This window comes from Oceanobacillus massiliensis str. N'diop (genome assembly GCF_000285495.1).
GTDB lineage: Bacteria > Bacillota > Bacilli > Bacillales > Amphibacillaceae > Oceanobacillus > Oceanobacillus massiliensis.
The window spans coordinates 229,438-287,108 of record NZ_HE610976.1 but is presented as its reverse complement, the minus strand read 5'-3'; the positions used below and the strand labels follow the sequence as shown (position 1 = coordinate 287,108).

Below are 57,671 nucleotides of genomic sequence, written 5' to 3'. Positions count from 1 at the left end.
GTTAAAACAAATCGTATTTGTCGTTTGGAGAAGTGAATAATATGTCTAAATTAAGGATGGGGTTCATTGGTGTTGGGGGAATTGCGCAAAGCCGGCATATTCCAGCATATCTCAGTATGCCCGAAAAGGTAGAGATTGTTGCTGTGCAGGATCTGAATCAGGCTCGTGCAGAAGAAGCAGCAGCAAAATTCAATATCCCGCAAGTTTATGGTGACTACCACGATCTTTTTAAAGTTGTTGATGCCGTAACCATCTGTACACCAAACAAGTTCCATGCAGAAATATCCATTGCAGCCCTGGAAGCTGGTGTACATGTATTTTGCGAGAAGCCGATGGCAATCACTGTAGCGGAATGTGAACGAATGCTGGAGGCTTCCGACAAGGCAGGGAAACTACTGTCTATTGCTTATCATTATCGATTTATGGAGGCCTCCAGGGTTGCCAAACTGGCCATGGAAGATATCGGTGATCCGCTTGTCACGAGAGTGCAGGCACTTCGCCGCCGGAAGGTTCCGGGCTGGGGAGTATTTACGAATAAGGATCTCCAGGGCGGCGGCAGCCTGATCGACTGGGGATGCCACTTTCTTGATTTATCACTATGGCTGCTCGATGGGCCAAAGCCTGTAGAAGTAATGGGATCGACTTACAACCGATTGAGCAAGACCCCGGATCAGCTGAATGATTGGGGAGCATTCAATCATGAAACATTTGATGTTGATGACCATGTATCGGCATATATCCGGTTTGAAGACGGAAGTTCGATGATTTTTGAGTGCTCATGGGCGGCAAATATCAAAGAAGATACGACCCATGTCAGTATCTCAGGCGTTGATGGCGGAGTGAATGTATTTCCTTTAGAAATCCATCAGCCGAAATATGGCACATTTATGACCAACGCAGTAACTATCGAAGAAGATTCAGCGCAGGTTGGGCTCCTTCAGGCACAGAATTTTGTAGAAAGCTGCCTTGGTGAGGCTGAATTAATATGTAAGCCGCAAGAAACGTTAAAAGTAACCCAAATCATAGAAGCTATTTATAGCAGCAGTGAGACTGCTTCAAGTATAAAATTTTCTTAAAGTGAGGGATATCGATGAAACTTGGCGTATTTACCGTTTTATTTGCAGAAAAGCCACTGGAAGAAATGCTTGATTATGTAAAAGATGCAGGATTAAAGGCAGTAGAGATTGGAACTGGAGGCAATCCGGGAACGGCACACTGTAATGTCGATGAGCTGCTCGCAAGTGAAGACAAAAGAAAAGAATTTCTGGATAAAGTTGAGTCGCGCGGTTTGACAATAAGTGCATTCAGCTGTCATGATAATCCAATTTCTCCAAACAAGCAGCATGCGAAATCTTCTCATGATGCATTCACAAAGACTGTACAACTCGCCGAATTACTTGATGTACCAGTAGTGAACACATTCTCTGGTACACCTGGGTCAAATGAGGATTCCAAATATCCTAACTGGCCAGTCACTCCATGGCCGACGGAATACTCCGATATTTTAAAATGGCAATGGGAAGAAAAGCTCATTCCATACTGGAAGGAACAGGGTCAATTTGCGAAGGATCACGGTGTAAAGGTTGGCCTGGAACTGCATGCAGGATTTCTGGTGCATACTCCTTATACATTGCTGAAACTGAGGGAAGCAACCAATGATGCAATCGGTGCCAATCTGGATCCGAGCCATCTCTGGTGGCAGGGGATTGATCCTGTGGCGGCAATCAAGATTTTGGGCAAAGAGAATGCAATCCATCATTTCCATGCGAAGGATACCTATATTGATCAGGACAATGTCAACATGTATGGCCTGACAGATATGCAGCCATATGCATCCGTCCAGTCCCGCGCATGGAGCTTCCGGTCTGTCGGATATGGTCATAGCATACAGGAGTGGTCCAATATTGTAAGTGCACTGAGGACATATGGATATGATTATGTGATTAGTATTGAACATGAAGATCCGATCATGTCGATTGATGAAGGTTTTAAAGCAGCAGTCAAGAATCTGAAGGCGGTCAATATCGATGAGCGGCCTGCCGACATGTGGTGGGCATAAGGAAATAAGAAAGCCCCTTTCAAGTTTTTTTACTTCTTTAATTAAACTTGAAGGGGGTCTCTGTTTCGGCATACAATGAATATAGCTTTTACGTCCTGGGAGGATACAACATTGAAAAATTCCGGATTTATAAATGGTATGTATATGGTAAGTGAGTGGGTGATGCGTTTTTCGGTAATCAATCTCCTATGGCTCTTTTTCAACTTACCTATTCTGTTCATTGCAGCAAGTATGTTTTTTGCCGATCAGTTAAGCTATCTGTACATATTGCTACCGCTATTCATCCTGTTGCTGCCGGTTTTATTTTTCCCTGCAACAGCTGCCATGTTCGCTTCTGTCAGGGACTGGGTGATGGCCAAAGAAAAGACAGGACTTATTATATCGTATTGGACTTATTATAGAGAAAATTATAAAAAAGGTCTGCTTGGCGGATTATTCCTAACGGCAGTATGGGGTGTCTGGGCAGTAGATTACTATTACTTTAGTGAGAAAAATATCATTCTCATGTTTGCCTTTGTGATTATTGGGGTCGTTCTGTTTGTTTATACCATAAATTTTTTCTCAGTAATCGCCCATTATAATATGAGTCTGCGGGCAATTTTAAAAAACACACTGTTGATTACAATCGGCAGTCCTTTATTATTCATCACAGTAATGATTGGCAGTGGCATTATTTTTCTGATGAGCAGCCGTGTTTGGTTTCTAATGCCATTCTTTTCATGGTCAATACTTGCCTTTATTTCATTTTCGGCATTTTATCGATTGTATCTGAAATTAACTACTGGGAATTCATAAATTAATGCAGCTCAATGAAGGAAGGGAGGATTTAACATGCAGCAAAAATGGTGGAAAGAAGCGGTTGCATATCAAGTATATCCGCGCAGCTTTAAGGATTCGAATGGGGATGGGATTGGTGATATCCAAGGGGTCATATCAAAACTGGACTATTTAAAAGAGCTTGGAATTGATGTCATCTGGATAAGCCCGGTCTATAAGTCACCGAACGATGATAATGGTTATGATATCAGTGACTATCAGGATATTATGGAAGAATTCGGTACGATGGATGATTTCGATCAGTTATTGACTGAAGTGCATGGCCGGGGCATGAAACTGATTATGGACCTGGTAATCAATCATACGTCTGATGAACATCCATGGTTTATTGAATCCCGTTCTGCCAAAGATAACCCATACCGTGATTATTATATTTGGCATCCGGGAAAAGACGGAAAGGAGCCGAATAACTGGGCGTCTATCTTTGGCGGTTCCGCATGGAAATATGACGAGAGAACGAAGGAATATTTTCTGCATGTTTTCTCGGAGAGACAGCCTGATTTAAACTGGGAAAATCCAGCGGTGCGCGGGGCATTATATGAAATGGTCAATTGGTGGCTTGAAAAGGGAATAGACGGTTTCCGTGTCGATGCAATATCCCATATTAAGAAAGTCGCTGGATTTCCGGATATGCCCAATCCGAAGAAAAAGAAATTTGTTCCTTCGTTTGAAGGTCACATGAACCGGGAAGGTATACAGGAATTTCTGGAAGAGTTCAAACAGAAGACCCTTGCCAATTATGATGTCATGACTGTCGGCGAAGCGAATGGTGTTAAATTAGAACAGGCAGATGAATGGGTCGGCGAGAAAAATGGCAAATTTAATATGATTTTCCAATTTGAACATCTCGACCTCTGGGGAAAGAATACGGACAAGGGACTCGATATCCATGCTTTGAAAGAAACACTCAGCAAGTGGCAGAAAGGGCTTGAAGGAAAGGGCTGGAATGCCTTGTTCCTGGAAAATCATGATCAGCCAAGATCCCTTTCGACCTGGGGCGACAGTGGACAGTATCGAGTTGAATCAGCTAAGGGACTGGCTTCCATGTATTTCCTCATGCAAGGTACGCCATTTATTTATCAGGGACAGGAAATTGGCATGACAAATGTCCAATATCCATCCATTGATGATTATGACGATGTTGATGCAAAGAACCTGTACTGCGAATTAACAGGAGAAGGCGTACCCGAACAGGAAATAATGGAAATCATCTGGCAGACCGGCCGTGATAATTCCAGAACGCCCATGCAATGGAACGCTGAGGAGAATGCAGGATTTACCACCGGAGAAAGCTGGCTAAAGGTTAATTCCAACTACAGAGAGATTAACGTTGAAAATGACATGCAGAATCCTGATTCCATTTATCACTATTACCAAAAGCTGATTGAGCTGCGCAAATCCTCAAAAGCTCTTATTTATGGGAACTATGATCTGATTCTCGATGACCACGATCAAATCTATGCATATACACGAACAGGAAAAGATGAGCAGTACGTTATCATGGTGAATCTATTTAAGGAAGCGGCAATATTTGAACTTCCAGAAACAATTACGGAGAGAGAATTAGTACTCAGCAACTATAAGGATGAGGAAGAGAATAGATTGCGGGCCTATGAAGCAAGAGTATATCGTGTAAAATAGAATGAAATTGCTACAGGAGTCATGGGCTGATGCTCACGATTCCTGTTTTGATATTTGGAGGTAATTCTGCGATATTGGGAGCGTGATTCTGCGGTTTGGGAGCGTGATTCCGCGGTTTGTGGGATAATTCCGCGGTTCGGGAGCTAATTCCGCGTTTCGGGAGCTAATTCCACGGTTTAGGGGATAATTCCGCGGTTTAGGGGATAATTCCGCGTTTCGGAAGTTAATTCCGCGTTTCAGGAGTATGATTCCGCGCCACCCCGCCCCCCATGCGCCAAACTTGCTCCGTCAAAAATTTGGGAAGTGACAGGCATTAGATAAAGTTATATATTGTTAGTGCATAGGAAAAGTTAAGGAGGGTGTGAAGTGGAGTTCGTTTTGGGTATTGATGGTGGTGGTACGAAAACGCAGGCCGCGATTATGAATCGCCAGGGTGAAATTGCTGCACGTTGTCAGGCTGGGGCGACGAATCTGAATTCGTCTACAGTAGAACAGCTCAAGGTTGTCTTTAAGGATTTGTTCAGTGCATTAGAAAGCCAATTGCCGGGCAGTTTGGCACAGATTTCCTATACCTTTGCGGGGATTGCCGGAGCAGGTAACGAAAAAAATAAGCAATGTATTGAAGATATAATTAAATCGTTCCTTCCGTCGGAGGCAGTGATTTGTGTGGAATCCGATACAATGAATGCCTTATATTCGGGTACATATGGAAAGCCGGGGATTGTCCACATATCTGGTACGGGTTCCATCACCTATGGAATAAATAGCAGGCAACAACAGAATCGCGTTGGCGGCTGGGGCTATCTGCTGGGGGATGAAGGCAGTGGATATGATATAGGAAGACAGGGGGTTATAGCAGCGTTAAAGGCATATGATGGACGAGGCCCGGCAACAATCTTATTGGAGATGCTGTATGGTCAATTTGCAGTAGATGATCCCCAAGATTTAATCAAAAAAATATATGCAGCACCAGCACCCAAGAATGAAATTTCCGCATTGTCAAGAATTGTAATGAAAGCATATCTGCAAGGTGATTCCCAGGCACAGGCCATTGTGGATGCTGCTGTCAGGGAAATAGTTTGGAGTATACAGACATTATATATTAAACTGTTTGCTGCGAATGAACAAGCGGCCATTGTTTTATGTGGTGGTGTTTTCGGCGAGAGGGCAGTACTGGAAAAACTGCAGGATAAGTTGCGCAATCATGCGGAACTGACGATTGTTTTGCCGAAAATGCCTCCGGTCGGCGGTTCTTTAATTGGAGCATTTCAATTGTCCGGAGAGAATCTGGAGGAAGAACAGATCAACAACATAATACGAACAATCCAATAAATGAAGAGGGTGAAGACAATGTCACATACCAAGGGCGGCCTTGTGATTCTGAAGGAAATGGTTAACAGCCTGCCGCCATCTGAAAGAAAGATAGCAGAATATATTTTGGAAAATCCAGAGGAATCCATACTTTTAACAGCTTTAATGCTTGGTGAAAGAAGCAAGACCAGCAGTGCAGCAGTTATCCGTTTATGCAAATCACTTGGCTTTAGTGGATTTCAGGAATTAAAGATTCGGGTTGCTGGGGATTTGCAGAAGCAATCTGTAACGGAATACCGGGATATTGAACCGAATGAAGGATTTAAGAACATAATTGACAAGGTCACAACCAATACGATACAAACGCTAAAAGAGACTGCAGATATATTAAGCGAAAATAATCTGAAACAGGCGGTTCAGGAATTAGCGAAGGCAGCATCCATTATATTTATTGGCGTGGGAGCTTCCTATATTGCCGCAAAGGATGCAGAGCAAAAATTTCTGCGGATAAATAAGAATGCATACTCCTTTTCAGACGTACATATGGCAGCCACCTCTATTGCGAATAAGGGTCCTGGCGATGTCGTAGTGGGCATTTCTTTTTCAGGAGAAACAGAAGAAGTAGCCAAGCTGCTCAAATTGGCGAAGCGCAAACATACAACAACGATCAGTATTACCAAATACGGAAATTCATCAGTATCGAATCATTCTGACATTCAGCTGCATACATCTGCTGCAAAGGAAGCAATGCTTCGCAGTGGTGCAACATCCTCGCGCATCGCCCAATTACAGGTTATTGATATATTGTTTATGTGCCTTGCTTCGGTGCAATATAATGAGACGGTGCAGCATTTAGACGAAACGAGAGAAGCTATTTCATTCTTAGAACGTTAAAAATCTGTATTTATATATCATCGCTGAAATATTATTACTATAATCTAAAGGTTTATTGACAAAATAATTCAGTGAAACTATAATAAATATTAAGAAAATTATTGTTTTTAATATTTTAGCGATGATTGTAAATCTAATCATAAGGGAGAACCGCATGCATATGGAACTAACGAACCTTACCACTGAGAAGAGAAATCAGAATAGTATGAACCTTGATCGGTCGTCTACATATGAAATACTTACCATTATTAATGAGGAAGACAAAAAAGTAGCGGGTGCTGTGAAAGCTGTTTTGCCACAGGTGGAAACGGCGGTTGATCAAATAGCTTCGGCCCTTGGCCAAGGCGGTCGTCTCTTTTATGTCGGAGCTGGTACAAGCGGCAGATTGGGTGTTGTGGATGCATCTGAATGTCCGCCAACCTTTATGACCTCCAAAGAGATGGTGCAAACGGTAATGGCAGGAGGAAATGCTGCGTTTTTCCAGGCTGCAGAAGGAACTGAGGATGACGAGGCACAGGGCAGGGAAGACCTGAAAGCAAGGGGAATATCAGAAAAGGATGTCGTCATTGGGATTACAGCCAGTGGAAGAACACCTTATCCAATAGGCGCGTTGAAATATGCCCGAGAGCTTGGAGCGTATACCGTATCGCTTACATGTAATAAGGATTCCAAGATTAGCGAGATTGCTGATTGCAGGATTGAAGTTGTCGTAGGGCCAGAAGTTCTGACAGGTTCAACAAGGATGAAGGCAGCGACATCCCATAAGATGATTTTAAATATGATTAGTACTGCAACCATGATAAAGCTAGGAAAAGTATATGAGAATCTGATGATTGATGTACATGCCAGCAACTATAAACTTAAGGAACGTGCAAAGCAGAATATTATGGAGATAACCAATGTTTCCTATGATATAGCAGAAAATGTTTTGAATGAAACAAATCATAAAGTCAAACCGGCAATTGTCATGATCAAGGCGGGAGTTAGTTTGGAGGAGGCTAAGAAAGCTCTTGAAAAAAGTAGCGGTTTTGTAAGGGATGCAATCGATTCCTTACTATAGCGGGATTCGGGAACTCCATGAATTGCCTAAGCAATTTATGTGTTTCACATAGCATGAAAAATAAAAAGGGGGTTTTAAAAGTTGAACAAGTTACTTAAAGGACGTCGTTTTTTACTCATAGCTGTTTTATTAATGGTAGCACTTGCTGCGGCATGTTCTTCAGATGATGCGGAAGAAACAAGCGGAGCACCAAGCACCGGTGCAGAGGGGGAAGTGTCTGGGGATCTTGAAATCCAATATTTTGTTGGTGGATATGGTGATTCATGGTGGAAAGAAGTTATCGCAGATTTTAGTGAGGCATATCCGGATGTAAATGTGATTGAGCATGCCGGACCGAATATTAATGAAGAAATGCGCTCCCGCTGGGTTTCAAATGATCCACCTGATGTCGTATACATTGATGGGGCAGGATCAAGTGAAACACAAATGGTCGAGGATGGACAATTGATGAATCTTACCGAATGGGTGGAAGGAATTGAGCTCGAAGGTGGAGATAAATTGGTTGAAAGCTTTATCGTAGACCCGGCCACCTATGATGGTGATATTTATTCACTCCCATTAGTATTTGATACATGGGGAACATGGTATGACAGAGCTTTATTTGAAGAAAAAGGATATGAGGTGCCAACCGATTTTGACAGTTTTATGAGTTCAATGGAAGAGATTAAAGAAGGAGAAGGAATCGATCCGCTTGTAACAAGTGGTCAGCATCCATATTACTTCCTTCGTGGAATGCTCTACCCAGCCTTTGGTGCAGCAGGTGGAGATGAATTACTGACTGATCTGATTACAGGTGCAGAGGGTGCCTGGACCAGTGATGTTGTGTTGGAAACAATGAAAAAGGTTGAAAAAATGCAACAGGAGGGAATGTTTGATTCCGGTTTAGGGGCTTTAAATCATACGCAATCGCAAATGAACTTCCTGCTGCATGATAATGCATTCATCCCAGTAGGATTCTGGCTGCCGAATGAAATGGCAAATGATATCCCGGAAGGCTTTGACTTTGGCTTTATCCCATCGCCTATGCAGGATGCTGGTGAGCCATTTGCAATCGTACCGGATTTACGACCATTGGCAATTGCCGAAAATGCAGAGAATCCTGAGGCGGCAAAAGCTTTTGTGGAATTTGCCTTCACAAGAGATTATGCCATGTCATTCTCTGAACATACTGGAGCTATTATGAACATCACAGAAGTAGACTTGACACAAAATGAGAATGTACCAAGTTACTTAACGGAAGCAAATGCAATGATTAACGATCCGGAGCAAGTCCAAATCTATGAAAAGCCTCACCCGATGAGTGCTGATTTGGAAACGCCAATCGGAAATGCCTTGATGTCCTTGATGCTTGGAAACATGACAGCAGAAGAGTTTGTGGAGGAAGCGGAAAAAGCTGCAGCTGCCTATCGTAATTAAGTGAAAAAGATGGTATGGAACATAAAGGGCAATAGTTAAGCCCTTATGTTCCATACATCTATTTTAGATGAAAGAGTGATTGGATGGTACAGTCTAAAAAACAGAAATATATATTTCTGGCAATTTGTTTGGTCCCTACATTCCTAATGTTTGCTGTTTTTACATTATATCCTTTGTTCAGCGGTCTGTACTATTCATTTTTTGATTGGTCGGGATCCGCGCAAAACAAGGAATTTATTGGATTTGATAATTACATACAACTGTTTAGTGATGCAATCATCCCCAATACAATCATCCATGATTATTTCCTCGTGGTAACCAAGGTGATTGGCATCATGATTTTAGCGATGTTTTTCGCGGTGGCATTAACACAGCTGAAAATCAAAGAGGCGCCATTTTACCGCGTTGTTTTTTCTTTCCCAATATAATGTCAGTTGTCGTAATCGGGATTCTTTGGACATTTATTTACAATCCGAGTATGGGACTGATTAATTCGGGATTGGAGTTTATTGGACTGGGAAATTGGGCCAGACCATGGCTGGGAAGCGAAACATGGGCATTGCCAAGTTTGGTTCTGCCATCGATCTGGGCTGGGATTGGTTTATTTATGCTGATGCTTATGGGCGGTATAGCGAATGTGTCAAAAAGCTATTATGAGGCGGCTGAAATGGATGGGGCAAATCAATGGCAGCAGTTCTGGAAGGTGACCTTGCCGCTAGTCTGGCCGCAAGTGAAAATCTCTGTTCTCTACATCGTCATGACGACACTGAATGGCTCTTTTGTTATTGTACAGGTAATGACAGCGGGCGGACCAAATAATTCGACACACGTCATGGGGTCCTATCTCTATCAGCAGGCGTTCGTGCAATTCAACTTTGGCTATGGGGCAGCAATTGGGGTTATGATACTGGCACTCTCACTGATCACTATCCTGATTTTACAATTTATGTTGCGCAGGGACAAAATAGAATACTAGAACAATTAAAGAGGAAAAGGTGGAGGAGGAACAAAAGTGAAGCGCAGTATCGGTCAGATTTTAGGTAAGGCAGGAATACGGATTCCTCTGATATTATGGACAATAGCCGTGCTATATCCAATCTTTTGGATGTTCCTTGGTTCATTTAAATCAAATGCAGAGATTTACCGGAATCCATGGGGCTTCCCGGAAACCTTCAATTGGCAAAATTTTGCGGATGCATGGACAAATTATAGTATTGATACAAGTGTTTTCAATAGTTTAATTGTAACGGTGATTGGTTCAATCGTAACCTTGCTGCTCTCCATCCCTACTGCATATGCAATCGAGCGGATTAATTTTCGGGGAAGCAAGCTATTGTTCACTTTATATGTATCAGCAATGATGATTCCGATGGTATTAGGCTGGATTCCTTTATTCTTCCTATTATCGGATTTAAATTTATTGGATAATATCTATGGATTGTCGCTTGTCTATGCAGCCAGTCAGCTGCCGTTTACCATCTTTGTTTTGACAAGCTTTATGAGTACAATACCAAGGTCGCTGGAAGAAGCAGCAGCAATCGATGGGCTTTCCCCATATGGTGTGCTTTGGAAGATAGTTGCCCCATTAAGCATGTCGGGGATTATAACGGTAACGATTATGAATGCTATTCAGTTCTGGAACGAATATTTCATGGCTCTAATCTTTCTTCAGTCGAGTGAGAATTACACGCTCGCCTTAGCTATTGATTTTATAAGCAGTGAAGCCCAGTATACGAATGCATGGGGAACGCTGTTCGCAAGCCTGGTTATCGCCATTCTTCCGGTGATTATTCTGTATGCGATCTTCCAGAGGAGAATCTCACAGGGGATGACGGAAGGGGCCATAAAAGGATAGAACACGATTGTGGAATGGTGCTGAAAGATTGTAACCATTAAAAAATTGTTTTTTTACTGAGTAGAAATATCTTTTTTAAAGATAGAATTTAAGACAGCATCCCAATTACTGTAACGAGCGATTGGGACGCTGTCTTTTAGGATACATTACATTTAAAACGGTCTGCTGCACTTTCTTTATAAGGTTAGTAAATCAGGTATTCCTTACGAATCTTGTTAAATTCCTTTAATTCTTTTTTCCATTTCTTTTCCATTGATTTAATGGAATCTCCATTTTCGATTGCTTCACGAATCCAGCCATTTCCAATCAGATTATCAAAGAACGAGATACCGTCACTGCTTTCTGCGCGGAATTCAAAGTCTTCCGGATACATATCGTGCAGTGTTTTTACTATATGCAAGCCTGTTTCAACTGGTTTAAAAGATTTCTTGTTCGTGATATGAATCTGTACCCCATGGCTCAAGGTTCCAGCGTGTTTCGAGATAGAGGGCGTAAAGGAGGCTGCCCGAAATCTGACGCCTGGCAATTCCAAGTTATTTAATTCTGCTGCAAACTCCGTACTGTTCACAAAGGGAGCGCCAATCATTTCAAATGGTTTTGTCGTTCCGCGACCTTCTGATAGATTCGTTCCTTCAATCAATGCAGCGCCTGGATAGGCAAGTGCCGTGTCAAATGTTGGCATGTTTGGAGATGGCAGAACAAACGTCAACTCTGTATCATCATAATACATATCACGTTTCCAGCCATCCATTTCAACAACGGTCAGATCTGCACCGATATCAAATTCTTCGTTGAAAAGTTTCGCTAATTCTCCTACTGTCATGCCATGGCGCAATGGAATCGGATAGTTGCCAATAAAGGATGCATATTCGGTTTCCAAAACAGGACCTTCTACTTTATGGCCACCTAATGGGTTAGGGCGATCCAAAACAATAAATTCCTTTCCGTTTTCCTTTGCTGCTTCCATTGCATATGCCATCGTATAAATGTAGGTATAAAAGCGTGTTCCTACATCCTGAATATCAAAAATTAGAACGTCCACATTTTCAAGCATTTCCGGTGTCGGCTTTCTTGTCTGTCCGTAGAGACTATAGACAGGCAGCCCGGTTGTCTCGTCAACATAGAATTCCACATATTCTCCAGCCTGTGCATCACCGCGAACACCATGCTCTGGACCATAGAGGGTGGTGAGATTGATATCAGGGTCATGATGCAATAAATCAACAATACTATTTAGCTCCTGGTCCACTCCGGTTGGGTTTGTAATCAATCCAACACGTTTTCCCTCGATTAAATCTTTCTGTTCACCGAGCAGTACATCAACACCAAGCTCCAATTCCTCTTGTTTGCCTTTTCCTTTACCGGGGTGGTGGCCTCCCTTATCTGCGAAAACCGCAGATAAGGAGCTGAGAACCAGAATTACTGTCAGTAGCATTCCAATCGTTTTTTTCATTGTTTAACACTCCTTCTTTTAGTAAGATAGTCCAAAACCGTATTCAAATAATACATCACCGTTTTGACCAGGAATCGTCACTGGCAAGAGACCGGTTGGATTGTTTTCGCCGAAAAGACTTGCTGCAGTGGCTTGGAAACTGGCTGGTCTAAAACCGTATTGAGCCAGGTATGCGTCTATTTCAGGAAATGCCATAACATCGTAAGGATTACGGATGCCAATACCGACTACAGGAGCTTCGACATGTTCAATAAGCTGATTGATCAATTGCATTTGTGCGCTGTCAGGAGATCGGCCGCTTACATTGTAGGTGTATGATCCGACGACTACTGCGTTTGCATCCTCAAGCTGAGCTAGCTGGTCATCATCAAGTGGTCCTGATGCTGCCATAAGCTCTGTATTGGAATGGTATTCCCGAACCGACTCGTACAGACTATCAATATATGTGTTGCCGATAACAACAATTTTTTCATCGCCATGATAATCAAATGGCAGGACCTGGTTGTTTTTAACAAGGGTGATGGACTGGCTGGCGGCTTCTTTCTCTACTTGTTTATGTGCCTCTGAACCGACAACCGATTCTGCATTAGCAATTATATCTTCGATTGATTGAGGATTTTCGGATTTGATAATCCCGCGTTCGACTTTCAGCGTAAGGATCCGTCTGACGGATTGTTCGATGCGTTCTTCTGTAATCTCACCAGTTTCGACAGCTTCAAGCAGACCATCTGCAACCTCTTCAAGACCCACTGGCATTAATACGATATCGGTACCAGCTTTTACGGAACGGATAGCGGCCTCTACTGTACCAAAATGATCCGCAATTGCACCCATATTCAATGCATCTGTTATAATGACGCCGTCAAAACCCATTTCCTCACGCATTAATCCGGTCAGTACTTTGTGCGAGAGCGTGGCTGGTAAAGAAATCTCAGTCCCGTCTTTTTTGGAGATAACCTTTGTATCATCGATTTTCGGAAATGTGACGTGGGCAGTCATAATGGCATCAATTTCCTCTTGCATCGCCTGCTGGAAAGGGTAGAGTTCTACGGCAAGTAAGCGTTCCTTATCATGACCGACTTCGGGCAGTCCAAGGTGGGAATCAACGGCTGTATCGCCATGTCCAGGGAAATGTTTTGCGGTCGCTGCCACCCCAGTGCTTTGCAATCCTTGAATATAGGCCGTTCCAATGTCTGCTACAAGTTCTGGCGATTCACCGAATGAACGTACCCCAATGACCGGGTTATCAGGGTTATTATTGACATCCAATACTGGAGCAAGATTCATATTAATCCCCAAAGCATTTAATTCTTCCCCAATGACTTGTCCGACATCCTGTGCAGTTTCAGGTGAACGAGCTGCACCAAGTGCCATATTGCCGGGCATATGTGTCCCTGATTGCAACCGGGTGACGATTCCGCCTTCCTGGTCGATTGTCATTAACAGTCCATATTTTTCACTTGCTTCTTGATAATCAGCGACCAATCGAGCTGTCTGTTCGGTTGCAACAACATTTTCTGCGAATAAGATAACACCGCCAAGATGATAATCTTTAACAAGCTGCTCGATTTCGGGCAGCATTTCAGTTACATTTTCTCCGTCCCAATTTCGGAAATCAGGCATGAGCATCTGCCCGATTTTTTCATTGATTGTCATACCGGCAATGGCATTCTCTATCACGTTGTAGCGCTTGCCTGTTTCTTTAATAACAGTTTCTCCTGAAGGTTTATGGTGAACAGCAATCCGGTCCATCGAAGTTCCGTCAGATACGGTTATGAAGGATCGTCCGTTTTGTCCGGTAAAAGTAACGACCCCATTCTCATCGACAGTTGCTACATTTTTGTTTTTCGAACGCCATGCAAGTCCTTCTGAAACTGTCTTGAAATGCCCGTCATTATAAGTAGTCATGGCTGTCAGTTCTATTTGATTGTCTTTCACTTCTATTTTTGCTTCGGGCATATTCTGCAGGATGATTAAATCCTTTAAGCTGCTTGCTGCTGTTGCTGTGGTCCCTCCCAAGAAACTGAAGGGACTAATCAGTAGCGTGATAATGGCTGCTATGATGAATGGTGCTCTGCGAAAAAATCTCATTATTTTCCTCCTCTAATTTGGTTAGTCGTTACGTTCAACCCATCCTTCACTTTGTATGTCATAGGGAATTAGCTTGTTTGCTTCATCTTTTAGTTTCAAATCAGTAACATACCAGCCTCGTTCATTTCCGGCAGTATCGGTATCGTACCGGAAGCGGATGTGTGTGATTTCTTTGGGAATAGTGACTTGCTCATGCAGCCAGTCCCCGCTGCTTCCGGAATAAGTCTCCTTTACAGTATTCCATCTTTCTCCATCACTTGATACCTCCAGAAATCCGAAGTCCCAGTAACTTTCAATGCGGTACCAAGTGTGAAAGGAGAATGTCGCATCTTGTTTTAAGTCGACTTCCAATGTTAATGTCCGGTCTTCTAAATTATCACCATACCCGGCATACCAAGCATGCTCTCCATTTGGAATAGCTACAGGGATTGCGCTGGCAACAAGTCTTGCCAGCTGTCTTCTGGCTCCATTCGTCGATACAGTTTCACGGGAGGGATGGACACGATTGGTTAGCAGTATGGCGATGGTATCATTCTCCAAATTCACGACAAGGGATGTTCCGGTATAACCTGTGTGCCCAATCGAATCAGCACCAGAGAGACCATCCATATACCATGCCTGTGAAAGCTCCCATCCTAAGCCATGGTCATTTCCGGGGAAGTCGGGAATCTGATTTTCTACCAATAATTTCACGGTTTCCGGTTTTAGAATTTGTTTGCCGCCATAACGCCCTTCGTTAATAAACAGATGTGCGAGCTTTCCAAGGTCCTTTGCCGTAGAGAATACACCGGCATGACCTGCAACTCCATCAAGGGACCACGCCCCCTCATCATGCACCTCGCCCCAGACAAGACCTCTGTTTGTTGAAGGCTGATATTCAGTTGCGGCAATCCGGTGCTTAATTGATTCTGGCGGGTTGTACATTGTATCTTTCATTTTTAGTGGTTTGGTAATATTGTTATAGACAAATTCATCAAGCCGTTGTCCGGATAGCCGTTCAACCAAAGCTCCCAATGTGATCATATTTAAATCACTGTATGTGTATGTAGATCCTGGTGAGTTGTCAAGAGGGTACTGAAATACATATTGGAGTCTGTCTTCGCGATTTTCTCCAATGGTATAAAGCGGTATCCATGAGGTAAATCCTGATGTGTGGGTCATAAGTTGTTTAATGGTTACATTCCCTTTTCCATTTTCGGCGAATTCCGGAATGTAATCTGCAACAGGATCATCAAGCTCGAAAAGACCCTGTTCATATAGAATCATAGCTGCTGTTGAAGTGAAAATCTTACTAATGGAGGCAAGATCAAATATCGTATCTTCCCTCATCCTGATTGGTTCATCGGTTATGCTGCCCTGGTCATCTTCGTAGAGATAGGCATTCCCGTATGCCTCGTGCTGAACAATATGCCCTTTGCGAGCAACGAAAGTAACAGCTCCTGGAAATGCGCCATCTTCAATCATGGATTCCATTAACGGGTCAATTTTCGTTAATGGTTCATTGTACATGCCAGCCCCTTTCGCAGATCCGGGGTGCAATACTGGTGAAGTTGGACCTGGATGCCCCCATGAAAATTTAGGTTGCGATTCTTTTTTTGCCATTACAGTCGTACTTGTTGAACTTATTATTGCGAAAAAAATGATGCTGGCAATCAAAACAACTATTAAACGAAATTGCATGGCTCTCCTCCTTTTTGTTTATTCTCAGAATTCTGATAATTCCCCCTGGAAATAATTTCTTCTTTACTATAAAAGTATAGGACTCTATTAAAATTGTCTATCACTCTAACTAACTAAATTGTGAAATATAATTTTATATTTCTAGCATAAATGGACTGGGTATAAAGCAATAGTGGCTGACATAACAGCTTCACTAGAAGAAATGATATTAGTGATAATATGGAAACGAATATCATATGTTGTACAATAAGCTGAATATTTAAACAAAATGAAATATTCGGGTTTGATGATTGCGGAACCTGGGTATTAGGAAAGAAAGGATGGTTTTTGAATGGCAGGCTTTTCTCTATAGGATTGTTGGTTTTATATAAACTACAAGCTAACTTGATGATGAGCTTATCTCCACTCCGGAAATACACTACGCTTTCCGCGGGCTCGCGCTAAGCCAGGGTACTACTTGCGATTGCTTCCTTGTTCCCTTGCACAGAGGAAGCATACTTCGAAGCGTTAGCGAATCGCATTTTCTAAAGACAAAAATTCTATGCTGCTCTGTCAATTGTTTATTGAAATTATGGTGTGGTAATTGCCGCTCCGGAAATACACTGCGCTTTCCGCGGGCTCGCGCTAAGCCTCCTCGCTCGCAAAGTTCGCTCCCTGTGGGGTCTTAGCGTCTTCGCTTTCCCGCAGGAGTCTTCGTGTATTTCCTCCGCTATGATTTGGCTTCTGAATCCTGAATCGATTTACTGATATTCAATTGTTAAGCTGATTGATTGGAGCGCAGGGTAGTCGACTCCAGCGGGAAAAGCAGCAGCTGAAGATCCCGCAAGAAGCCGGGTTTGCTTCTGAGGAAGCTGAAGCGGTGCCCGCGGAAAGCGACTGCCTGGAGCGGAAATCGGCCGAAGCAGTTATCGTATTTACTGACTGCCTTCTTTATAGAATAACGTCATAAATAATTTCAGATGGTTGTTAGAAGCCAAGGAGGTCTGGCGGGAAAATCAACAGCTGAAGATCCTGCAGGAAGTGGGTTTCTTCCGAGGAAGCTGAAGCGTTGCCCGCGGAAAGCGACTGCCCGGAGCGGAAATCGGCCGTTGCTGTTGTGTCGCAGTTTTCATCAATTGCGAAGTTCATAAACATGAGAAGAGTCAAATAATAAAACGGGAGGAATTTGATGGAGGGGTTCATTGTAGATGGCTGGACACTTTTTTGGTTTGCAGTACCGATGCCGCTTTTGGTGGTTTGGGCAGTAATTACTTTCTTAACAGAAAAGGAGAGTGATGATGCATGAATCCCACGTTCATAACATTCGCAGTTTATTTAGTAGTAATGATAGCTATCGGAATTATTACATATCAAATGACAAATACGCTATCTGATTATGTTCTCGGAGGCCGGAAATTGAATAGCTGGGTGACAGCCTTCTCTGCATCAGCAAGTGATTTTAGCGGATGGCTGTTAATAGGTCTGCCGGGTGCTGCCTATGCTGCCGGCCTGGGCCAATGGAGTTTATGGATTGCAATTGGTTTGGCAGTCGGTGCGATGGTTAACTGGCAATATGTTGCAAAGCGGTTGAGAATCTATACCGAGTATACAAATGACTCGATTACACTCCCGCAGTTTTTCGAGAACCGTTTTAGGGATCATTCCCATTTGTTAAGGGTTATATCTGCATTATTTATTTTGACTTTTTTCCTCTTTTATACAGCGTCAGGACTTGTGGCAGGGGCAAAATTATTTCAGGGAACTTTCGAGATAAACTACCACCTGGCATTGGTCGCAGGTGCAATTATCATCGTAGCATATACGTTTTTGGGAGGATTTTTGGCAGTAAGCTATACAGATTTCATACAGGGTGTTTTAATGTCTGCAGCATTAATTTTTACTTCAATTTATGGCCTGATTCAAATTGGCGGATTTGGGGAACTGTTTAATCAGCTTGGTTCCATCAGTACAAGTTTAATAGATGGCTTTGCTGCTACTTCCTATAATGAGGCAGATGGAGTTTACTGGGAATCGGCGGGTTCTATTGGTGCAATCGGAATTATCTCTGCACTTGCATGGGGATTGGGTTATTTCGGCCAGCCGCATATTCTGGCCCGCTTTATGGCGATTAAATCACATAAAGAAGTTCGGAAGGCTCGCCTGATCAGTGTTTCTTTGGGTCTGGTCATTCCGCTTTACGGGGCTTTAATTGTCGGGATGCTCGGAATTCTGACATTTGACCAACCGCTGGCAGACCCGGAACAGGTTTTTATTCAGCTTGTTCAGGTAGTCTATAATCCTTGGGTAGCAGGGTTTTTGCTTGCAGCAGTATTAGCTGCCATCATGAGTACCGTAGACTCCCAGTTGCTTGTATCATCGAGTGCACTTTCGGAGGATTTTTACCGGCGATATTTAAGGAAGAATGCAGGAGATACAGAGCTCGTATGGGTTGGAAGAATTTCTGTGCTGGTCATAGCTCTTGTTGCATTAATGCTTGCCTGGAATGAGAACAGTTCTGTGTTGGATCTTGTATCTTATGCATGGGCCGGGTTTGGCGCAACATTTGGTCCTGCAATCTTGTTTTCAATCTTCTGGAGAAAGACAACTCGAAATGGTGTGCTGGCGGGTATTGTTCTAGGAGGGATAACGATATTCCTTTGGCCATTGACCGGTTCAGAGCTATATGAGATGGTTCCGGGATTTATTTTATCCAGTATCGCTATTATAGGATTTAGTTACATTGGCAATGGTCCAACAGCAGAAATGCTTGAAGAATACGATAAAGTTACTGGAGTTAAATAGTTGGGAGCGATTATGAATGGAAGAAAAAATTTATGGGAATACACCTTGCTATTTAGGAGGGAAGAAGGTCAGCCTAAAGGATGGCAACTATAACGACAGAGACGTACTAGTCTATGGAGTGCCTTGGGAAGGGTCTGTTACCTGGGGAGACTATACTGGTTGTGAGCTTGGTCCGAAGGTTATCCGCTTAAACGCAGCTCGATATTCCGGATATTTGCCTGAACTAGATCATTTGGACGTGTTAAGTCATTATACGATTGGTGATTTGGGTGATGTGGATGTTGTCCCGGCGGATACTCCGGAAACCATGGACCGCATCGAAAAATTTGCATTGGGCGTTTGGAAGACTGGGAAGTTTCCAGTGGCCTTTGGCGGTGATCATGGAATTACCTATCCGATTGTAAAGGCATTAAGCGAAGAAATTCAAGGCAAAGTTGGGATTATTCATTTGGATGCCCATTATGATAATCATCCTGACTATGAGGGTGACCTTTATGCACGAAGTACACCATTTCACCGCATATATGAAAGTGAAAGTGTGCGGAATGAAAGCATTGTGCATATGGGAATTCACGGTCCGCGAAATCAGCCGGAGACTGGTAAATATGCAGAAGAGGTCGGAGCGACAACCATTTCGGTCAGAGAAATCAGAAGGGCCGGAACGAATCTGACTGAGCTTGCCAGTAAGGCCTATTCGATTGCAAGCGAAGGAACAGAGGCAGTTTATTTAAGTATTTGCAGTGATGTACTTGATTTTGCCTTCAATCCGGGTGGTCCTGTTGACGGAAATGGCGTTACATCCTATGAATTACTGGAACTTATCCATGAATTTGCAAGGCTTGGGATTCGGGGAATAGACTATGTAGAAGTCTACCCGCAGCAGGATACAAATGATAACTCTTCCCACTTTGTTACGTATGCGGTATTGTATGCACTTGCAGGAAAGATTTTAGGAGAAAAGATATAACAGGGAGCCTGACCGCTTCTCATTATGGGGAGCGGTTTTGCTGTGGTTTTACAATTCCTGCAGAAGGATCATGCTTGTCTTTTTAGTCCTGGAAAATGTTAAACAATTCCTGGAAAATACCGATAATAATAGCATATGTGATTATTTATGGGGGAATAGAATTGTTTACAATAAAAAACAAAAAAATGGAGTCACCTTGCGTGAATTGAGTGACCAGATGAAACCGAGCGTTCAGATTGATCCGGAATCGGAGCTGGACAAACAGTTGAAAATGCTTGATTTGACCATGCAGGATTTAGCAATTGCCCAGGTTTTAAAGCCTTTTGTGGAAGCAAACAGTGCACCTATCATTGATGGGTTTTATAAAAACTTGGAATTCAATTCTGATTTGATTGCCATTATTGAAAAGCATAGTTCCGTAGAGAGCTTGAAAAAGACCTTAAAAAAGCATGTCGTTGAAATGTTCTCTGGCGAGATGAACGAGGCTTTCATCGAAAGAAGAAAAATAATTGCTCATGTTCATGTAAAGATCGGTTTAACGCAAAAATGGTATATCGCATCCTTCCAAAAAATATTTGACGGCCTTGTTGATATTATCGAGAAGAATTTCTCTAAACCGGAAGATTTTGTACAGGCAGTTAAGGTTGTTAATAAATTATTGAATTTGGAACAGCAGATTGTACTGGAGGCATATGATGAAAATGTTGCCAAACTGAGAAAACAGGAAACAGAAGGAAAAGTTACCATTATTCATTCATTGGAACAAACTTCTGTAGAATTGGCAAGATTAGCGGAAGATACCAACGCTTCCATAGAAGAGATGATTGCACAAATGGATACCATTACAATGAATTCCCAAAAAGGAATCGATCTTGCCGAGGTTGCCAATAAGGCTGCAGAGCAGGGAAAAACGCAACTCGATGGCATGAATCGTACATTGGATAATATGCAGTTAAGTACGACAAAAGTAAATGATGATATGTCCCGTTTGGAAAGTATGTCCACAGAGATAAAAGAGATTGTAGGTATGGTGAAATCGATTGCAGACCAAACGAATCTATTAGCCTTAAACGCTTCTATTGAAGCTGCAAGGGCAGGCGAACATGGCCGCGGTTTTGCAGTAGTTGCCGAGGAAGTACGGAAGCTGGCGGAACAGACTGGTGACTCGGTAACAAATGTAACCAATCTAGTAAATCAAACAAATGAGCAGATATTCAATAGCTCTTCCTCCTTGGAAAAGGTTCAGGAATTCTTAACAGATGTTAAAGAGCAGATGGCTAATACGGAGGTTGTTTTCCGGGAAATTAACGGAACGATGGAAAAAACAAAAACAAGCAATGAAAACATTCAGGATGACCTGCAAATAGTTGGACAGGCAATCCACGGTATTGAACATTCGACGTTGACGATTACCGAAACAGCTGAAAATCTGAATCGTATGATTGAGGAATCGAAATAGGTTAATTGTCGAAAGAGGTTATCGTCTATTCTGGGCCGGGTAGACGATTTTCCTTTTTTAATACGTCTTATCTTTGAAAAAATCAGATATTTAGTCCTATATGTCCATTTTAATTTCGTACTATTTACACTTGTGAAATGATGCACGTGTAAACTATCATGTTAGTATAGGAGGGGACGTGTTGACCCAAGAAACTATTGATGAACTGCTGGAAGCCATCACATTGCTACTGGACGATTTAAAGGATATACAGGAAAATAGTTATCAAATGGATCAGTTAATGGATCAGCTTGAATCGCAGGTAAATGATGTGGAGATAAACATCCATGGCTTGGAACAGAATGCCCAAACGTTGAATGACAGACTTTCTCAGGTACTTGAATGTGTCATGAGCAGAGCTAAAGAACAGATAGATAGTTATAAAGTAATTAGCTAAGGCTGCCAAGGCAGGCTTTTTTTTATGTGCTTTTTCCGGTAAAACCGGTTCATGAGAAATACTTCGTTCATGTAAAATGGGCTAAGGATTTTCTGTTTTATGTTGTCTTTGTATTGAAAGCATGCGTTGTTATGATACATAAACTAAAAATTGCCATGTGAATCTATTTACCATTCAGAACTAGAGAGCGGAAATCCAGGCAAAACTAGTAAAATTTAATGTGAATTTTCCAAAAATAGTCAAGTTGTCCGATTGTTTTCTTGTATAGCCACTGATAACCTTGAGCTGTAGGATTTTTTATTAAGGGCTGTTTTTCTAATAAGATTGATAAACAACAATGCTTATGAAAAAAGCGCCTTATTACAAAAAGGAGGAGTAAAATGAGTGACAGGAAACGAATATGGTTTGAAGAAAGCGATCGAAAGCTGGACCCTGGATTAGTAGAGCAATTGTGGAATAACCGTAAAATCGACCCCGAAGAAAACAGCGGAACTGAAATCCCTATTATCGTTTATTTGAAAAGAAACTGTGACAAGAACAAAAAAGACGACCTCCTTAAAGCCTGCAACTTTGACACCCATAATAAATTAGATAAAGAACTGCATAGCATTAATGGTGTAAAGGGCCATCTAACACCTGAAAAGATTAAACAAATTAAGGATCACGATGCGGTGGATCGAATCTTTTATGATCGGATTGTATCCGCATATCTGGACATTGCCAGTGAACAAATCGGAGCAGTTAATGTCCAGAACCAATATAATTTAACCGGTAAAGACGTAACGATAGCTGTAATCGACACGGGAGTCCATCCCCATGAGGATCTGATAAAACCATCAAACAGAATTATAGCTTTTAAGGATTTTGTAAAGGATCTTGAGGAGCCATATGATGATAATGGACATGGAACCCATTGTGCAGGGGATGCTGCTGGAAACGGTTATCTTTCAAATGGGAGGTATCATGGCCCAGCACCAGATGCTTCGATAATCGGAATAAAGGTACTCGATGATCAAGGAAGCGGCAGGTTATCAACAATAATCGAAGGAATAGAATGGTGCATGACCCATAAGGATGAACATAATATTCGCATCATTTCACTATCCCTTGGTGCACCAGCCTATGAATCTTTCCGGGATGATCCTTTATCACTGGCTGCCCAAGAGGCTTGGCATTCAGGTATAGTCGTATGTGCAGCAGCCGGCAACAGTGGTCCAAGTGCATCGACAATCAGTACACCGGCCATTGATCCATTCATTATAACGGTTGGTTCTGCAGATGATCAGGATACACTAGAGCGAAGTGATGATATTATTGCTGACTATTCAAGCCGGGGACCAACCATTGACTCCCTGGTGAAACCGGATATCTATGCACCAGGTTCTAATATTATCTCGCTTTTGGCTCCAGGATCAGCGATAGAGAGCCAATTACCAGAGCTGATTGTCGAAAACAACTATATTCAACTATCCGGTACATCCATGGCAACCCCCATTTGTGCAGGTGTAATTGCCTTATTGCTGGAAGCTAATCCGGATTTAAGTCCTAATGATGTGAAAAGCATATTAATGGCGACTTCCCATCCAACACTTAATGATTTATGGGGGTACATTGAAGCTGGTGATGCCGTCGAAATGGCAAATAAGTATTATGCAGTGCAGACTGCTAAAGCAGCATCAGAGAGCGTCTAGATGCAAAACATTATCAAAGGGAGAACCAAATTTGGTTCTCCCTTTTGCTATGGCTGGAAAGAATACTGGTGGGTAAGCTTGTACATTTTTCTCGATGGCTGCTTGAGTGGAAGGCGTCATAAACCATTTGTTTGGAGAATGGGGGTAAGGAGTTAAAGGAGTATTAATATGGGTCTCTGCCCCCGCTTTTAAAGAGCGGGGGATGCATCACGGGCTAATACTCGTCATTTCCGGCGTTATGTAGCCGTTCTCCATTATGATAAGAGAACGGAAATGCTGGAGGTAAGACTATCTATACACAAGGTCAACGATTAATGCGCATAATTGATAATCGACGCTGCTCCTCCATATACAACTCTAACGTGATGGAAAGTATCGGTATTACTCTGCTTCTGCATAGTCGAAAGGATGCTGTTCCTTCAGCTTATTTGTAAATTCCCAGAAGCCAAACGTTTTACTGAAATCGTACTGCCGAACAATTTCGATCGTCTTGATTTTCAATTCCTGATACAGGTCTTCCTGTTCCTGGGGGGAAGTCTCTTTTAGGGAAACTTTTATTTTAGGTTCAAACAAGCTAAGGACAATCTCTAAGGATTCGATATCGTTATACTGTTGGACTTTTCTTGTTAAGTCAATAAGTCTAGTCATAATATATCCCTCCTTAATTCTTTGATCGTATCTGTTAAGCACTTTGAATGCTGTTCCAGACGTTCCATTCTTACTTCGTAGCGGATTAATAAAAACATGGTAACCAATACAGGAAAGCCGACATCTTCCAAAAGTTTAAGGGTAAAAGAGAGAGCTGGAATATCAGTCATACGAATCCTCCTCTTCTAAAAGCTGTTTTTTTATGTTGGCTAAAGCTTTATTCCTCGTCTTTGAAATGGACTGTTGGGAGACGCCATCTCTGGCTGCAATCTCTGTATCTGTCATATTGAATAAATAGGATGCCTCCAGTATATATTTCTGTCTGGGTGTGAGGGAGCGAATAGCGTTATACAGTGCCGGGTTTTCAATTTTATCTTCTAATAGACTTTCATTTTCAATCACTGCCTGGTCTACAGTTCGTGCATGACAGTCTGCAATAAGATCCACTCTTGATATGCTAGTATGCTCTTCGTCATGTATCGGCTTATCCAAAATTAGCAATTGCCTTTGTCTGTCACGATTTAATTTCTGATCAAAACGGATGGCAAATCTTCTTAAATCATTCGATAGCTGACTGATTAGCCTTATTTCAGCAAGATGTTCCCGAAAAGCCATGTCCAATGCTCTTTTCGCATCAGAGGTCGAATAGCGGATGGACTGATCCAGCAGAAACCAATTTTCTTTCGTATGCAGAAACGATTGCAGCAGGCCATTACGGAACATTAACTCATTCTCTTCAATAAACTTTTTTGCCCATGAGTATTCGCTTTGTTCACCATCAGGAATTTTATCTTTATTCATCCTAATTTTCCTCCCTTCTTATTATATAAAGGCATTCGTATAGATTTCTGCACAACCTTAAAGAACATCCGTTTCCAATATTATAGTAAATTTTTACAATAATTTCTATATAATTTATATTCAATCATTTTATGAAAGAGGTTGTGTTTCGGGATATTTAGCTGCCTTTATATGACAGATGGGAAACATTGACTGTGCTATATATACTAGTTTGAAAGAAGGGGAAAATCATTAGCTGAATAAACGCTTTAAAAGGTAAGAAATCATGTCAAAGTAACCATGCTTTTGATACTATGAGAAATATTTTGAAATAAATTTTGCGAAACTGATTTTCAAGGCTAAAGAATAGAAAATGCAGCCATTTAGAAGGGGAATGACTGCATTCTATCCATATCAAATTAGCCTTCGATAATCTTTACAATATATTTCCTGTTCCTTCTGGGTCCATCAAATTCACAAAAATAGACTCCTTGCCAAGTTCCAAGCTGCAGCTTGCCGTTTGAAATGATCAGTGTCTGTTGATGCCCGACCGTACTTACCTTTAAATGGGAAGCGGTATTCCCTTCCATATGCCTGTCCTTTGGATGCTCCCACGGATATACTTCATCCAATCTCATGAGCATATCCCTCTTGACGTCTGGGTCTGCGTTTTCATTTACTGTAATTCCTGCTGTGGTATGAAGGGAAGACACGACAACAATGCCATTTTTAATTCCCTTTTGATGGATCCATGCCTCAATGTTCGCGGTAATATCAATCATTTCTGAGTGATGAACGGTATCCAGCTGAAAAGTATTTAACATAACATAACCCCTCTCCTTTCCAACTATTATAAACCATAGGTGCCTGTCACTTCCCGAATTTTGTCGAATTGATATCGATAAGTCAACATCGGCTCACTGTCGTTCACCGTGTTTCCTATATCTCCTGCGGTGCAGTCCAGTCGCTGCGCTTCTAAACGGTCGCCTCCACTTTTGATCGTCTAGTTCCGGCTCCCAGAAGCTTGCAGACTTCCTGTCACCTCCGTACGATAAGTCAACATCGGCTCTCTGCCGTTCCCCGTGTTTCCTGTATCTCCTGCGGTGCAGTCCAGTCGCTGCGCTTCTAAACGGTCGCCTCCACTTTTGATTTAATAATCTAAATTATTTGTTTTAAAAAACTCTTTCACTCTTTGTTAATTTTACCGATATATAGATTATGGCTACATAGAAAAGTGGCATTTCTAAATTACTCATTAGGAGGTTACCTATGGATAAGACATCGTTGATTGGGTTGATATTAGGGCTAATTGCTGTTGGGGTCGGGATGGTGCTTAAAGGCGTAAGTGTGATGGCGCTTGTAAATCCGGCTGCAATTTTAATCATACTGTTAGGAACGGTTGCTGCAGTGACAATTGCTTTTCCAGGCAGTTCACTTAAAAAAGTGCCTGCATTATTTAAGATTATTTTTACAGAATCCAATCAGACAGATACAAAGGAACTGATTAATATGTTCAGTAACTGGGCTGATCAGACACGGAAAGAAGGTATTCTGTCGCTGGAACAAAGAGTGGGAGAAGTGGATGATCCGTTTTTATCATCCGGACTTCAGCTTGCGATTGACGGCCAATCTCCGGACTTTATTAAAGATATCATGCTGGAAAAGATTGATGCGATGGAGCAGAGGCATGAAGAGGGGGCTGCCATTTTCACACAGGCCGGGACTTATGCTCCTACCCTTGGAGTACTGGGTGCAGTAATAGGTCTGATAGCGGCACTTGCTGATATGTCGGATGCAGACGCGCTGGGGCATGCCATCTCAGCGGCATTCGTTGCTACTTTACTTGGGATTTTTACTGGGTATGTACTCTGGCATCCATTTGCCAATAAGCTGCGGGAAAAGTCTAAAAGGGAAATCCTTCAAAAGGAAATTATGGTAGAAGGAATTCTTTCTATAACAACGGGTGATTCCAAAATGATAGTAAGAGAAAAATTAGGTTCATTACTATCCAGCAAAGAGATGGCAGCATTAAAAATGGTGGATTTAGATGAGTAGAAGGAAGAAGAAAAAGCAATCACATATTGACGAGTCATGGCTGCTCCCGTATTCTGATTTGCTGACACTTCTAGTGGCTCTATTTATTGTACTATTTGCGATGAGTGATATTAACGTACAGAAGTATGAGCAGCTTGCGGTCATTTTCCGCAGTGAATTTTCTGGAGGCGAGGGAATACTGGATCAGAATGAGAACCCAGTGCAGCCCCCCGTAGATCAGGAAGAGAGCGAACAGGAAGAGGCAGCTGAAGAAGATGAGGACGAGCAAAAAGATAAAAGCACAGAAGCAGCAGAAGGTGAGCTTCTAAGGCTTGAAAATATACAATCGATGATACAGAATTACATCTACGAAAATGATCTGTCCGATAAGTTCGGAACAGAATTAACGGATGAAGGTCTGCTGATTACGATTGTAAATGATGTGTTTTTCGACTCTGGAAGTGCAGAAGTCAAATCGGAAGGTCGTGAAGTGGCCGGAGACGTATCCAGTTTGCTGCATACGGAGCCGCCGCATCAAATCGTAATCAGCGGCCATGCGGATGATGTTCCGATCGGGACGTCAGAATTCGCTTCCAACTGGGAACTCAGTGTGAAGCGTGCTTTAAACTTTATGAGTCTTGTTCTGGAAAACGATGAGCTTGATCCGACGCTTTTTAGTGCAAAAGGCTATGGAGAATACAAACCATTAGTGCCGAACACGAGCGATGAAAACCGGGCGAAAAACAGACGTGTCGAAGTGCTTATTCTTCCCAACTATGAAATAGATACATCGGAACAATAAAGATGGAGTCCCAATTCCGATTCGAACTATGGAACGCAGTAACGTAAAAAATATAATGGATTCACTAAAACAGAGGAAATTAATTGAAAGAAGAGGACATCGATGAAAAAACTATTAAGCTTGAGAAGCATTCAAGCAAAGATCTTATTTATCTTTGCAATTGTTATATTTCTAGTATTACTATTTGTCGGATTCAATATCTATACGATCCACTCTACGAATAAACAGACGGAAGAAATCATGGATTCCCAGCTCTCGCTTTTGATTGTCAATGATAAACTGGAGAGCAATATGGCTATCCGGGAAGCCTATTTGCGCGGCTATTTGCTTTTTGATGACGAAAAAGAAAAAGATAGATTTAATGATTCCCTTGGCGAATCCATCGAACTGGAAGAAAGACTTCTAGCAGTGGATAATAGCAGCGAAAGTCAGGAACTTGTCAATAAGAAAATCGAGTGGGGTACACTGACAGACGAAGTCATAGCTCTGTATGAGAGTGGAGATCAGGATCAAGCACGCGAGCTAATGAAAAACGAAGTGAGTCCATTAACGGATGAACTGATCGATACAATGGCAGCATCTTCAGCAGAGCGGGAAGCGATTATTACCGAATTAGGCGAAAATATAATTGAAAATGGTAATGCACAATTTTTGAACACAATTATAATCGGTGCGATTATCATTCTTGTTTCACTTATTTTCGGAATTACAACCGCACGCAATATCTCGAAGCCAATTAAAGCAGCAGTCGATAGAATGAAGCTGGTTGCAGATGGAAACATCGGTCTTGAACCCTTAAAGACCAATAGCAAGGATGAAACTGGGCAGCTGATTGACTCAACGAATCTCGTAAGCCATAATTTAACGGATGTTGTATCGAAAATCAATGAAGTGGCTGAGCTTCTTTCCAGTCAAGGTGAAGAGATTACCAGCTCTGCAAATGAAGTGAAGGCAGGAGCTGATCAAGTAGCCATTACGATGGAAGAACTGGCAACAGGTTCTGAAACACAGGCGAATAGCGCAAGTGAACTCGCATCGATTATGGGATCATTCTCGGTTAAGGTTCAGGAGGCAAACAAAAAAGGTGAAAATGTCCAGAATAATTCTAATGAAGTCCTCGAAAAAATCGGGGTCGGCAGTGAATTAATGGAAAAATCCAATGTTCAGATGAAAAAGATTAATCAATTAGTAAAAACATCTGTTGAAAAAGTGATCGGACTTGATGCGCAGTCACAGGAAATCTCTAAAATCATATCTGTAATCCAAGAGATTGCAGCACAGACGAACCTGCTTGCACTTAATGCGGCCATCGAAGCAGCAAGAGCTGGAGAACATGGAAAAGGGTTTGCTGTTGTAGCGGATGAAGTTAGAAAACTAGCGGAACAAGTAACAGACTCTGTAAGTGATATTACTGGAATTGTAGATACGATTCAGGCAGAAACAAGCGATGTTACCGGCTCCCTTGAAGGTGGATATAAAGAAGTCGAACAGGGAACCTATCAAATTCAGTCAACAGCTGAAATGCTTGAAGAAGTAAGGAATTCTGTTACAAACATGGTTCGGGATATTAATAGCGTTTCCGATAACCTGCTTGATATTTCGGATAGTACAAGAGACATGAACAGCTCTGTTGAAGAAATTGCTTCTGTTTCAGAGGAAGCTGCGGCTGGCGTACAGGAAATTGCCGCATCAACCGAACAAACCAGCAGCTCGATGGATGAAGTTGCATCAAGCTCCGAACATCTGGTAAAAACAGCAGAAGAGCTGAATGTATTAATTCGCAGATTTAAATTATAGGAGAATGAGAGAGACTGGTTTCTGACCAGCTCTCCGTTTTTACCTGATAAGCTACGATCGTTGTCAATGGAATAACCGAATTGTTGTAAGATTTCATCATTTTCCTTCATTTCAACTAAATATGACCGATATAGATACCATACATACTTTTGCAAGGCCTAGGACTAATATAATATATCCTTAATAGGGAGGTTTTTTATTGCCATTAACAACAGAACAACGGAATCGTTCGGTTACATCCCTGCTGAATGGCACAAATGAATCATTAAAGTCAATTATTCCTCTTGACTACCAATTGTCAAAACCTGGACTGCTTGCCAAGCCGTTGAATATTCAATTTGGTGTATTAATCGGGTTTACAGGAGACCTCAAAGGCAAATTGATTTTATCTGGAGAATTGGACGTTTTTGGAGCGATTGGACAAGCGATGTTTGGCATGGCGATCGAAGGGGAGATGCTGGCATCCTTCAGTGGAGAACTTGGGAACATGCTGGCTGGGAATCTTTCTACCAATATTGTACAAAACGGCATCATGACAGATATCACTGCACCAACCATCATGAATGGGGATACTACTTTATCTGGATATGATAAGGCGATTCACTTGACTGCAAGTTTCGAGAAGTCTGGAAACCTTGATATATACCTTTTAATCGATTGAGTAGTGAATATATGAGTTTTTGACAGGAGACCGAATGTGATTCAGTTTCCTGTTTTTTGGTGGAATTGCATGTAATTGGAGTTAATCCTTTAAAATACCTATTGGATTGCCGATATATAAATTAGGGATTTTAACCTATAAAAATATAGAAGACTAATTGTGCAGTGGGAGTAAATCAGCTATTGTAAAAATAGCCATAAAAAGAATAAAATGGAATCGAGAAAGGAAATGCCCTATGGAGACGGATCAGTACTTAGAAGTGTTTTTAGATGAAAGCCGTGAGCATTTACAGGCAGTGAACGATAACATTCTGGAATTGGAAAAGCAGCCTGAAGATCTGAATCTGGTAAATGAAATTTTTCGTTCAGCCCATACCTTAAAAGGCATGGCCGCAACGATGGGATATGAAGATATTGCTTCGTTGACACATAAAATGGAGAATGTCCTTGATTTGATGCGTAATCATAAATTGAAAGTTTCCACTGAGATTATCGACGTTATCTTTTTAGCTATCGAGTATTTGGAAGATATGGTCAATTCAATCAGTGAAGGAAATGACGGGAAGAAAGATGTATCGGGACTAGTGCAGCGATTGGATCAAATCGAGAAAGGAAATCCAGTTCAAGACAGTACTGAAACCAGGATTGATGCACAGGATCAAGTGGTTAATTCCGATGATCTTGGTCTTGATGAATTCCAGATTACGATTGTGGAACAAGCGAAGGAACAGGGTTTTTTCCCATTTCAAATAACTGTAGAGTTGACCGATGATTGTATTTTAAAAGGTGCACGTGCCTACATGGTTTTTGAGGCTCTTGAAGACTATGGTGAAGTTATCCGCACTAACCCATCTGTCGAAGAGATCGAAGAAGGAAATTTTGCGCAAAGCTTCTCCATGATTTTCCTGTCTGGAAAAGAATCGACAGAAATAAAAACCATTATCGAAAAAGTATCTGAAGTAAAACAAGTTCAAATCGGCAATCTGGTCACAATCTCCAATGCAATAAATCCAGCAGAGCATGAAAGTGTGGAGAATATTGCTGAAACTGCCGCAAAAGAAGAAACGGCAGCTACAACGGAACAATCGAGCCAGACATCGGTGAAAAGCAGCGGATCGAAAACGATTCGTGTTAATCTCGAGAAGATTGATGATTTGCTGAATCTCTTTGAAGAAGTTGTTATTGATCGCAGCAGATTGGAAGTTATAGCAGAAAACATCAGCAGCCATGATCTGACAGAAACCGTCGAGCATATGAGCCGGGTCTCCACCGATATGCAAAGCCTGATTCTAGCGATGCGAATGGTGCCAATCGAACAAGTATTTAATCGGTTCCCACGCATGATAAGAGGGCTTGCTAGAGACTTGAATAAGCAAATAAGCCTTGAAATCTACGGAGCTGATACGGAACTCGACCGTACGGTTATTGATGAAATTGGAGATCCGCTGGTCCATCTCATCCGTAACTCTGTCGATCATGGTATTGAACTGCCGGAAGTACGTCAACAATCTGGAAAGCAGGCGGAAGGCCGATTGATTTTAAGGGCATTCCACAGCGGGAATCATGTTTTTATAGAAATTGAGGATGATGGAGCAGGAATTAACCGGGAGAAGGTTCAGGAAAAAGCAATTGAGAATGGAATTATATCCAGGGATGAAGCGGAAGTTCTGACCGATGATCAGATAGCAGGCTTTATCATGTCATCTGGATTCAGTACTGCAGATAAGGTTTCAGATATATCTGGCCGCGGAGTTGGGCTGGATGTGGTGAAAAACAAAATTGAATCACTTGGTGGTCAAATATCGATTGAAACGAAAGCGGGTAAGGGAAGTATTTTTTCCATACAGCTACCTCTAACGTTATCCATTATCGCAACATTGCTTGTTAAAGTACAGAAGGAAACCTATGCCGTACCATTATCTTCTATCATTGAAACCGTGATACTGAATAAAGAGCAGATCATGTATGCACATGGCAAAAAGGTAATGGACTTCAGAGGTAAAGTGGTGCCAATTGTTTCTTTAGCAGCCGTCTTTGATATTCCGGAAGCAGAGGCACATGAAGGAAATGAGTATTCTGTAATCATTGTCAAAAAAGGGGATAAGCTCACCGGGCTGATTGTTGATTCTTTTATAGGACAGAAAGAGGTTGTCCTTAAATCATTGGGCAATTATCTTGGAGATGTGTTCGCCATCTCAGGTGCGACAATCTTAGGCGATGGAGAGGTTGCCTTAATTATCGATCCCAATGCACTGATTAAATAGAATTGGAGGTTCTAACATGGCAGAAGTGACGAAATTTATTGTATTCAAATTGAAGGATCAATCGTTTGGAGTTGAAGTACAGCAGGTCATTTCAATTGAACGATTGCAAAAGATTACCGAAGTTCCCAGAACATCCGAATTTATTAAAGGGGTGACGGAGCTGCGGGGCGAAACAACGCCAATTATCGATTTAAAGGAACGTCTGTTGATTGATGGGACGGAAATTACAGAGGATAGCCGGATATTAGTTGTATTTGTACAGGATATGCAAGTTGGTCTGATTGTTGATGCGGCAACAGAAGTAAAGGATATTGACCATGATATGATACAGCCTGCACCTAAATTGATAGGAGGGGTTCGAGAAACCTTCCTGAGAGGTGTTGCCAAAATGGACGATAATCTCTTGGTCTTATTGGATTTGGACCGAATCGTTGATTTAGAAGAGACCAATGAATTACGGGAAGTAGTATTAGAGGATTGAGCGGTATAACTTGAAGGGCTTTTCCAATGTCTTAAATGACTTTTGGGAAGCTCTTTTCTTTGTATGAAAATCGAGTTCACAACCGCGATAAAAAATCATTTTGTTGAAAGGCATGCGGCTGGATTCTGCTTTTTTAGTTGAAAGTAAATGGATTAATGAGACAACGTTTTTTGGAAATCTTCATTTACTGCAGGGTCATACGAGTCAATAGATGTCATATTTCCTGGGAAATAATGTAGAATTTCAGTAAATGCTGGATAATAATGTCTAGTTCGCTGAAACAAGTTATTTGAGAATCTGGTTTTTCTCTTTTCCGAGCTGTCGGAAATAGTATGCTATAGTGGAAGAGTAGACGATTTCGATTTAAGTTTATTATGGGAAGTGTCATGTAATGGGGCAGCACAAAAAATATGGTATGAAGGATTTGGCTTTTTGGAAGATAACATTAAGCTTAGCATTTGCTTCTTTTTTTGTCTTTGCGAGCATGTATGTTGTACAGCCGCTTCTGCCGGTATTCGTAAATGAATTTGATATAACGGTATCTGAATCGACGCTTACATTATCGGTTACAATTATTGGACTGATTGTCGGGCTAATTACTCTTGGCTTTCTTTCAGATCGGATTGGCAGAACATTTTTCATTAAATTTTCGCTGATTGGATCCGTTATCCCTTTTTTCGTTATCCCAATCAGTGATTCGTTTTATCTGATTGTCCTGCTGCGTTTTATTCAAGGATTTGCATTGGCAGGTCTGCCAGCTGCTTCGCTAGCTTATTTGAATGAAGAAATCGATCATCGTAGTGTTGGCGTTGCAACAGCCTTATACATATCCAGCAATGCTCTTGGTGGCATGGCGGGAAGGGTGATTACTGGCTATCTAGCCGACCACTTTTCATGGGAAACGGCTTTCTATGTCTTTGCAGCCATTGGATTAGGTATTTTAATAGTTGTCTATTTATCGTTGCCGAAGTCCAGCTGCTTTGAAGCAAGCAGGCAGCCTTTCAAGAAGGATATGGAAGGGATGCTATTCCATATAAAGGATCCCATCATTCTTATTATTATTGGCATTGGAGTTGTGCTGCAGTATTCATTTACATCCATTTGGACCTATTTACCGTTCCATCTTGAGGCAGAGCCTTTTTCCATGTCGCTTGAGGCGGTTTCCTATACTTTCCTTGCCTATGGACTAGGTGTAGTCGGTGCTCCTTTTGCGGGATGGCTGGCAGGTAATTTAGGATTGAAGCAAGTCCGTATGGCGGGGATTGTGGTGATGTCCCTCGGAATATTACTTACATTCAGCCAATCAATCGAAGTGATTATTACCGGGTTATGTATCATGTGCCTTGGCTTTTTTACTACCCATTCATTAACCGCAACATCTGTGACGGAACAGGCAACACACCATAAAGGCAGTGCATCCAGCTTATATTTAGTTGCGTATTATGTTGGTGTCACATTAGGAAGTTCAGCAGCAGGGCCGCTATGGAATAAGACAGGATGGAATGGAGTTGTGCTATTGGCAACAATCTTGCCTGTGATTTATGTAAGCATTGTTGTCGTCATACAGAAACGATTGAGAAGAAAAAGCATGTAATAATATAGGCTATGACATCGGCAAAATGTTCAAATCTGTGGGAAATAATTGTAGAATATGGAAGTTATATAAAGAAAAATCTGGACTAATTCGAATTCTGATTAAAGAATGTTGAATGGTAAACCGGATTTTTTATTTGGCGAAAAAAGTATGTTTAATCCTTATTCATTGAACTGATTATCTTTTTCCTAAAACAAATACCTATTCCATTGATCATGTTAGCCATCATTCCTCTAATCTTTTAGGGTAGGATGATAAACCTTAAACCAAGAAAGATTGGAACAAGTTTGAATAATTGCTTTCGATAGATAAATCGAGTAAAATTACCTAGTTGATTATAGATGAAGTGAGTTGATAATAATGCCCAGACAAATTTGGCTGCTTGTAATTGCAACGGCGATTACGGTTACTGGCGGCTCTTTTTTATGGCCTTTAAATACAATTTTTATTCATAATGAACTTGGAAAGAGCCTTGCTTTCGCCGGGTTTATTTTAATGTTTAACCAAGGTGCATCCATTGTCGGTAATCTGCTTGGAGGTGCCCTTTTTGATAAATACAGTGCCTATAAGACAATTCTGGCAGGTACTTTTATTGCGATGAGTGCTGCAATTGTCCTTGCCTTTAATCATGGGATTGTCGCCTATTCCATTTTGCTTATAATTATTGGATTCGGGAACGGAATAACATGGCCAATCATGTTCGCTATGGCTGGTTCATTGTGGCCTGAGGGAGGACGTAGGGCATATAATGCAGTATACGTGGCACAGAATTTAGGGGTTGCGATTGGAGCATCAATGGGGGGATATATAGCAAGTTTATCCTTTGATTACATTTTTGCTGCAAATGCAGCTGTTTTTGTTATCTTCTTCCTTATTGTATTATTGACATTTAAGGACATGGACAAGGCACAGGATCTTCAAATGGTCACTTCTGTTGTCGGACAAAGAGCGAAGATTCAAAACAAATCTGCATTCAAGGCATTGCTTATTCTGTGCAGTGGTTTTCTATTGATTTGGTGTGCCTATAGTCAATGGGGATCTACGATTGCTTCCCATACGCAGACCATTGGAATTCCATTGGAACAGTATAGTTCTTTATGGGCGATAAATGGTTTTCTTATCTTTCTGGCCCAACCTTTGTTAAAATGGTTTACAGATAGAGTTGCTTCACCGAAACAGCATATCTATATTGGAATGGTAATTCTGATGATCTCTTTTGCCATAGGGATGTTTGCAGAGAATTTTACAATGTTTGCTGCATCGATGGTAATTCTTACGTTAGGAGAAATTCTCGTGTGGCCAGCGATTCCTACACTGGCAAATGAACTGGCTCCGCGCGGCCGGGTTGGCTTTTATCAAGGAATTGTAAACAGCATTGCTTCCGTTGGCAGAATGATTGGCCCGGTACTTGGCGGGTTTATCGTGGACTTTTATAATATGGATCTGCTATTTATCATCCTGTTGATCATCCTGGTGATTCCGTTTATAACGACAAAGGTTTATGACAGACAGGTGGTCAAGGAAAAACAAATACATATGGAAAAGGAGCATACGTATGACAGAACATAATGTTAAGCTTATTGCACTCGATATGGATGGGACATTATTGACAAGTGCGCATGAGGTAACGGTGCGTACACAGCAGGCGATTGAGCAGTCGCTAGCGAAGGGGATACATGTAGTTTTAAGTACAGGACGTGACTTCCGGACCTGTTATCCTTATGCAGAGGAATTGAAATTACAATCCTATCTCGTTACGGCGAATGGCGGTCAAATTTGGACTGTCGAAAAAGAATTGCTGGATCAGCATTTACTAGAAACGGCATTGATTGAAAAACTATATAACCTTGGTACCCAGGTAGGTGTCAATATGTGGATGATTTCAACAAGTGGTGTATTCCGCGATGATATTCCCGAGAATTTTTACGACTATGAATGGTTGAAATTCGGATGTGAATCAACAGATGAACAAAAACTTGATATTATGGTTAAAGAGCTTTCACGCTATAAAGAGCTGGAACTCACCAACTCCCTGCCAACTAATGTTGAGGCCAACCCAAAAGGGGTAAGCAAGGCTAAAGCATTGAAGTTCCTATGCGACAAAATTGGAATAACGATGGAAAATGTCATGGCCGTCGGGGATAGCCTTAATGATATTAAAATGATTCAAGAGGCAGGAATAGGTGTAGCAATGGGCAATGCCCAGGAAGCAATCAAGCAGGTTGCCGATCATACAACAGAGACCAACAATAATGATGGTGTAGCAAAGGCAATCGAAAAATACGTCCTATAACCAGCAAAAACCGGAAAGTGATAGGTGCCTGTCACTTCCCGGTTTTTGTTGTATTTTGTCGAAAGTATGCTTTAGCAAACCGCAATACGGATTCGGTGCCAACTTGATAGCTTTTTTCAGTAATGTATCTGTCATTATTTATATGCCTGAAATCCAATACATGAAGACAGAAACAAATACCGATGCAAGCAGCATGGCAAACAGTGGCCGCAGCGCTTTATCCTTCATGTCCTTCATACTGACATTCAGTCCTAGTCCGACCATGGCAGAGGTAAGGATAAAGGTAGTTTTAAAGCTAATTATCTCCATAACTCCATCCGTTACAGGTATCATGTCTCCCAATATATAGCTGCCGAATAAGCTCATCGCAATAAATCCAAGCAGAAACATTGGGAATTTCACGTTCGTATTACCTGCTTCATCTACAGACTTCCGATTCCTCATCCAGTAGATTAAGATAAAACATAATGGTACAAGCAAAAACACGCGACCTAGCTTGGCGAGCAGCGCCATCGCCAACGCCTCTTCTCCAGCCGGCTCTGCAGCCAGTGCAACATGTGCAAGTTCATGCAGACTGAGTCCAGACCATATGCCGTACTGAATATCTGTTATTGGTAAAAAAGGAAATAGCAGCGCATAGATAATGGAGAAAATTGTCCCTGCTAGCGCGATGATTCCAACACTTATAGCAGTATCATCGTCTTTTGCCTTTACAATTGGTGCAACTGCTGCGATTGCTGCTGCACCGCATACACCTGTTCCAATCCCTAGAAGCAAAGCGATTTGAGAGTTTGCTTTAAACAATTTGGACAAATAGATTGTCAATAGGATGGCAACAGCAATTGTTACAGCACTCTTTAACAGCAGACCGATCCCATCCTGGAAGATGACATCGATATTAAGCTTCAATCCATATAAAATAATAGCGAATCGTAATAAGTATTTCGATGAGAATTCAATCCCCTTGCGGAAAAACTCAGGATATCCAAACAGCTGCCGGTAGGCGACAGCAAGCAAAATAGCACAGGCAAGCGGCCCGATATGACTTAGGCCGGGAAGACATGATAGTACGTATCCCAGCAGTGAAAAAACAAAGGTGAAGCCAATGCCAGCTAACTGCTTTTTCCAATCGTCGAGTCTTTTAGTCAACACGCTCAACACGCTCATATATAATTCTCCTCTTTAAAAGTCTATAACTTAGTATAAGTTCAGTTTTGCCATAAGAAAAATAAATTATTATAATAGTTATGATAAGATAATCTTATTAACGAAAGTATAAAGACTTTTGCTAAGCGTGTTTGGACTCAAACATTCCAGTACAGTAGAAGATAATAGCACCAAGGATAGTGCAGTTTACTGATGGTATATGGAAGCCGGGAACAGCTGGCTTCAGGCAACAGAAACCAACATAAAACGCCAGCAAAGCTTGAATAGCTCATAAAATTATTCGACAAAATTCGGGAAGTGACAGGCACCAGGGGGGATAGGGATGGATCAGCATCTTGTTGTGTTTAGGGAAGTGGCTGAGCGTAAGAGCTTTTCGCGAACGGCAGAGGCATTGCATATGTCACAGCCGGCAGTCAGTCAGTATATTGCATCTTTAGAAAAGGAGCTCGGTGTCCGTCTTCTCGAGCGAAGCAATAAATTCGTAGAGATGAACAAAGCGGGTGAAATCGTTTATAAGTATGCTCAGGAGATACTAAGGAATTATGATCAAATGCAAATACTTGTATCGGATTTAAAAAATGACCCAAGTGGTGAACTGAAAATAGGTGCAAGCTATACAATCGGAGAATATCTTCTCCCAAAAATACTAGCTAGACTACAGGAAAGATACCCGCAAATCGTACCGGAAATAACCATCGGCAATACGGATGAAATTGGTACAAAGCTATTGCACCATGAAATTGATATTGGACTTATTGAAGGTAACTACTCTCATCATCAATTTTCAGAGGAGCAGTTTGCATCCGATCAAATGTATATTATTGCAGGGGAAGGTACATCCTTACAGATAGATGGGCAAGCATCGATAGAAGATTTGGAGAAAGAAACCTGGATTATACGTGAGGAAGGCTCGGGAACCCGCAAAGTAGTCGAGGACTTTCTGGACATGCATCATATAAAGCCAAAACGAATGCTGACATTTGGAAGTACGCAGACGATTAAAGAGGGCGTTGAGTCCGGATTGGGCATTAGCTTGCTTTCTAGCCTTACATTTGCAAAGGAGATCGAACTAGGAAGAATCCAAAAGCTTTCGGTCGATGGCACACCAATTCAGCGAAAATTTTCTATTATCAAAAACTACCATGAATTCCACCCAAAGGCATTGGATGTTTTTGAAAACCTCGTGAAGCAGATATGATAAATCAGGGCGGCATGCCCTTACATTGTCGCTGAAAAAGGAGTATAATAAAAAGTGTAGAAGGAAAGGGGATGCTATTATGTCATTTTCTAGAGGACCAAAGGAACCGGTTCCTGAAGTGGAAACCAATGTATGGTCATGTACGAGTGATGATTGCCAGGGCTGGATGAGGGAATCATACAGCTTCAACGAAGAGCCTGCATGTCCATTATGCAATTCAACGATGGAACGAGAAGTTCGAGTTATTCCGGAGATGAAGTAGAAATAGTATCTCTAAAAAGCTGAAGCTATTCTTATGAAATCATAGTACAATACATGCAAGTATTCGAACGTTGGGAATCCAGCGTTTTTTCTTATAGCTTCAGCTTAAAAAACCTCTGAGCCGATTTTGGTCAGGGGTTTTTAAATATGTTTTGAAGCATTTACTGCATGGCAAGGCTCTCGACTAATCCTCCAAACCTTCATTTGTTGTGTTTTAATTATTGGAATAATTAAACTTATTTTGTTATACTCTAAAACTAGAGTGACGGACACCAAGTTCTTCATCAATTAATTGTAATCGCTTACAATAAAGAGGAGGAATTTATTTAATGAGGTATGCCAACCCAAATACTGAAGGAGCACTAGTACACTTTAAAGAAAGATATGATAATTTTATTGGTGGTGAATATCGCCCCCCTGCAAATGGAAAATACTTTGAAAATGTCAGCCCTGTAACAGGCAAGGTTTTCTGTGAAGTTGCCAGGTCTACCAAGGAGGATGTCGAGGCTGCCCTGGATGCAGCGCATGCAGCTAAGGAGGAGTGGGGCAAAACATCTGTCACAGAAAGGTCAGTCATATTGAATAAAATAGCTGACCGTCTGGAAGAGAACCTGGAGATGCTGGCCGTTGCAGAGACCTGGGATAATGGAAAAGCTGTCAGAGAAACATTGGCTGCGGATATGCCATTGGCGGTTGATCATTTTCGATATTTTGCGGGAGTTATTCGGGCACAAGAAGGTGGAATCAGCCAGATCGACCATGATACGGTTGCCTACCACTTTCATGAACCGCTTGGGGTTGTAGGGCAAATAATACCGTGGAATTTCCCTATTTTAATGGCTGTATGGAAATTGGCGCCGGCTCTTGCTGCGGGTAACTGTGTGGTACTGAAACCAGCAGAACAGACACCAGCCTCGATCCATGTCCTGATAGAACAAATAAAAGACTTGCTTCCTCCAGGAGTAATCAATATTGTAAATGGCTTTGGTGTGGAAGCTGGTAAGCCCCTTGCATCAAACAGCCGGATTTCGAAAATTGCCTTTACGGGTGAAACAACGACCGGACGTTTAATCATGCAATATGCCTCGGAAAATATCATACCAGTGACATTAGAGCTTGGAGGAAAATCGCCAAATATCTTTTTTGAAGATGTAATGGATGAAGAGGACGGATTCCTGGACAAAGCAATTGAAGGAATGGTTATGTTCGCTCTCAATCAAGGGGAAGTTTGTACCTGTCCGTCCCGTGCCCTTGTCCATGAATCGATTTACGACAAATTTATGGATAAGGCAATCGAGCGTGTCAATCAAATCAAAATTGGCCATCCGCTTGATACAGAAACAATGATGGGGGCTCAAGCTTCCGAGGAACAAATGGAAAAAATCAAATCCTATTTGGATATCGGCAAACAGGAGGGTGCCGAAGTAATAGTCGGCGGTAATGTCAATAAACTGGAGGATGAGCTGGAAAGTGGCTATTATGTAGAGCCGACAATCTTTAAAGGCGATAATAAGATGCGCATTTTCCAAGAAGAAATCTTTGGTCCAGTCCTTTCTGTAACAACGTTTAAAGATAAAGAGGAAGCAATGGAAATTGCAAATGACACCCTATATGGTCTAGGTGCAGGAATCTGGACTCGTAATATCAACACGGCTTACCGATTCGGAAGGGGAATCCAGGCTGGCCGTGTATGGACCAACTGCTATCATCAATATCCGGCACATGCAGCATTCGGCGGCTATAAGAAGTCTGGTATTGGCAGAGAAAATCATTTGATGATGCTTGGTCATTATCAGCAGACAAAGAATCTGCTGATTAGCTATAGCGAGGGAGCAGCAGGATTGTTCTAAGAAAGGGTGTGACAAATGGCTGAACGTGTGAAGGCGACTGAAGCGGCACTGACATTAATAGAGAACTTGAAGGCAGCGCATGGGCCGCTAATGTTTCATCAGTCTGGTGGCTGCTGTGACGGCAGCTCACCAATGTGCTACCCAAGAGATGAATTTCGGACCGGTGAATCAGACATACTGCTTGGAGAAATAGGGGGAACTCCGTTTTATATTTCCAAAGATCAATATGAGTATTGGAAACATACACAGCTGATTATCGATGCAGTAAAGGGGAGAGGCGGGATGTTCTCCCTGGAAGGTCCGGAGGGGAAGCGGTTTCTGACAAGGTCACGTGTATTTACGGAAGAGGAATTAAAAGCGGATGATATAGAATGAAAATTTCTATATTTAGATTATATTTCGAGTATGTCAATCATGGTAAACAAATTCTATCCATACAAATCTGATTGTATGCTGAGATTTGAAGATTTCTCTAATAAGAATTTAAATGAGTGCAGCGCTTAAAAAAATCGCTCTTGTAATTATATGTGAATTCATGTAGAATAAATTAACTGAAAATTTAGATTGGTAATACGCACGATAAATTGGGAGGTGGAATCGATGGTAACTGTTAAAATGCTAAAGCCCTATTATGTCAAAACAGAACAGGAATCTATTCGGGTCATATTGGCATATCAATATTTTTCTGTCATGATCAACAAAAAGGTTTATCAGTTCATCCCGGTTGAGTCCAATGAAATACGGATTAATCGAAAGACGAAAAAGGTTGAAAATACCGAAGCAGTTTTTGCCTTTCAAAATGGTAAAGATATTGTAAATGTGCCAATGTCCAAGCTCATCTCCATCCCTGATTTCTTGCAGCAGCTCCATTCAATTGCTGAATCGTATTACCAAAATGAATCTGAATTAAGTAAGACAGAACAGGAGAAAGCAATTGCCCTTCTGATTGATGATCTTGAAAAAGATAACTTGAAAAGATTGATAGATAGAGCGCTTGACCTTCGGGATAAGAAATCATTTTACGCTCTATCAAAACAATTATAAAAGAGTGCGTATTCTTGGTTTAACCAAAAAATCCAGGCTATGATTCAAAATTCTTCAGTTAGAATTTGAATTCGCCCGGATTTTTTATTGGAGTCTAAAAGGATTCTGTTTATTTAAGTTGTTTCAGTACATTGGTAACGTTGACCACGGCTGGATTTGGATCTCTGCCCTGTGCTTTCTCAACCATCATGGCAATAAGAATATCCTGGTCTTCAGTTGGATAGGCAACAAACCATCTGTTCTCATCACCTGACTCTTCTGGGGTGAGCTTCAGTTCAGCCGTTCCTGTCTTACCGGAAACGGGGAAACCTGCGTCCTGAGCATATTTACCAGTTCCCTCCGTAACGACTTTTCGGAGCGTATCCTTGATCTTTGTTGCCTGATCAGCTGTAATCAATCCTTCTTTCCATACCTGGGAAGCTTCTTCACTGGTAAGGAAGGTTGGTTTGATCATGTTGCCACCATTCAGGAAAGTGGTATACGTTGTTGCCAGGTGAAGGGCAGTCATTTCCAGTTCACCTTGTCCGTAGCTAGTATTAGCAGCAAGAACTTCATCATTCAGTTCACCGCTTGCTGAGATGGTCGACTGGGTTACCGGATATTCGTAAGGGAATTCCTCACCAATACCAAATTCCTTCAATCCAGCTGCCAAAGCATCTGCACCCATCTCGACGGATCTTTGTGCAAAATAGATATTATCCGATCTGATCAGCGCATTTTCCAAGTCTACCGGCCCGTTGGAAGTGGAGACCCTTGTCACTTCATAATTCCCCCATCCCTCTCCATTACTCCAGGTAAGGCCTTCGATTTCATTTCCCTCGCCCCATTTAATGCTGCCATTTTTCAACCCGATCGCTCCTGTTACTGGTTTAATGACTGAGCCAGGTGCGAAGGTGGAGGAGAAACGATTGAGCAACGGAGTCTGTTCGTCGTTTTCCAGTTGTTCCCAGAAATTCCCGGATGTACCGTAGAGCGCTTCATTTGGATCAAAGGAAGGGCTGCTTACCAGTGCCAGTGTTTCACCTGTTTTCGGATGAATGGCGGCAGCTGTTCCAGCATCTTCATCGAATGAGTCAAACAATTTCTCCTGTACGTTAATATCAATCGTTACTGTGATGGTTTCTCCATCTTCAACAGGAGTCTCAGCAAGAACGATTTCTTCCTGGCCATCTTTATTGATAACAATTTTGGCCCCTTTTTTTCCTTTGAGTTGTTCCTCATATAATTGCTCAAGTCCACGTGAACCGATTTTGTCATTTGCACTGTATTGAGAAGAATCTAGTTCTTCCAGGTCTTCGGCAGTAATATCACGAATATAGCCAACCAGATGTGCGGCAGCTTCACCGGCAGGATAGATACGCCCGGTAATTTCTCTGCGCTGTACCCCTTCAATTGCCATCAGATCGGAAAGCAGTTCCTCTTCTGTTGGCATGACATTTTTAAGCGGAACGAACAGATTATCTTCAACCCAGCCTGCGCTTAAAGCATTATCAATTGCCTCTGTACTCATCCCAAGCAGGTCGGCAATCTGCGCTTTTGCCTGATCCGGGTTAGTCATTTCACCCGGGACAACGCCAACTTCATAAATAATGTCATTGATTGCGAGTGGCATTTGGTTACGGTCGAGGATTTCGCCGCGCTTTGGTGCTGTTGACTGGATATCGATCTCCCCGCCATCTTTCAAGTCAGGGAAAATATAGCCTGGATCCCATTCTACATACCAATTGGGTTCCTCCTCATCATCGCCCTCCTGTACAAGTGTAGCTTCATAATCATAAGTAACCGGACCGGCGAGTGTTTCCATAGACACACTGAAAGGCAGTGTTGCACTACCTTCCTCCATGGCTGTTTCCAGTTCTTCTTCACTTAATTTCTTATAATCTATCTTCAGGTCAGAGACACCAAGGTCATTGAATATTTTCTCTGTACGCAATGCCGATTGATCTTCGGGATAGGCTTCTTTTGCGCTGGAAGAGAACAGCCCATACATTTCCTCATAGTTCCCTTCGTTCCAAAGCTTGACATAATCTCCGAACCGCTCATTCGGTGTGACCTGATCATCATTGGAACAAGCTGCTGTAAACAACAGAACAGTAAATAAAATAACTAATCGTTTCATTATAGAAAAAACCCCCATTAATATTCTATCTATAGTATAGCAAATATCCGGTACAAAAATTTGTATGGAGAACAAAAAAGTCACACTGCAGGATTCACAGGTGACTTTGTTTGTACAAGTTAGTTTGCATTCATATGGTTATTGATTTCGGTTGTGATTCGACTGAATTCGGAATCAGGTACAATATAGTACCAAATATTGCCGATTGTTTGACCAGAACCGCTGATTTCCATTGTAGTTACATTCTTTCTGGCACCAGCATAGTTATTAAAGATGGTCGTTAACCTCTTCATATCGAGATCTGTTTGAACATTGTCACCCAGTATGGTCAAAATTTCTCCTACTTTTGTTATGCTGGAAAAGCTGGCCGCTTCGTTCATAGCCGCTGTAATGACATCCCTTTGGCGCTCGTTACGTCCCATATCTCCGCGAGGATCTTCCTTGCGCATCCGGATATAGCTCAATGCTTCTTCGCCATTTAGTGTAATTTGTCCTTCCTGGAAATTGTCTCCGCCGCTTGAAAAAGCAGTACTATTGGTCACGGTAACGCCACCAAGTGCATCGATTCCCTGTTGGAAGCCTTCCATATTCACACGTGCATATGCATGAACAGGCAGGTCAAAAGCTTCTTCGACAGTCTGGACAGACAGCTCTGTACCGCCGAAAGCATAGGCGTGGTTTATTTTATCCATCCCACGGTCTGGAATATTTACGTACGTGTCTCTTGGGATGCTCAGCATGATCATCGAATCGGTTTTGGGATTGATGGACATAAGTATCATGGTATCTGAACGGCCTTTGTCTCCGGAACGTTCATCAACTCCGAGCAGTAGTACATTGATGGAATCCTTCTCTTTAAAAAGATTTTCTACTTCCTTCTCCCGCTCTGGATCCCTGTCCAGTGGATTGTGCATTGTTTCCACGGTAGCTCCGACCTGGTTCCATACATATAAGCCATAGCCGCCAGCTAAAAGAATGATTGCCAAAATGATCCCGCCGACCCATAAGGGCCATTTCCGTCTTTTTTTATGTTGCTTTTTTTCAGCTCTTGTTACCACTCTCGTATTCTCCTCTTTATTAAAGTTCATTTATTTTGATGGATTATAAGTCTTTTTGACTAGTAGTTCATGAGAAAATGTATCGAATCTTGGGTAAATTATAGCTGAAATGGCGAATTAAGTCTATCAAATTCGATAAAACAATACATAAATTCTGAAAGATTATTTTCTCAAAGATTGTTGTTTTTACATAAAATATATAAACTGCGACGTAATTTGATGATGAGCTTATCTCCACTCCGGAAATACACTGCGCTTTCCGCGGGCTCGCACTAAGCCTCCTCGCTCGCAAAGTTCGCTCTCTGTGGGGTCTTAGCGTCTTCGCTTTCCCGCAGGACAAGGAAGGCTGCGGCAGCAAGACATCGCACGCAGAAATTGCGAATGCAATTTCAAGGAGTCTCCGTGTATTTCCTGCGCTGTGATTTAGCTTGCTGAATCAAATTACTGATATTCGATTCGATGTAATTTAATGATATGCTTTATCCCACTCCGGAAATACACTACGCTTTCCGCGGGCTCGCGCTAAGCCTCCTCGCTCGCAAAGTTCGCTCTCTGTGGGGTCTTAGCGTCTACGCTTTTCCCGCAGGAGTCTCCGTGTATTTCCTCCGTTAAGATTTAGCTTTCTGAATCGAATTACTGTTATTCAATTATTAGGCTGATTGATTGGAGCGCAGGGCAGTCGACTCCAGCGGGAAAAGCAACGGCTGAAGATCCCGCAAGAAGCCGGGCTTGCTTCTGAGGAAGCTGAAGCGTTGCCCGCGGAAAGCGACTGCCCGGAGCGGAAATCGACGGATGCTGTTATCGAGCAGAGTATCCATTTATTTAAGATGGGATGAGATTGGTAAGCAAGAAATCAGCATAGCATCTCCTTTTTTCGACTCCAGCGCGGAAAAGCGACTGCCCGGAGCGGAAATCGGCAGAGTCTGTTATGTCGCAGTTTCTACCAAATACAAATTAAGAAATAGCAACAATACTTACGAAAAGAGGCTTCTGGAATTGCTTAAGAAGGGGGATGGGTATTTGTTAATGCACCACTATTATTCATCCTTCTGTGAAACTGGCAAAGCAGTAATGATGTAACGTTCAGGGGCACTACCAATAAATGAGAAGGGGTAGCATGTTGTCAACGTCAGAACTTCTTTATCATGGGGAACAATGATAGTGCGGTCGTCTGCATCAACTATTTTTGTTTCAGATATCTTATAGCTGAATTCTCCGTAAGATAGCTTTATCGTCAGGATATCGCCAATAAGCAGCTCTCCCATCCTCCGAAAAACTGTATCCCTGTGTCCGGATAAGACAATTTGATCATTCTGCTCGGGATAGGCAGTTCCTGCATAGTGTCCGACACCTTTGGCGAGTTCATCTTCATCGGTACCCTCAACAATGGGAAGATCGGATTCCAGTTTCGGAATGTGCAGGATGCCGACTGTTTCACCTGTCTGTGGTGAAAAAGATGTTGCTGATTTGCCGGACCCGTCATCAACCTCTTGGAAGGGTTCTGCTTCCAATAATGCTATGGCCTTATCCATAGTATCTTTCTGAGCGGATTCCATCTGAAAAAAGGAATATCCGCCATAGGCTAGAATAATCAATCCAATAATGATGAAAAGAACAGATAACTTATTCATGGGACAATCTCCTCAAATCTGCATATATTTTATTCCGCGAAGTTCATTGGAATTTCAGCAGGTACCCCTATACAACTCAACCGTCAATGTTCATTATAAAGGATTAATTTATAATTAAAAAACGAAAAATGAGATAGATGGAGATAAACTTAGTAAATTAAAGAAAACTGTTCTTAATCAAGAAAAAACGAACGAATTTAAGGGTTTTCATTATGGTAAATATAACCTATACTGCGGTTAGTTGTTCTTTATAAGAAACGAAAATGAACTTTGAAAAGAACAATCGGTTATTTATCCAGATACATAGAAAGGAGGATTATCGCTGTGGCAAGTCTTGTCCGTTGATGCACTACTCCAATTGTACGGCAATCTTCAGCATCCGTACATAGGAAAATGAAGCAATTCATTTCCAACAGCGAAGATCAAAAGCAATATGGGGAGTAATTAAAAATTATAATTTATCAGGAGGAGTTCAAATGAGCATTAAGAAAAAATTAGGTATGGGTGCAGCAACAGCGGCATTGGGAATAGCTTTGGTCGGTGGAGGGACATTTGCATACTTTAATGATGTAGAAGCAACAAATAGTACGTTTGCAGCTGGTACGCTGGATTTAGCTGCCAATCCGACAACAATTATTGACGTTGCTAACATAAAGCCTGGCGACACGATGGTTCGCGAATTTGTTTTAGAAAATAACGGTACTTTAGATATTTCAACAATAGATTTATCTACTGCATATTCAGTGACCGATGCAAAAGGTGACAATGTTGAAGACTTTGGTAAACATATTAAGGTGCTATTCCTTGAAAACGCAGATAAGACCGGTGATGGCTGGGTGATTGGGGATTATAATGATGTCATTTCCGAGACGACTCTATATGATTTACAGAACATGACACCAGATGCGGCAGAGAATCTCCAAAGCTGGATCACTTGGTTCTTGGGGCTAAACGGTGAAGATAGCGGTATGGATGCAGGGACGAGTGACCAAATGTATGTAGCATTCGAATTTGTTGATAACGGTGAAGACCAAAACGAATTCCAAGGTGATGCTCTTGAGCTTGAATGGACGTTTACTGCACACCAAACGGAAGGCGAGTTAAAATAATTTAAATAGAAAAAATGATTCTTATTCAGAGAGGGGATCCCCCTTTCTGAATAAATCATATTTTAATACTGTGATATACATACAAAGAGTTAAGGAGGTAAAAAATGAATTTCAAAAAGAAATTAGGTATGGGACTTGCAATTGCTGCGCTTGGATTCAGTCTAATTGGCGGTGGCACATTTGCCTTCTTCAGTGATACGGAAGAGACTCATAACAGATTTACTTCAGGTACGCTGGATTTGATTCTCAAATCAAAGGATGATTCGGAAGTGGTTGATGTGAACCTGGAGAATTTGAAGCCTGGTGATTGGAAGGTTCATCAATTCCGCCTCTATAATAAAGGGACTCTAAATTTCAAAGATGTGAAACTAAACGTGGATTACACAGAAACTGATACGAATAATAATAACAATGGTGAAGATTTCGCCGATCACATACTGATTCAGATTACGAACACTGAAACGAATAAAAAAATAGTAGAGTGGACACCGTTAAGCCAACTGGATGATGTGGTATTATCTGAAAACCTTGGGGCAGGAGAAAGAGATATACTTCGTACAAACTTTAAATTCCAAGACAACGGGGAAAATCAGAATGTATTCATGGGAGATAGTCTGGACTTCAATCTGATATTTGAAGCAAGCCAGGAAGACGGAGAAGTTATGGATTAATACAATGGGAAGGGTTACCCTCTTCTTTTTACCAGTGATTCTCCGGATTCTCCTGATGTGACTGCAGGTTTTCTATTTTCTTTGTTTTATTAAGGGTTGCAAACCGGATTTGAATTTTTAATAAAGCCAAGTAAATAAGGAGGATACCCATTTGCGCATGAGACGTATACGAAAGTTCCAAACGAACAAAAAGTTCCGGCTTTTGCTGAAAACGTTGGCCATTTGTTACATAGCCTTTTTATCGTTAAGCTTTTTATCCTCTAATACTATTGCATATTATAACAAGGCGAAGGAAACAAATTTCACCCTGAATGCCGGAACCTGGTGGGACGGGAGTGAACTTAAATTTACGGGTAAGGGAAATCAAAATATCAAATCCTGCCCGGAAACGGAAATAGCCGTTGAGATAAAAAATATCGGAAAATCAATGGCAGGAGATACTGTTTATAAAGTGTACTATGCAGAAACCGGAAATCCGAAGAAGCAGGGAGAGTTAGCGGCGGAAGGAAAGATTGCAGCTTTAGCAGAGGGAGAGACTTCTGATCTAAAGCATATGGCCGGACAGGAAGGCTTCTATACTTTCAAGATTATTCAAAGGCCCGATTATGAGGGGAAAAGTAAAGATGAATGGAGTGAAAAAGTAAAGGTCAAATGTAAAGATGAAAAAGAACATAAACCAGAGGATAAGAAGATAGAAGAACAAGGGAAAACTGAAGAAAAGACAGTGAAACCATCTGAAGAACAACCGGAAACATCAGAAACAACAGAAGAAGCTGAAAAAGAATCAAAGGAATCTGAAGAGAGTGAAGAACCTGAAGAGCCCATAAGTAAGGATGACGATTCAGAACAGGAAAAGGAAAATGAAAATACAGAAAAAAATGCTGAAACACAAGCGGATACGGAAGGAAATTCAGGCAGTTCTATACAGTCGGAAGCCAAACAATCGGAGCCAGTAAAGGCAGAAAAAGGAACTGAAGAAACAGGGGAGGATACAATAAATGAAGAAACTAAATAAAAGAATCGTATTGAGGTGGCTCAATAACATAACAACAACCATTCTATTTATCCTGATGATCGGCATGCTATTTCTGGTCGTGTCATCTAAGGTTTCTGGCGGGGAACCGCAAGCATTCGGCTATCAATTGAAAACGGTCCTTTCCGGTTCGATGGAGCCAGGCATTAAAACCGGTTCCATCATAGCAGTCAAACCGGGTGGCGACATGAGCAGATTCAAAGAGAATGATGTCATCACATTCATGGAAGAGGACAATAAGCTGATCACACACCGGGTTACAGAAGTAGTCCAAAGCGGTGAAAATGTGATGTACCGTACAAAAGGTGACAATAACAATGCAGAGGACATGGATCCAGTGCTTTCGGAAAATGTAGTGGCAGTGTATACCGGGTTTACCATACCATATATCGGCTATCTTGTTAATTTCGCACAGACTCAGAATGGGGCATTTATGCTCCTGATTCCTGGGATTCTACTAATAGCCTATGCAGGCTTTACAATCTGGCAGGCCATCCGGCAAATTGAATTGACAAACAAGAATAGTGAACATGATGGGAAAGAAAAGAGTGCAGCGCAGTAAAAATCTGGTTTTTCTGCATTAAAGGGGGCGATTATTTGCATAAGTGGATGTCGATCATAATGTCAGCAGTCTTATTGCTAATCATTGTTATACCGATTCATTCTCTAGCTGATGAAGGTGGCGAGGATAATGAAGAACAACCAAGAACTTCTGAAATAGATATTAGCCTGTCACCAAGTGATGTGCTGTTTGATATTACCAACATGAAGCCAGGTGACTGGGCGCCACGGACAATCATCGTTCAAAATTCAGGAATCCTTGACTTTTCATACCAAATGGAACTGCGCAATGATGGCAGCCAAAAGTTGTTCAATGAACTGATGATGGAAATAACAGATGTGGAGGGAGAACTTTATAATGGTAAGCTGGCTGAATTTGATGTATTGCCTATAAGGGATATTGAAGCTGGAAAAGAAGAAGAATTAACGATAACTATCCGATTTCCGGAACATCTCGGTAATGAATTTCAGGGAACAAATTCGGCATTTGCTTTCCTTTTCACGGCAGAAGGTGCCGAACAAGCGGATTCATCAGACAAAGATGAACAAATTGTTGAAGGTGCGGTAAGCGGTGGAGATGGTTCTTCGGGTGGATTATCATTACCGGAAACGGCAACGAACATTTTCAATGTGCTTATTTTAGGAGGCATCTTCCTGGTAATAGGATTTCTTATCTTATTATTAAACCGTAGAAGAGTAACGGATCGTTCCTAATCTGCCAATCGACTAAATTGGCCCCTTAGACCTTACAAAACTAGTCTGTATACGACAAAACAAGTCACACAAACATTGCCATATTTATAGTATCATAGTCATATAAATAATCGAAATCCTCAGTAAAGGGCAAACCTATTGAAAAATAGGGACGCAAAGTCACGGGTCTAAAGTATTAAACTATGACGGCTGGATTGTCTGGATAAAAAAATGGGGGACTAATTTTGGAAAAAACAATTGATAATGTAGCAGTTGATCAAGAGTGGGTATTGCTAATTAAGAATGCAAAGAGATTAGGTTTGACTATGGAGGAGATACGACAATTTCTGCTCGGTGCAGGGCAAAAGGCATAATTTTCAAGAAATACCGTACTTTATATAGAACTATTCACTGTAATTATGATATAATCTGCAGTGAAAGTGGGTGAGAGCTTGATCGGTGAAAAAATAAAAAGACTGCGGCAAGAAAAGCGAATGTCCATTTCCGAGCTTGCTGAAAAAGCTGGAGTGGCCAAATCATACTTAAGTTCAATCGAAAGAAATCTTCAATCCAATCCATCGATCCAGTTTATTGAGAAAATCAGTAGTGTACTTGGTGTCTCGGTAAATGAAATCATCAATGATTATAATTCTGAAGATATTGCTGAACTTGACAGTGAGTGGATGCAGATCGTGCAGGAAGCAATGAAATCAGGAGTTTCCAAAGAACAGTTCAAGGAATATCTGGAATTTAATAAATGGCGACAGAATCAGGATAATTAGCCCTCAAACCGTCGAGCTGACCGCTTAACGGTTTTTTGTTGTGGAAAAAAAACGAAAGAAAAGATGTAACATTTTAGCTCCAGCTGCGTTATAACATACTGAAGGGGGCGGTGCTGATTGAAAAAATACATATTTGAAGAATTGTTTGAGCAGTATCAGCTCCCGCTGTATAGATATCTAATGCAAATGAGCAGGAATCGGGAAACAGCCGAAGAACTATTGCAGGAGACTTTTTACCGGGCAATGGTATCGTTGAAAGTGAAAAATATGTATCAGGCAAAGGCATGGCTGTTCAAAGTGGCGCGGAATCTTTATATCGATTCTCTGAGAAAAGCCAAGTCAGAGCGGCGTATGGTGGAAGAAGTGAAGCGGGGGCATATTCCCGTCAGTGATATTGGAAATCCGGAAGAACAACTGGAGAGAAAAACACGGCAGGAGGAACTGGAGGAAGTGATGGCATTGCTTCCCGAACGAATGAGAACAATCCTCTACTTGAGGGAAATCCAAGGTTTTACATACAAAGAGCTTCAGACCGCCATGAATCTCTCGGAAGGTCAGGTCAAAATCATATTACATAGAGCAAGAGAGACGTTCCGGCAATATGACTTAAAGCTTAGTGGAAGGAGACTGGGACATGAAGATGAAAGAAGATAAGGTGCTGAAAGACTGGAAGAATGACGAAACTGGAATGGATAAAAAATTTGCGCGCCGTATCGTATGGCGAACCAGATTATCGCTAGGTTTGACGGTGCTTAGGACATTATTTGTGATTTTGTTCTTGTATATTCTATATATCATACCAGTGTCGATCTATTATCATGCTTCCGGAAAAGAGGCGGAATTTGACCGGCTCGTAACAACTTTGGTGGAGACGAGGCACCCTGCCATTTCTGTAGATAAATCTTCTGTAGGCAATACGGAGATTAATCCCTTGCTAACCCAGCATACAACACTTGCAATTTACAAAAAGATTGGTGATTGGGAAGTGATCGTCGGTGAAGTAACAGCAAGGAAAATGCTGTTTGGGAAAGTGTCATATACAATCGATTTTAATCAGAAGTATTTGAACTTGGATAATGGCAATTCCTTCGCAGTTTCTCCAGATTTGCTCGGGGAAAAGCTGGTAGATAGTCAAGGAGATACAACAAAAAATCAGATCCGGGAGCAGCTTAATATGGTGGAAGACGGTTTCGTTGCACAGATTCAATTTTCCACAAAGGAAAGCATGTCACCAGAAGGAATGCGTGAAGTTTTGGAAGACTACGATGTGAATATCCAGCAAATGCCCGTCTATGGCGGAGAGTTAACAGAAGTGGAGTCGCCATCCGGAAAAGCTGGCCAGTTCACATTTGTACCATCACTCATGCTCACTCCTGCTTTGAGATTTGGAGAGAACAGCAGATCCTTTTCATCTGATGGTTCCTTATCCACAGGTGACAGTCTGGATGACGCAATAGATCAGTTTATTGAAAATATGGATTGGCTGATCGAGACCGGGAATTATCGGGATAGGGACCTTGATAAACAACGTCTCGAATATATGAAAGAAAATGGTGTGAAAGTGTTTGGAGCAACGGTTACAGGGCCGGTACGGGAGGTCGAAAAGCTAATCGAGGAGGATTCGTTTCACCAATTTTACCTTGGCGGGATAGAAGTCTGGAATTGGCATAGTGTGCAATAGTTAGGTGGTGGAAAAATATTTAAAAAAAGCTATACTGGTAAAAGAAATAAAATTCCGAAAGCGGGGCGGTTCAGGCTCCAATAGTAACGTTTCTTTTGGAGCATAGAAAGGAAAGCATCGAAAATGAGTGTGAAAAAGCTTCTGTATTGGTTATTGCCGATCGGCTGGATGGGAGTCATCTTCTATTCCTCTGCGACGCCATATGAAAAACAGGATATCAAACCGTTTCTTGGCTCTATTCAGCTGGATTTTATGGAGCCTGTGCTGGAATGGATCTCATTTACATATCATCATTCTATTATCAGTGTGGACGAGCTCGGTGTTAATGGTTTTATCGAATTCTTTATTAGAAAAGGCGCTCATGTGACAGTGTTTTTCCTGCTTGCCTGCTTTTTCTGCATCGCCTTAAAGAAGACTACAAAGCTGGATTTGTCACGAATACTCGCTTGGTCATTTCTGCTTACTGTACTTTTTGCTGTTTCAGATGAATGGCATCAGGGTATGACTCCTAATAGGACCCCATATGCTGGAGATGTATTGCTGGATAGTTTGGGTGCTGCACTTGCTATGATTCTCATCTTTTTTTGGAATAAATTTCGAGACGGACAGAAAAACGTTTGAATGTGTCGAATGTTTTTGTGAATTTAGAGATAATTTTATTTTTATTGACAAAAAAAGACACAAACCTGTCTAGGAATATGATATAGTTCTGATAGCTAGTAAACTAGCAGAGATAGTTTTGTGGAAAACTCGTAAAAAGGCGGGAAAAGAAATGGTTGAGCAAGAACAGTATAAAAATATGCTGAAACGTATGATCAGCGAAACGGAAGATTGTAAAATCCGTAGCTCTGAAGAAATGATCAGAATGCTGGTCAATGAACTGGCAAGAAATAAGAATCTTGAAAAATATACACAATCGCTTGTAAAATAGAAACTGCATCCTCTCCGTGAGAATGCAGTTTTTTTTGTTCAGTTCATATCTGTAGCCGTGATATCGATTTCCACATATTTATTTCCGGTGGCTTTAATCTGTGCTTGGTCATTCGTCAGGTCAATGAGCCAATCTTTGAACGCATCTTGTTCTTGATCTTTAACGTAAACGATAAACTCCACTTTTTCGAGATAATGAATCGTTTCCAGTATATGATCTGAATTTCGCAGCACATTTTCCAGCTTTCCTAATAGCCCATAATCAACCTTTATTGAGAAACCTTGCATCAATTGTCTTTCGACAACACCAGTTTCATTTATAGCATGAGACGTGGTGCTGCCATAAGCACGAATAAGCCCTCCGGCACCAAGCTTAATGCCTCCAAAATATCTGGTTACCACTACGGCCGTGTCCTTTAAGTGCTGCTTTTTCAGAACTTCGAGAATCGGTACGCCTGCAGTACCGCTAGGCTCTCCATCATCATTGGCTTTTTGGATCTGGTCATGCTCACCGATAATATATGCTGAACAGTTATGTGTTGCATCATGGTGTTTTTTCTTTATCTCTTGAATAAAGTCATGGGCAGCTTCTTCACTCTCCACACGCCGTACATATCCGATGAATCGGGATTTTTGTATGATTTGCTGACCATTTCCTTCACGTTTTACAGTATAATAGTTTTTCAGCATCTTGATTTTCTCTCCTTAAACGCACATTATAGAAGGTAGAAATAGTTAAATAAATTATTTGAAGGCAATAAATAACCATTTAAGGATAATATTTCCTGAATATAGGGAAAAGACCCTACAAAAAAAGTTAAGATATACGAATAATTATATCATAGATTGGTGGATAACTATGGCGGTTAAAATAAGTGAAAAGGCTTTGGACCATGTCATTGATGAAATGATCGACGTCGTTGAAAATAGCAAGGACGAAATTTTCAATATCAGCGAAGAAGCACGCAAGGAACATGAACACCTTGTTAAAGAGCTGAAAATAACCAAAGAAAAGGTGCTTCGGCATATTGAGAATGGGGATCAGCTTGAAGAAAGGGTCCGATTTTCACGGCAGCGATTGGCAGAAGTGAGCAAATACTTTGAGCGATACACAGAGGCAGAGATACGAGAGGTATATGAGAATACCCATCTAATGCAGACAAATCTTGCCATGCTTCGTCAGGAAGAAAGAGTATTGCGCAATAAGCGGGATGAATTGGAAAGAAGACTAATGACCTTATCACATACAATCGATCGGGCTGAAGGATTGGCCGGCAAAATTTCCGTAATTCTTACCTACTTACAAGATGATTTCAGGCAAGTTAACGAAATGATAGAAAACGCAAAGGAAAAACAGGAGTTTGGCCTTAAAATAATCGAAGCACAGGAGGATGAGCGCAGAAAGATATCGAGAGAAATTCACGATGGACCTGCACAAATGCTTGCTAATATCCTGCTTCGATCCGAACTGATGGAACGCACGGTACGGGACGGGACAGCAGAACAGGCAATAGCCGAAATAAGAAGTGTCAGAGAAATGGTTCGGTCTTCTTTATATGAGGTCAGAAGAATAATCTATGACCTCCGGCCGATGGCTTTGGATGACCTTGGACTAGTCCCTACTATAAAAAAATACGTTGCAAACATTTCGGATTATAATCACTTAACAGTCGACTTTACTGTTATTGGAGAAGAAAAGCGTTTCAATCAAAAGTATGAGATTGCTTTCTTCCGGCTGATGCAGGAATCTATTCAAAATGCCATCAAACATAGCGGCGCCAACCTCATCCAAGTGAAACTGGAAATTCGAAGAGATAGTCTCACCATGCTAATCAAAGATAATGGTAAAGGATTCGATCAGAGTGTCAAAAAGGATAAATCCTTTGGACTGATTGGTATGAGGGAGAGAGTCGAAATGCTGGAGGGTCAGCTTATCATCCAGTCTGGCGTCGGTAAGGGAACATCAATTATAATAAAAGTTCCCTATTCAGCGTCATAAGTATATAATAGTCTATAAGAAAAACAAAAATCATAGATAAAAAAACATAGAGAAAACTATAGAGAAAAAAGAATCTATCATATACATGTAATAGGAAAATTTCTAATAAGAATACGGGAGGAAAAATATCAAATGAATAGAGAAAAAGAAATTCGTATTGTTCTAATAGATGACCATAAATTATTTCGGGAGGGTGTAAAACGAATCCTGGAATTCGAACCTTCATTTAACGTCGTTGCTGAGGGCGATGATGGTGCGATTGCTTCGAAATTGGTCAAAGAGAATAATCCCGACGTGGTATTGATGGACATCAACATGCCAGAAATAAATGGTGTTCAGGCTACCGCGGATCTAGTTAGATATTTTCCAAATTCTAAAGTTATCATTCTTTCCATCCATGATGATGAGAGCTATGTGACACATGCACTTAAAACAGGGGCACAGGGATATTTGCTGAAAGAAATGGATTCTGATTCCTTGATAGAAGCTATTAAAGTGGTCAGTGAAGGCGGATCTTACCTTCATCCAAAGGTGACGCATAACTTGGTGAAGGAATACCGTCGCCTAGCAAAGGAAAACTCATCGAGTATCGCTGATAAAGGGATTGAATACCGCAAACCGCTTCATCTGCTGACGAAACGGGAATGTCAGGTGCTTCAGCTTCTTGCAGACGGCAAAAGCAATCGTGCCGTTGCAGAAACATTGTATATCAGTGAAAAAACAGTTAAAAACCATGTCAGCAATATTTTACAGAAAATGAATGTAAATGATCGCACACAGGCAGTAGTTTCCGCCATCCGCAAAGGTTGGGTGGAAGTAATCTGACTGTAGGATATATGAAGAAACCAATGCCCTGATGCTTGTGTGCATCAGGGTATTTTGTGTGTATTTAAATAAATA

General features: G+C 41.5%; 55 protein-coding genes, 2 pseudogenes and 1 riboswitch (1 of these 58 running past the window's edge). Of the genes and pseudogenes, 44 read left to right on the top strand and 13 right to left on the bottom strand.

Annotated features, from left to right (window positions below; translation table 11 throughout):
* The 11 genes and pseudogenes from OMHG_RS01640 to OMHG_RS01590 form a co-directional block, all read left to right on the top strand.
* Positions 1-36: the 3' end of a Gfo/Idh/MocA family protein gene (locus OMHG_RS01640; protein WP_010647738.1), read on the top strand. It extends 996 nt beyond the left edge of the window; only the last 36 of its 1,032 coding nucleotides appear in the window; its start codon lies off the left edge, out of view; its stop codon occupies positions 34-36.
* A 5-nt stretch (positions 37-41) separates the two neighbouring features.
* The gene (locus OMHG_RS01635; RefSeq protein WP_010647736.1) at positions 42-1,076 is read left to right on the top strand and encodes a Gfo/Idh/MocA family protein; all 1,035 of its coding nucleotides are present in this window, start codon (positions 42-44) and stop codon (positions 1,074-1,076) included.
* 14 nt (positions 1,077-1,090) lie between these two features.
* Positions 1,091-2,059 carry a sugar phosphate isomerase/epimerase family protein gene (locus OMHG_RS01630; protein WP_010647734.1) on the top strand — a complete coding sequence of 323 codons (969 nt, stop codon included), beginning with the start codon at positions 1,091-1,093 and terminating at the stop codon, positions 2,057-2,059.
* A gap of 111 nt (positions 2,060-2,170) precedes the next feature.
* On the top strand, positions 2,171-2,854 hold the full coding sequence (locus OMHG_RS01625; RefSeq protein WP_044476728.1) for a YesL family protein: 684 nt from the start codon (positions 2,171-2,173) through the stop codon (positions 2,852-2,854).
* Positions 2,855-2,890: 36 nt separating this feature from the next.
* Entirely contained in the window at positions 2,891-4,537 is a 1,647-nt protein-coding gene (locus OMHG_RS01620) for a glycoside hydrolase family 13 protein (protein WP_010647732.1), read from the top strand.
* 366 nt (positions 4,538-4,903) lie between these two features.
* Positions 4,904-5,869: an N-acetylglucosamine kinase gene (locus OMHG_RS01615; protein WP_010647730.1), complete on the top strand. Its 966-nt coding sequence runs from the start codon at positions 4,904-4,906 to the stop codon at positions 5,867-5,869.
* Between the two features lie 18 nt (positions 5,870-5,887).
* Entirely contained in the window at positions 5,888-6,742 is an 855-nt protein-coding gene (locus tag OMHG_RS01610) for a MurR/RpiR family transcriptional regulator (RefSeq protein WP_010647728.1), read from the top strand.
* A 154-nt stretch (positions 6,743-6,896) separates the two neighbouring features.
* Positions 6,897-7,802: an N-acetylmuramic acid 6-phosphate etherase gene (murQ, locus tag OMHG_RS01605; protein WP_044476675.1), complete on the top strand. Its 906-nt coding sequence runs from the start codon at positions 6,897-6,899 to the stop codon at positions 7,800-7,802.
* 132 nt (positions 7,803-7,934) lie between these two features.
* Positions 7,935-9,218 (top strand): ABC transporter substrate-binding protein, encoded by a 1,284-nt coding sequence (locus tag OMHG_RS01600; RefSeq protein ID WP_044476727.1) that lies wholly within the window; start codon positions 7,935-7,937, stop codon positions 9,216-9,218.
* An 83-nt stretch (positions 9,219-9,301) separates the two neighbouring features.
* Positions 9,302-10,194, top strand: a pseudogene (locus OMHG_RS01595) (carbohydrate ABC transporter permease).
* A gap of 36 nt (positions 10,195-10,230) precedes the next feature.
* Positions 10,231-11,073, top strand: a complete 843-nt coding sequence (locus OMHG_RS01590) for a carbohydrate ABC transporter permease (RefSeq protein WP_010647722.1) — start codon at positions 10,231-10,233, stop codon at positions 11,071-11,073.
* 184 nt (positions 11,074-11,257) lie between these two features.
* Here the strand turns inward: OMHG_RS01590 and OMHG_RS01585 are convergent, their stop codons facing one another.
* The 4 genes from OMHG_RS01585 to OMHG_RS18170 form a co-directional block, all read right to left on the bottom strand.
* The gene (locus OMHG_RS01585) at positions 11,258-12,526 is read right to left on the bottom strand and encodes an exo-beta-N-acetylmuramidase NamZ family protein (RefSeq protein ID WP_010647720.1); all 1,269 of its coding nucleotides are present in this window, start codon (positions 12,524-12,526) and stop codon (positions 11,258-11,260) included.
* A gap of 18 nt (positions 12,527-12,544) precedes the next feature.
* Entirely contained in the window at positions 12,545-14,617 is a 2,073-nt protein-coding gene (gene nagZ, locus OMHG_RS01580; protein ID WP_010647717.1) for a beta-N-acetylhexosaminidase, read from the bottom strand.
* A 21-nt stretch (positions 14,618-14,638) separates the two neighbouring features.
* Entirely contained in the window at positions 14,639-16,297 is a 1,659-nt protein-coding gene (locus OMHG_RS01575; RefSeq protein WP_010647715.1) for a serine hydrolase domain-containing protein, read from the bottom strand.
* A gap of 966 nt (positions 16,298-17,263) precedes the next feature.
* The gene (locus OMHG_RS18170) at positions 17,264-17,479 is read right to left on the bottom strand and encodes a hypothetical protein (protein WP_154648212.1); all 216 of its coding nucleotides are present in this window, start codon (positions 17,477-17,479) and stop codon (positions 17,264-17,266) included.
* 99 nt (positions 17,480-17,578) lie between these two features.
* Between OMHG_RS18170 and putP the strand changes: the two genes are divergently transcribed.
* From putP to OMHG_RS01550, 6 genes and pseudogenes are all read left to right on the top strand, one after another.
* Positions 17,579-19,078, top strand: coding sequence for a sodium/proline symporter PutP (gene putP / locus OMHG_RS01570; protein WP_010647712.1), 1,500 nt, complete (start codon positions 17,579-17,581; stop codon positions 19,076-19,078).
* Positions 19,079-19,094: 16 nt separating this feature from the next.
* Positions 19,095-20,045: an agmatinase family protein gene (locus OMHG_RS01565; RefSeq protein WP_010647711.1), complete on the top strand. Its 951-nt coding sequence runs from the start codon at positions 19,095-19,097 to the stop codon at positions 20,043-20,045.
* A gap of 70 nt (positions 20,046-20,115) precedes the next feature.
* Positions 20,116-20,730: pseudogene (locus tag OMHG_RS19510) on the top strand (protoglobin domain-containing protein); the annotation flags it as partial.
* Positions 20,731-20,865: 135 nt separating this feature from the next.
* Complete coding sequence (locus tag OMHG_RS19505; RefSeq protein ID WP_452444334.1) at positions 20,866-21,504, top strand: methyl-accepting chemotaxis protein; 639 nt, start codon at positions 20,866-20,868, stop codon at positions 21,502-21,504.
* A gap of 181 nt (positions 21,505-21,685) precedes the next feature.
* Positions 21,686-21,940: a hypothetical protein gene (locus tag OMHG_RS01555; protein WP_010647706.1), complete on the top strand. Its 255-nt coding sequence runs from the start codon at positions 21,686-21,688 to the stop codon at positions 21,938-21,940.
* Between the two features lie 380 nt (positions 21,941-22,320).
* Complete coding sequence (locus OMHG_RS01550) at positions 22,321-23,631, top strand: S8 family serine peptidase (protein ID WP_010647704.1); 1,311 nt, start codon at positions 22,321-22,323, stop codon at positions 23,629-23,631.
* A gap of 381 nt (positions 23,632-24,012) precedes the next feature.
* Here the strand turns inward: OMHG_RS01550 and OMHG_RS01545 are convergent, their stop codons facing one another.
* From OMHG_RS01545 to OMHG_RS01535, 4 genes are all read right to left on the bottom strand, one after another.
* Positions 24,013-24,279, bottom strand: a complete 267-nt coding sequence (locus OMHG_RS01545) for a helix-turn-helix domain-containing protein (protein ID WP_010647703.1) — start codon at positions 24,277-24,279, stop codon at positions 24,013-24,015.
* Positions 24,276-24,449 (bottom strand): YvrJ family protein, encoded by a 174-nt coding sequence (locus OMHG_RS17680; protein WP_010647701.1) that lies wholly within the window; start codon positions 24,447-24,449, stop codon positions 24,276-24,278. The genes OMHG_RS01545 and OMHG_RS17680 overlap by 4 nt, the downstream gene beginning before the upstream one ends.
* Positions 24,442-25,080: a sigma-70 family RNA polymerase sigma factor gene (locus OMHG_RS01540; RefSeq protein ID WP_010647700.1), complete on the bottom strand. Its 639-nt coding sequence runs from the start codon at positions 25,078-25,080 to the stop codon at positions 24,442-24,444. Before OMHG_RS01540 ends, OMHG_RS17680 begins: the two co-directional genes overlap by 8 nt.
* A gap of 398 nt (positions 25,081-25,478) precedes the next feature.
* Positions 25,479-25,883 (bottom strand): secondary thiamine-phosphate synthase enzyme YjbQ, encoded by a 405-nt coding sequence (locus OMHG_RS01535; RefSeq protein ID WP_010647698.1) that lies wholly within the window; start codon positions 25,881-25,883, stop codon positions 25,479-25,481.
* A 445-nt stretch (positions 25,884-26,328) separates the two neighbouring features.
* Here OMHG_RS01535 and motA point away from each other — a divergent pair, with 445 nt between their 5' ends.
* The 9 genes from motA to OMHG_RS01490 all read left to right on the top strand — a co-directional run bounded on the left by motA (position 26,329) and on the right by OMHG_RS01490 (position 36,984).
* Positions 26,329-27,114 carry a flagellar motor stator protein MotA gene (gene motA / locus OMHG_RS01530; protein ID WP_010647696.1) on the top strand — a complete coding sequence of 262 codons (786 nt, stop codon included), beginning with the start codon at positions 26,329-26,331 and terminating at the stop codon, positions 27,112-27,114.
* Entirely contained in the window at positions 27,107-27,895 is a 789-nt protein-coding gene (motB, locus tag OMHG_RS01525) for a flagellar motor protein MotB (RefSeq protein ID WP_010647695.1), read from the top strand. The genes motA and motB overlap by 8 nt, the downstream gene beginning before the upstream one ends.
* Before the next feature lie 102 nt (positions 27,896-27,997).
* Positions 27,998-29,692, top strand: a complete 1,695-nt coding sequence (locus OMHG_RS01520) for a methyl-accepting chemotaxis protein (protein ID WP_010647692.1) — start codon at positions 27,998-28,000, stop codon at positions 29,690-29,692.
* Between the two features lie 199 nt (positions 29,693-29,891).
* On the top strand, positions 29,892-30,353 hold the full coding sequence (locus tag OMHG_RS01515) for a chemotaxis protein CheX (protein ID WP_010647690.1): 462 nt from the start codon (positions 29,892-29,894) through the stop codon (positions 30,351-30,353).
* A 235-nt stretch (positions 30,354-30,588) separates the two neighbouring features.
* Positions 30,589-32,616 (top strand): chemotaxis protein CheA, encoded by a 2,028-nt coding sequence (locus OMHG_RS01510; protein WP_010647689.1) that lies wholly within the window; start codon positions 30,589-30,591, stop codon positions 32,614-32,616.
* Positions 32,617-32,632: 16 nt separating this feature from the next.
* Positions 32,633-33,097, top strand: coding sequence for a chemotaxis protein CheW (locus tag OMHG_RS01505; RefSeq protein WP_010647688.1), 465 nt, complete (start codon positions 32,633-32,635; stop codon positions 33,095-33,097).
* 391 nt (positions 33,098-33,488) lie between these two features.
* Entirely contained in the window at positions 33,489-34,691 is a 1,203-nt protein-coding gene (locus OMHG_RS01500; protein WP_010647686.1) for an MFS transporter, read from the top strand.
* Between the two features lie 360 nt (positions 34,692-35,051).
* The gene (locus tag OMHG_RS01495) at positions 35,052-36,260 is read left to right on the top strand and encodes an MDR family MFS transporter (protein WP_010647683.1); all 1,209 of its coding nucleotides are present in this window, start codon (positions 35,052-35,054) and stop codon (positions 36,258-36,260) included.
* The gene (locus OMHG_RS01490) at positions 36,247-36,984 is read left to right on the top strand and encodes a Cof-type HAD-IIB family hydrolase (protein WP_010647681.1); all 738 of its coding nucleotides are present in this window, start codon (positions 36,247-36,249) and stop codon (positions 36,982-36,984) included. Before OMHG_RS01495 ends, OMHG_RS01490 begins: the two co-directional genes overlap by 14 nt.
* A 138-nt stretch (positions 36,985-37,122) precedes the next feature.
* Here the strand turns inward: OMHG_RS01490 and OMHG_RS01485 are convergent, their stop codons facing one another.
* On the bottom strand, positions 37,123-38,151 hold the full coding sequence (locus OMHG_RS01485; protein ID WP_010647679.1) for a YeiH family protein: 1,029 nt from the start codon (positions 38,149-38,151) through the stop codon (positions 37,123-37,125).
* Between the two features lie 322 nt (positions 38,152-38,473).
* Here OMHG_RS01485 and OMHG_RS01480 point away from each other — a divergent pair, with 322 nt between their 5' ends.
* The 5 genes from OMHG_RS01480 to OMHG_RS01460 all read left to right on the top strand — a co-directional run bounded on the left by OMHG_RS01480 (position 38,474) and on the right by OMHG_RS01460 (position 42,504).
* A complete protein-coding gene (locus OMHG_RS01480; RefSeq protein ID WP_010647677.1) occupies positions 38,474-39,349 on the top strand; it encodes a LysR substrate-binding domain-containing protein in 876 nt (291 codons plus the stop codon).
* A gap of 79 nt (positions 39,350-39,428) precedes the next feature.
* The gene (locus tag OMHG_RS01475) at positions 39,429-39,611 is read left to right on the top strand and encodes a cold-shock protein (protein WP_010647675.1); all 183 of its coding nucleotides are present in this window, start codon (positions 39,429-39,431) and stop codon (positions 39,609-39,611) included.
* 328 nt (positions 39,612-39,939) lie between these two features.
* On the top strand, positions 39,940-41,460 hold the full coding sequence (gene adh / locus OMHG_RS01470; RefSeq protein WP_010647673.1) for an aldehyde dehydrogenase: 1,521 nt from the start codon (positions 39,940-39,942) through the stop codon (positions 41,458-41,460).
* A 15-nt stretch (positions 41,461-41,475) separates the two neighbouring features.
* Positions 41,476-41,835, top strand: coding sequence for a DUF779 domain-containing protein (locus tag OMHG_RS01465; RefSeq protein WP_010647671.1), 360 nt, complete (start codon positions 41,476-41,478; stop codon positions 41,833-41,835).
* 225 nt (positions 41,836-42,060) lie between these two features.
* Positions 42,061-42,504 carry an IDEAL domain-containing protein gene (locus tag OMHG_RS01460; protein ID WP_010647669.1) on the top strand — a complete coding sequence of 148 codons (444 nt, stop codon included), beginning with the start codon at positions 42,061-42,063 and terminating at the stop codon, positions 42,502-42,504.
* Positions 42,505-42,613: 109 nt separating this feature from the next.
* On the opposite strand, the gene OMHG_RS01455 is transcribed toward OMHG_RS01460, so the two are convergent.
* The 3 genes from OMHG_RS01455 to OMHG_RS01445 form a co-directional block, all read right to left on the bottom strand.
* Positions 42,614-44,623, bottom strand: coding sequence for a penicillin-binding transpeptidase domain-containing protein (locus tag OMHG_RS01455; protein WP_010647667.1), 2,010 nt, complete (start codon positions 44,621-44,623; stop codon positions 42,614-42,616).
* Between the two features lie 119 nt (positions 44,624-44,742).
* Positions 44,743-45,681 carry an LCP family glycopolymer transferase gene (locus OMHG_RS01450; RefSeq protein WP_010647665.1) on the bottom strand — a complete coding sequence of 313 codons (939 nt, stop codon included), beginning with the start codon at positions 45,679-45,681 and terminating at the stop codon, positions 44,743-44,745.
* A 1,037-nt stretch (positions 45,682-46,718) separates the two neighbouring features.
* The gene (locus tag OMHG_RS01445) at positions 46,719-47,312 is read right to left on the bottom strand and encodes a class D sortase (RefSeq protein WP_010647663.1); all 594 of its coding nucleotides are present in this window, start codon (positions 47,310-47,312) and stop codon (positions 46,719-46,721) included.
* A 476-nt stretch (positions 47,313-47,788) separates the two neighbouring features.
* Here OMHG_RS01445 and OMHG_RS01440 point away from each other — a divergent pair, with 476 nt between their 5' ends.
* From OMHG_RS01440 to OMHG_RS18675, 11 genes are all read left to right on the top strand, one after another.
* The gene (locus OMHG_RS01440) at positions 47,789-48,421 is read left to right on the top strand and encodes a CalY family protein (protein WP_010647661.1); all 633 of its coding nucleotides are present in this window, start codon (positions 47,789-47,791) and stop codon (positions 48,419-48,421) included.
* A gap of 104 nt (positions 48,422-48,525) precedes the next feature.
* Positions 48,526-49,092: a TasA family protein gene (locus tag OMHG_RS01435; protein ID WP_010647660.1), complete on the top strand. Its 567-nt coding sequence runs from the start codon at positions 48,526-48,528 to the stop codon at positions 49,090-49,092.
* 157 nt (positions 49,093-49,249) lie between these two features.
* Entirely contained in the window at positions 49,250-50,107 is an 858-nt protein-coding gene (gene tapA, locus OMHG_RS01430) for an amyloid fiber anchoring/assembly protein TapA (RefSeq protein WP_237566140.1), read from the top strand.
* Positions 50,091-50,687 carry a signal peptidase I SipW gene (sipW, locus tag OMHG_RS01425; protein ID WP_010647655.1) on the top strand — a complete coding sequence of 199 codons (597 nt, stop codon included), beginning with the start codon at positions 50,091-50,093 and terminating at the stop codon, positions 50,685-50,687. Before tapA ends, sipW begins: the two co-directional genes overlap by 17 nt.
* 35 nt (positions 50,688-50,722) lie before the next feature.
* Positions 50,723-51,400, top strand: coding sequence for a TasA family protein (locus OMHG_RS01420; protein WP_049887910.1), 678 nt, complete (start codon positions 50,723-50,725; stop codon positions 51,398-51,400).
* Positions 51,401-51,518: 118 nt separating this feature from the next.
* A riboswitch (cyclic di-GMP riboswitch) is annotated at positions 51,519-51,602 on the top strand.
* A gap of 22 nt (positions 51,603-51,624) precedes the next feature.
* Positions 51,625-51,753 (top strand): anti-repressor SinI family protein, encoded by a 129-nt coding sequence (locus OMHG_RS17675; protein WP_010647652.1) that lies wholly within the window; start codon positions 51,625-51,627, stop codon positions 51,751-51,753.
* Between the two features lie 78 nt (positions 51,754-51,831).
* The gene (locus OMHG_RS01415) at positions 51,832-52,161 is read left to right on the top strand and encodes a helix-turn-helix domain-containing protein (RefSeq protein WP_010647650.1); all 330 of its coding nucleotides are present in this window, start codon (positions 51,832-51,834) and stop codon (positions 52,159-52,161) included.
* Positions 52,162-52,278: 117 nt separating this feature from the next.
* Positions 52,279-52,815: an RNA polymerase sigma factor gene (locus OMHG_RS01410; protein WP_010647648.1), complete on the top strand. Its 537-nt coding sequence runs from the start codon at positions 52,279-52,281 to the stop codon at positions 52,813-52,815.
* Positions 52,796-53,842: an anti sigma factor C-terminal domain-containing protein gene (locus tag OMHG_RS01405; protein ID WP_010647645.1), complete on the top strand. Its 1,047-nt coding sequence runs from the start codon at positions 52,796-52,798 to the stop codon at positions 53,840-53,842. The genes OMHG_RS01410 and OMHG_RS01405 overlap by 20 nt, the downstream gene beginning before the upstream one ends.
* A 123-nt stretch (positions 53,843-53,965) precedes the next feature.
* Positions 53,966-54,463, top strand: coding sequence for a VanZ family protein (locus OMHG_RS01400; RefSeq protein ID WP_010647642.1), 498 nt, complete (start codon positions 53,966-53,968; stop codon positions 54,461-54,463).
* 151 nt (positions 54,464-54,614) lie between these two features.
* On the top strand, positions 54,615-54,773 hold the full coding sequence (locus tag OMHG_RS18675; protein ID WP_010647640.1) for a hypothetical protein: 159 nt from the start codon (positions 54,615-54,617) through the stop codon (positions 54,771-54,773).
* Between the two features lie 38 nt (positions 54,774-54,811).
* On the opposite strand, the gene OMHG_RS01395 is transcribed toward OMHG_RS18675, so the two are convergent.
* The gene (locus OMHG_RS01395) at positions 54,812-55,462 is read right to left on the bottom strand and encodes a YigZ family protein (RefSeq protein ID WP_010647638.1); all 651 of its coding nucleotides are present in this window, start codon (positions 55,460-55,462) and stop codon (positions 54,812-54,814) included.
* Between the two features lie 169 nt (positions 55,463-55,631).
* On the opposite strand from OMHG_RS01395, the gene OMHG_RS01390 reads away from it, so the two are divergent.
* Both OMHG_RS01390 and OMHG_RS01385 read left to right on the top strand, forming a co-directional pair.
* Entirely contained in the window at positions 55,632-56,771 is a 1,140-nt protein-coding gene (locus tag OMHG_RS01390) for a sensor histidine kinase (protein WP_010647637.1), read from the top strand.
* A 132-nt stretch (positions 56,772-56,903) separates the two neighbouring features.
* The gene (locus OMHG_RS01385; protein ID WP_010647636.1) at positions 56,904-57,596 is read left to right on the top strand and encodes a response regulator; all 693 of its coding nucleotides are present in this window, start codon (positions 56,904-56,906) and stop codon (positions 57,594-57,596) included.
* Positions 57,597-57,671 lie beyond the last annotated feature (75 nt).

Excerpts from the sequence above, each read along its gene's own strand:
- OMHG_RS01550 (WP_010647704.1), top strand. The coding sequence starts at position 22,321 with ATGAGTGACAGGAAACGAATATGGTTTGAAGAAAGCGATCGAAAGCTG.
- sipW (WP_010647655.1), top strand. The coding sequence starts at position 50,091 with ATGAAGAAACTAAATAAAAGAATCGTATTGAGGTGGCTCAATAACATA.
- OMHG_RS01635 (WP_010647736.1), top strand. The coding sequence starts at position 42 with ATGTCTAAATTAAGGATGGGGTTCATTGGTGTTGGGGGAATTGCGCAA.
- OMHG_RS18170 (WP_154648212.1), bottom strand. The coding sequence starts at position 17,479 with ATGAACCCCTCCATCAAATTCCTCCCGTTTTATTATTTGACTCTTCTC.
- OMHG_RS01445 (WP_010647663.1), bottom strand. The coding sequence starts at position 47,312 with ATGAATAAGTTATCTGTTCTTTTCATCATTATTGGATTGATTATTCTA.
- OMHG_RS01400 (WP_010647642.1), top strand. The coding sequence starts at position 53,966 with ATGAGTGTGAAAAAGCTTCTGTATTGGTTATTGCCGATCGGCTGGATG.
- OMHG_RS01545 (WP_010647703.1), bottom strand. The coding sequence starts at position 24,279 with ATGACTAGACTTATTGACTTAACAAGAAAAGTCCAACAGTATAACGAT.
- OMHG_RS01395 (WP_010647638.1), bottom strand. The coding sequence starts at position 55,462 with ATGCTGAAAAACTATTATACTGTAAAACGTGAAGGAAATGGTCAGCAA.
- motA (WP_010647696.1), top strand. The coding sequence starts at position 26,329 with ATGGATAAGACATCGTTGATTGGGTTGATATTAGGGCTAATTGCTGTT.
- OMHG_RS01535 (WP_010647698.1), bottom strand. The coding sequence starts at position 25,883 with ATGTTAAATACTTTTCAGCTGGATACCGTTCATCACTCAGAAATGATT.
- OMHG_RS01460 (WP_010647669.1), top strand. The coding sequence starts at position 42,061 with ATGGTAACTGTTAAAATGCTAAAGCCCTATTATGTCAAAACAGAACAG.
- adh (WP_010647673.1), top strand. The coding sequence starts at position 39,940 with ATGAGGTATGCCAACCCAAATACTGAAGGAGCACTAGTACACTTTAAA.
- OMHG_RS19505 (WP_452444334.1), top strand. The coding sequence starts at position 20,866 with ATGATTGCACAAATGGATACCATTACAATGAATTCCCAAAAAGGAATC.
- OMHG_RS01440 (WP_010647661.1), top strand. The coding sequence starts at position 47,789 with ATGAGCATTAAGAAAAAATTAGGTATGGGTGCAGCAACAGCGGCATTG.
- OMHG_RS01435 (WP_010647660.1), top strand. The coding sequence starts at position 48,526 with ATGAATTTCAAAAAGAAATTAGGTATGGGACTTGCAATTGCTGCGCTT.
- OMHG_RS01620 (WP_010647732.1), top strand. The coding sequence starts at position 2,891 with ATGCAGCAAAAATGGTGGAAAGAAGCGGTTGCATATCAAGTATATCCG.
- OMHG_RS18675 (WP_010647640.1), top strand. The coding sequence starts at position 54,615 with ATGGTTGAGCAAGAACAGTATAAAAATATGCTGAAACGTATGATCAGC.
- OMHG_RS01500 (WP_010647686.1), top strand. The coding sequence starts at position 33,489 with ATGGGGCAGCACAAAAAATATGGTATGAAGGATTTGGCTTTTTGGAAG.
- OMHG_RS01480 (WP_010647677.1), top strand. The coding sequence starts at position 38,474 with ATGGATCAGCATCTTGTTGTGTTTAGGGAAGTGGCTGAGCGTAAGAGC.
- OMHG_RS01575 (WP_010647715.1), bottom strand. The coding sequence starts at position 16,297 with ATGCAATTTCGTTTAATAGTTGTTTTGATTGCCAGCATCATTTTTTTC.
- OMHG_RS01390 (WP_010647637.1), top strand. The coding sequence starts at position 55,632 with ATGGCGGTTAAAATAAGTGAAAAGGCTTTGGACCATGTCATTGATGAA.
- motB (WP_010647695.1), top strand. The coding sequence starts at position 27,107 with ATGAGTAGAAGGAAGAAGAAAAAGCAATCACATATTGACGAGTCATGG.
- OMHG_RS01405 (WP_010647645.1), top strand. The coding sequence starts at position 52,796 with ATGAAGATGAAAGAAGATAAGGTGCTGAAAGACTGGAAGAATGACGAA.
- OMHG_RS01465 (WP_010647671.1), top strand. The coding sequence starts at position 41,476 with ATGGCTGAACGTGTGAAGGCGACTGAAGCGGCACTGACATTAATAGAG.
- OMHG_RS01505 (WP_010647688.1), top strand. The coding sequence starts at position 32,633 with ATGGCAGAAGTGACGAAATTTATTGTATTCAAATTGAAGGATCAATCG.
- OMHG_RS01490 (WP_010647681.1), top strand. The coding sequence starts at position 36,247 with ATGACAGAACATAATGTTAAGCTTATTGCACTCGATATGGATGGGACA.
- nagZ (WP_010647717.1), bottom strand. The coding sequence starts at position 14,617 with ATGAGATTTTTTCGCAGAGCACCATTCATCATAGCAGCCATTATCACG.
- OMHG_RS17680 (WP_010647701.1), bottom strand. The coding sequence starts at position 24,449 with ATGACTGATATTCCAGCTCTCTCTTTTACCCTTAAACTTTTGGAAGAT.
- OMHG_RS01455 (WP_010647667.1), bottom strand. The coding sequence starts at position 44,623 with ATGAAACGATTAGTTATTTTATTTACTGTTCTGTTGTTTACAGCAGCT.
- OMHG_RS01600 (WP_044476727.1), top strand. The coding sequence starts at position 7,935 with ATGGTAGCACTTGCTGCGGCATGTTCTTCAGATGATGCGGAAGAAACA.
- OMHG_RS01485 (WP_010647679.1), bottom strand. The coding sequence starts at position 38,151 with ATGAGCGTGTTGAGCGTGTTGACTAAAAGACTCGACGATTGGAAAAAG.
- OMHG_RS01540 (WP_010647700.1), bottom strand. The coding sequence starts at position 25,080 with ATGAATAAAGATAAAATTCCTGATGGTGAACAAAGCGAATACTCATGG.
- OMHG_RS01510 (WP_010647689.1), top strand. The coding sequence starts at position 30,589 with ATGGAGACGGATCAGTACTTAGAAGTGTTTTTAGATGAAAGCCGTGAG.
- putP (WP_010647712.1), top strand. The coding sequence starts at position 17,579 with ATGAATCCCACGTTCATAACATTCGCAGTTTATTTAGTAGTAATGATA.
- OMHG_RS01630 (WP_010647734.1), top strand. The coding sequence starts at position 1,091 with ATGAAACTTGGCGTATTTACCGTTTTATTTGCAGAAAAGCCACTGGAA.
- OMHG_RS01610 (WP_010647728.1), top strand. The coding sequence starts at position 5,888 with ATGTCACATACCAAGGGCGGCCTTGTGATTCTGAAGGAAATGGTTAAC.
- murQ (WP_044476675.1), top strand. The coding sequence starts at position 6,897 with ATGCATATGGAACTAACGAACCTTACCACTGAGAAGAGAAATCAGAAT.
- OMHG_RS01565 (WP_010647711.1), top strand. The coding sequence starts at position 19,095 with ATGGAAGAAAAAATTTATGGGAATACACCTTGCTATTTAGGAGGGAAG.
- tapA (WP_237566140.1), top strand. The coding sequence starts at position 49,250 with ATGAGACGTATACGAAAGTTCCAAACGAACAAAAAGTTCCGGCTTTTG.
- OMHG_RS01475 (WP_010647675.1), top strand. The coding sequence starts at position 39,429 with ATGTCATTTTCTAGAGGACCAAAGGAACCGGTTCCTGAAGTGGAAACC.
- OMHG_RS01495 (WP_010647683.1), top strand. The coding sequence starts at position 35,052 with ATGCCCAGACAAATTTGGCTGCTTGTAATTGCAACGGCGATTACGGTT.
- OMHG_RS01520 (WP_010647692.1), top strand. The coding sequence starts at position 27,998 with ATGAAAAAACTATTAAGCTTGAGAAGCATTCAAGCAAAGATCTTATTT.
- OMHG_RS01585 (WP_010647720.1), bottom strand. The coding sequence starts at position 12,526 with ATGAAAAAAACGATTGGAATGCTACTGACAGTAATTCTGGTTCTCAGC.
- OMHG_RS01385 (WP_010647636.1), top strand. The coding sequence starts at position 56,904 with ATGAATAGAGAAAAAGAAATTCGTATTGTTCTAATAGATGACCATAAA.